The following is a 57,671-nucleotide window of genomic DNA, read 5'->3' as shown; positions in this document are numbered from 1 at the left end:
TTGAAGCTGTACCCGCCCTGCGTGCCGGTGGGCATGCCCGTAGCGGTCCGTTGTGCCCAGGTCGCGCCCTGGTCGGTACTGAGAAAGATGCCGACCGGATCGGGGGCGCCGCCTGTTCCCTGGAGCGTCGCGTAGATGACCCGGACCCCAGCCGCGTTGGGCGGGGAAGTTGGCGGCGCAATTGCAACGATCGTCTTGCCAAACCCTGCTGGTGACGCCCCAATCGCGGCGCTGACAGCGGGCGTCGTGCCGTTCAGGATCTGCGTCCAGTTCTGGCCGCCGTCGTTTGAGCGGAAAACGCCGCGTCCGGAAATTCCCGCGTAGAGCACACGGGCGGCGGCGGGAGTAGACGTGTCGAGCACCAGCGAGCGAGCATCGCCGCCGCTGCCAACGCCCTGCGTCCAGTTCAATCCGCCATCTGTGGATCGATAGCAGCCACCCGTGGAAGCCAGATAGACGATGTTGCTATTGGCAGGGTCGACCGTGATGACGTTGACCCACTGGTTGACGAACTGAAGGGCATTGCCGGTGTTGCCGGCCGGATAGCCGGACCCCAGTCTGATCCAGCTTGAGCCGCCATCCGTCGACTTGAACAGGCCCGCCTGGGGCTGCGCCGACACCCGCCGACTGGTCCCGACATAGATGACATCCGTATTGTTGGGGTCGATGGCCAATGCGCCGGGTTCGCCGACACCAAGGGCAAGCTGTCGGTCGAAGATCGGGCTCCATGACGTGCCACCGTCGTCCGTGCGCCAAACGCCGCCACCGGCGGTGCCGATATAGATGAGATTTGGATTGGCCGGGTTTATTGCTATGGCCGAGACAAGGCCACTGACGGGAGAGCCGCCCTGAGCTATTGGACTAGGACCGATTGGAGTCCAGACGGTTCCGTTCAGGCTCATGGCAACTGCTCCTCATTTGGTGTCGCTGTCGCTCTTCGGCTTCTGGTCCTGATCTTCTTCCGACGGACCCTTGTCAGAGGGAACCTTGACATCCGTAGGGGGCCGCATCACCGACCCTTGCAAACTTCTCCATTCATCGAGCGCCCGCTCATATGCGTCGGGTGTCAGCTCGGGTCCCCCTCGCATACGCCGCTCAAGGATTTCCTGATGTACGCGATGCTCCCGGCCATCTGACTTGTGCCGTGGCCTATCACCGTCCTGGGTGGGCTGCTGTTGGGTAGGTGTTCGACCTCCCCGGCCTTTTGGAATCTTCGGCATTGCCATTTTTCTCCTCAACGGTCCTGGTTCACCATTCCACGACCGAAAGTGCATGCTAGGCCTGAACCCACCTCAATCGCAGAGGCTCCTCTCTTGACCTCACGCGAACATTCCGTCGTGCTTGAACCAGCGGTATCGACGTACAACTACGAGCACTGTGCAGGGATCTGCGTAGAAGATCTGAGACTGTCAACGACTGGAGATGCGAGCAAATTGCCCCGCACTTTACTGGGGTGGCTGTTGCCCAGTTGTGCCCTTCGCCGCCCAAAGCAGCTTGCCCGGAGACTCTACATCATCGCAAACTTTATGCAAAGGTTCCGTCGGTCGGCATGTGGTTGTATCTACCGCATGAGTTGGTCAATTACCCTGCGATCGGGGTATCCGCCGAGCGTCACCGCTTCCTGCTCGCACGCAATACAATTTCGTCTGATCCCTTTGCATCGCCCGCATCAGGAGCTAATCAAGCGGAGCACTTCTACGCGAGTGCCCCATAGACTGTGACGACATCACCTCTACCTTAGTGCTTGACCGCTTCACTTTTCGTCGGCTGCCGCCAGCCGTCGACCACTTTCGTTTCATATCAATTATCAATGGAAGGACTTGAGGCATGGGTAAGACCAACGGCTGGGGCATCCTTGCGACCGGATGGATCGCGGAACTATTCACGCAGGACCTCATCGCCGCCGGTTTGAAGGTCGCGGCGGTCGGATCGCGTTCCGAGGCGAAGGCGACGGCCTTCGCGGAGCAGTTCGATATCGCAAAGGCCCACGGCAGCTACGAGGCGTTAGTGGCCGATCCCGACGTGGACATCATCTATGTGGCTACCCCGCATCCCCATCATGCCGAGGCTGCGCTGCTCGCCCTTGAAGCGGGCAAGCATGTCCTCGTCGAAAAGCCGTTTACGTTGAATGCGCACGAAGCCCGCCTGATCGTTGACATGGCGCGTGAAAAAAACCTTGTGGTCCTCGAAGCGATGTGGACCCGCTTCCTTCCCCATATGAAGCGTATCCACGAGATCATCGGTTCAGGCACCCTCGGCGAACTGCGCTCGCTCTCGGCGGAGCATCGCCAGTTCCTTCCCACGGATCCAGCGCATCGGCTGAACGCACTCGAGCTCGGCGGCGGAGCGCTTCTGGATCTTGGGATCTATCCCATTTCCTTCGCATTCGACATTCTTGGTGCTCCGACGTCCGTGCAGGCGATGGCGCGTTTTCAAGCGACTGGAGCCGACGCCCTAGTCGCCACCGTCATGGAACACCGGGGCGGAGCGATTTCGACAACAGTGTCCACCTTGGATTCGGCGGGTCCGAACGTTGCTGTCGTTTATGGAACAAAGGCCCGCATAGAGATCGCGACGGTCTGGTACCAGCCGACCTCCTTCAAGGTCATCGATCAGAACGGTGCGGTCCTCGAGCAATTCGACGAAACGGTATCCGGTCGGGGCATGCAGTTTCAGGCATTCGAGATGGAAGCGCTGGTACAATCGGGGCAGTGGTCAGAACGCATGCCGCCCGATCAGAGCGTCGAAATCATGCAGACGCTCGACACGATCAGGCAGCAGATAGGACTGGTCTATCCGGGAGAACGTTAGATCACGCCTCGTCGAGCGCCTGGTTCAAATCGGCGACAAGGTCGTCGCGATGCTCGATGCCGATCGAAAGCCTGATTGTCGATTCCAACACGCCGATACGCTGACGTACGTCTGCCGGTACGCCGGAATGCGTCATCGTCGCGGGATGAGAGGCAAGAGATTCCGTTCCGCCAAGGCTTACGGCAAGCTTGAAGATCTTCAGCGCGTTCAAAAACTTGAACGACGCGGGTTGACCGCCCTTGATGTCGAACGAGAAGGTCGAACCCGCGCCGCTGCACTGGGTAATGAAGGTGCGGCCTAAAGCGGAGCCCGGATCGGCGTAGGGCAGGTAGTGGATCTTCTCGACCTTGGGGTGGTCCCGCAGGAAGTCCGCCACGACTTTCGCGTTGCTGTTTGCGCGCTCCATGCGGATCTGCAGGGTTTCCAACGACCGCCCGAGCATCCAGCAGGAATGCGGATCGAGCTGGGTTCCGATCGAGCCCCGCAACGCCTTCAGCTGGGTTACGATCGCCTTGCTGCCAAGTGCCGCGCCCGCGATCAGGTCGGAATGCCCACCAACATACTTGGTGAGAGAGTAGAGGGATATGTCCGCCCCATGCTCGATCGGCCGCTGGAAGACCGGTCCGAGCAGCGTGTTATCGCAGGCGACGACAGGCTTGTGTCCCTGCTTCTCTCCAATGGCGTCCGCAATCCGTCGGATCATCGCGATGTCGACGAGACTGTTGGTTGGATTGGCGGGCGTCTCCACAAGGATGACGGAGACACGACCCCGGGCCATCGCTTCATGCGCGGCGGCGTTCACCGACGCCTCATCGACACCGTCGGCGAACCCAATGGCTGAGACGCCAAGGTTGCGGAATGTCTTTGCGAGCAAGGTTTCGGTGCCCCCGTAGAGCGGCTGCGAATGCAGGATAGCGTCGCCCGGTCGAACGAAGGCAAGTAGAGTGGTGGAGATGGCCGACATGCCCGACGAGAAGACCGCCCCGCTTTCCGTCCCCTCGTAGACAGCGAGGCGGTCCTCGACGATCTCACTGTTCGGATGGTTGAAGCGCGAATAGACGAGGCCGGCGCCCCTGCCTTCCGGCGGCACCTTTCGACCTGAGACATAGTCGAAGAAATCTCGGCCGTCCTCGGCGGACCTGAAGACGAAGGTCGATGTCAGAAAGACCGGTGGCTTCACCGCGCCTTCCGATAGCTCGGGGTCATACCCGTAGTTCAACATCTGCGTTTCGGGATGGAGGGCTTGATTTCCGATATGGGTTCTCGGCGGGTGGGGCGCAGTCATCGAACGTCTCCTTCATCGAGATTGCGGGCTCAACGTCTCGGACCAAGGACAATCCGAACGGAGGGCCAGTGGTATCTCGAGCGTCGGCGCGTCGTTGGAAGACTAGCAGAAATGCAAGCGCTGCCCATCGGGAATAGGCCTTCGGTGCTCGCCTAAGCGTCGTTTTGGGAGGATCGCCCGCCGCCGCCGGTATGAAGTTCTACAGCGGGGTTGTTTTCGCTGTCGGGGCTGCTTTGGGTGAGGTTCCGGTCTGCCGGAGCAGACCGGAACCATTTGAGATCAGGCAGCCTTTTCAGCGTTCTGATTGACGACCTTCGTCGCAATCGAGGTGAGTGCGATGTCGGTGGCCTGCTCTTCGTCGAGCGTCGTCTGCAAGAGCTTGGCGGCATCCTTCATGCCGAGTTCCAGCGCCCAGGTCCTGAGCGTGCCGTAGCGCGACATCTCATAGTGCTCGACCGCCTGAGCGGCTGAAAGCAGTCCGGCGTCGAGGGCAGGGGTGCCCTTATATTCATCGATGATCTCGGCACCTTCCTTGACGATGCCCATGATGGCGTCGCAGGTCTTCGCCTCCGGCTTCTTGCCGATGATCTTGAAGACCTCCTCCAGGCGTTGCACGTGGACCTTGGTTTCCGCGAGATGCTTGGTGAAGGCGTCCTTGAGCTGCTTGCTATTGGCGGCCTCACTCATCTTCGGCAGTGTCGCGACGATCTTGTTTTCGGCGAAGTACACATCCTTCAGGGTGTCGTGGAAAAGAACGTCCAGTGTTTTGGGTTCCTTGGCCATGGGTGGCTCCTCAAGTTTTTATGTTGGCTTCACGCGCCAGCGGGAGTGCTCGGCGGTGTGGGTACGGCCGCCCGGGAGGGGGCCCGTACCCGTGCGGTCACAAAGCCGATCGGCGGGGATAGCGATCGCGTTCCTGTTCGATCTGCTCGGGTGCATAGGGGTCGAGAGTGTCGTCGAACGTGGACCAACCTTCCTCTGCATAGAGCGCCCTACGTTCCACCGGATCGACCCAGTTGGAACGCTCCAGGATCGCCTGGGCTTCCGGGACGAGAGAATCGTCCACCTTCGCGGTCACCAGCGACCCGCCGCGGCGAACACCTTCGGCGTAGAGATTGGCGTCATCCTCGGACACGCCGGAATCGGTCAAGGCGCCGATAAGGCCGCCCGTCGCGCCGCCGGCGACCGCGCCTGCAACTGCGCCGACCGCCGTCGCCGCAAGCCAGCCGGCGGCGACCACTGGGCCGACGCCGGGGATGGCCATGATGCCAAGCCCAGTCAGAAGACCGCCAGCACCGCCGACGACCGCGCCAACGCCGGCGCCGGATTCAGCCCCCGTTGCCGCACCCGACTGATTTACGGAATGGCGGTCGTTCGCGTTGTTGGATACGATGCTGATGTCGTCTGAGGGAACGCCCGCAGCTTCAAGGGCGCTGACTGCGGAACTTGCGTCCGTATAGTCGTCGAAAAGTCCGGTAACAGTTCTCATAAAAATTCTCCTGAATTGGTTTGATGGTCGTCGATGATCACATGGTTACGATGTTGCCCTGGTAATCGAGGCTGACCTTGGCGGGCTTCCCATCCTTGGTTGCGGAAGCCTGCCAGACGCCCTTGTCGTCGAGCTTCAAGTCTGTGACGTCGGCGAAGCCGGCCTTTTCGATACGGTCCTTGGCCTGCGCTTCGGTGAAGCTATTGGCCCCTGCGACGGGCGCTGTGGGGTTGGTGGTGTCAGGTGTCGCGACAGCAGGAGTGTTGCCGTCTGTCGACGGTGCAGGCGTCGTCTGGGCAGCAGCATTCAACGCCGACGCTCCTGCGAGCGCCGCAGCAATAATCAATATTTTCATTGTTTTTCCTCGTTTTCCCGGATCGTGGTTTTCACGATCCTTGAGTTTAGAACTCGCCCTGTGGCGTTAAGTTCCGCTGGGGGAGGCGAGTTTCTCTTCGAAGCAGGTGGCCGCGGTGTGCGGCGTCCAACCCGCGATGAAGATCGTTGCGACAACCCACATGAAGCCATGCGCGGTGTCGCGGAATTGCGTCGTCAAGCAGGGGCCCTTCCATGACTCCGCTGCAGACAAACGACGAAACTCAGTCGGGCAATTGAGGCCGATCGCTTCAATCCGAGCGGGGTGCGCCATCGGCGTTGAGCGGCTTTAAATGATCGGGGGTCGGTGCGGTCGCGAGAAGCGAACTCTCGGAGCTTGGTGCCTTGGCGGCGTCGCTTGCATTTGGAAGCAAAAGCCAAACCGCGACCGCCACCACGATCAACAAGAGGCCAGAACACAGCACCCAACTTGTTTTTCCGGCCTTTATTGGGGTCGTTCTAATATCAAGCTGTCTTTTTGATATTGTCACGGCGTGTCTTCCTTTGCTGTTGGTGCCAATCAACGGCGTTCCTGAGCTATGGTTCCAATCAGCGGATCTCCGTGGTGCGATTTTCCGAACGATAGATGCCGAGCAATCCCCCGATGGACCGGATGTGCCCTCGGCTGCCGCGCTCGCCGTGATAGCGAAAGTAGTGGCTAGGCACTTCCACGATTGAACCTCTCAGACAGGCCGTGCTCGCTCGCGCGTGCACCGATGGTCGGGGCGGCGAGCAGTTTTTCAGCGCCGCGCAGGACTTGGAACATCAAATCGGGGGGATGCTGCCGTTCCTGGAACGGTATGGCTTCGCTGGCGTTCCTTGTGAGCGACGATCGAAGCATCTCTTTTGACGACGGATGTCGAAACGCGCGAGAGTTTTTCAACGAGCCACTATGGCATTGGCATGACATCGAAACCCAGGATCAGCCACCCAATGGAAGCACCTCCTCTGGAACGCAAACTAGCAGCGATAATGGCCGCCGATGTCGAGGGCTATGCACGGCTGATGCATGCAAATGAGGAGCGCACACTCGCGACCCTAACTGCGCATCGGGCGATCATCGACGCATTGATAGAGAGCGCCAGCGGACAGATCTTTGGCACCGCCGGTGATAGCGTGCTGGCTGAATTCACAAGCGTTGTCCACGCTTTCAACTGTGCCGTTGGCATTCAGCAAGCGCTCCATCACGCCAACGCCGATGTCCCTGATGATGAGCGAATGGAGTTTCGTATTGGCATCAATGTTGGCGACGTGATGGTCAAGGATGGCGACATCTTTGGCGACGGCGTCAACATCGCGGCGCGTCTGGAGGGGCTGGCCGAAGCCGGAGGAATCTGTGTGACACGAGGCGTGCGCGACCATCTTCGTGATCGCGTCGATGCCAACTTCGAGGATCTTGGCGAGCACAGCGTCAAGAACATTGGCCGGCCGGTTCGTGTTTTCAAGGCGCTTTTCGATCGTGACGCAGGGCAGGCCTTCACCGCCGGTGCCGTTTCTGCGGAGGTCGATGACGCAGGAGAGAGCGCGGTGGTCTCCGATCCCGCACCGACACCAGGCACTGAAGATCCTGCGGAGATCGCATTTTGGGAATCAGTGCAGGCGAAGGACGATCCGGAGGAATATCGGCTCTATCTGGAGAGGTTTCCCGAAGGCACCTTCGCGGACTTGGCCAGAGCGCGGATGGAAGGCAAGGCCCCCAACGACGAAGCGGATGTTGAGGTGGCTTTCTGGGAAAGCGTTCGAGACAGTGAAAACGAGTCCATGGTGAATGCCTATATCGAACGGTATCCGAACGGGAGATTTGTCAGTCTTGCGGAAATTCTGGTCCGGGACCTGAGAGAATCCTAAGGGCAAGCGCGGCAGGTTTATGACCAATGGCAGCATGGGAAGGCGGGTCGCGACATGCCGGCGACCCGCTTCGTCCCTGTTGTCAACGCATCAGGCCCGCCGACCGCAATGCATCCTCGATGGTCTTTAAGATCGCATTGGAGGCCGGGGTCTCCTCAAGGTTTGGCAGTACGGTATCGGCTTTTCCCGCCGCCGGGCGAGTTTCCGAAGCGGGCGACACAACGATTTCTGCCGTGGGTGACGTCCGCCTTTCGAACGACGCGGTCAATCCCCAGGACCGCGCGATGTGGCGTGTGGAGGAGATTCCGACATCCAGCATGAAAGGCCCTGCGGCCCCACAGGCATCAACTCCCGTGGTAGCCAGCGGCGTCCCGTGGCCCATCCCGTCAATACTGATGAAATCGATTACCTCCCGGCCATCCTTGTCGCACCAGACCTGCCGTGGGAATCCGTCCGAGACTTCCGATCGCGTCGGTGAGCGAGCAAGCTTGTGAACCTCGCGCCACTGCCCGAGGATTGCGCGCGCGTTGGATGGTGTGACGGTATGATCCTGGGTGCCGTGCCAAACGGAGATCGTCGGCCATGGTCCCTTGTGGGAGGATGCGCCGAGCACCTTCTGCCCGAGTTCGTGGATCGGCGGCATACCCTGTCCGCGCATGCGATCGAAGGCCTCGGGCATGGTCGACGTCGTTCCATAAGGAAGCCCGGCGATGATCGCTCCGCCTGAAAACACCTCGGGATAGGTCGCCAGCATGACGGACGTCATGGCCCCGCCGGCGGAGAGACCGGTGATAAAGATACGCCGCGTGTCGATGCCATGCCTGTCGATCATCATGTCGATCATCTGGCGGATCGAAGCCGCCTCACCGCCATCGCGCCGACTGTCTTCCGGCGTGAACCAGTTGAAGCAGAGATTGGGATTGTTCGAGCGCTGCTGCTCCGGAAAGAGCAGCGCAAAGCCGTATTCATCCGCGAGCTGCGACCAGCCCGAGCCATGATCGTATCCCGCCGCCGTTTGCGTGCATCCGTGAAGAACGACCACCAAGGCGGCACCCTTCTCAAGATCGGGTGGCGTATAGGCTCTGGCAACAAGATTGCCCGGATTGGCGGTCGATGGAGTGAGCGTGTGCAATCGGTCTGGCGTCGAATGGCCGCCGTGGCGGCTTGCGTCGCGAAACGCGGCCAATCTCTTGACCGTATCGGACAGATTTCTCATGAGCTTCCCTCTGACTGCCGGGGCCGGGATGGTCCTGACGAAAAAGCTAAACGTCGCGGAGAGAGAAAGGTTGCTGCGCTGCACAAATAGAAACGATGCCGCGTCGAGAAGCCATCCGTCGAGCTCCTGGTTCACGTCGGCATGCTCTATGCCGATCGACAGCAAGGCCTCCGATCTCCTCCGCGATCACCAGGAGGAGACCGTTGGCTATCTGCCGTGCAATCGAGGCTAGGACGATGTCCGTGGCTTGCTCTTGGTCGAGTTCGCCGGCTCGCGGCGCGGCTTTGCGCGCCGCTGCTCGGCCGCTTTTGCTGCCGCTTCTCGCGCCTCCCGTTCGAGGCGCTGCGCTCTCAGCTTGGCGGTCTTCAAGTCGCGGTCACGAACGCGCTTGTCGATAATCTCATAAGCGGCTGCCGTCGTGGCGTCCAGCTTTGCGGTTCCCGTCAGGGATCTGACTTTTGTAACTTGTTGTTCCATATAGCCGAAATAGGGCGTGGGCGAAGATTGGCAATGGGGAATGCGCAGCTGGACTGTCGCCACGACGAATTGGAAGCCGGTTTCCGAACTGTGATCCAGTCGCAGAAAAGCCTGCCGCATCTCTGCGACAGGCTTCAAAATGCGCCGGGAAATGGTCAGGCCTTGTCTACTACCTTCTTGACCGCTTCCTTGGCTTCACCCTTTGCCTGCTGGGCGTCGCCCTTGGCTTCCTGAGCCATTCCCTTCGCCTGCATTTCCTTGTTGCCGACGGCCTTGCCGACACCTTGGCGTGCCTGGCCTGCGAGTTCGTTTGCCTTGCCGGAAATTTTGTCTGCAGTACTACCCATGTTTTTCTCCTTAGGGACTTTAGCGTCCTGCAAGGTCAACTATGTCCGAGACGGTTTGTTCCGAGCGTCCGCATACAAAGCCATAGGGAAAACGCCGTGGGCAAAGCCGTGGGCTGACGCGAACAATCTGGCTGAAAATCGCGCAGAAGCGGCCAGCGAGGTCGTTTGGCCCCGTTGTATGATGGCGTAGAGTCAGTTGAATTTCTATCAAGCTCGCTGGATCGGTCGGCTATGACGCGATCCGGCTCACCGGCGCAACAGAAGACGGAGAGAAGTCCGTACCGATGCGGCGAATACCCTTGGGCCGCGATGCATTCCGATTGGCGTCATGGAGCCGGCACTCATCTGGACAACGAAGTATCCGTTGCCTTTTACCTCGGTCAGTAGATCGGCGCGAACCTCTCCGGAGGTGACAACCTTGACTTGCCGCCATTTTTCCCTGGCGACGGACATCGGAAGGGGAAACCCTTCTTTCAGCAGCAGTGTCAGGTTCGGCGCGTCATCGGACTTGTAGATGCCAACTCTCATCGAGCTTGTCTCCGAACTGCGTAATTTACAGAACCGTCATATATTGCGACGCACAAAAGGATTTTGGCAATGCCTTTTCGACGAAGCAGGCGACCGCGGTTGATCTGAAGGCTGCCCAACCGTCGTGTAGTCGGCCAAATGGCTGCGGAACCGAGCGCTTTGGGCAATCGCCCACATGATTGTATACATTAGATAGGTTTGAGCCTAAAAAATAAGCTATTTATAGCTGATGCACGAATTATGGCCATTATTCCGCATTCGGCGTAAATGCCGCCGGAATAACGGCGTCAAATTTCCTTTTATATTTCAATAAATTAAGATCTATTCTCTGTCTGGCATACAATTTGCGTTTCTCCCTCGGGGCGCATGCTGCGCCGTTTTAGAGGGAGCCTCCTATGTCGACGTTCGAACTTTCCCGCCGCTCCTTGATCAAGGCCGGCGCTGCGAGTTTTGCCGCTTCCGCCTTGCCGTTTTCCTTCGCGCGCGCCCAAGCCGCCGTCACGGTCGGCATCGTCTATGTCGGCCCGCGCGATGACTTCGGTTGGAACCAGGCCCATGCCGTCGCCGCGCAGGCGCTGAAGGGGGTGCCGGGGGTCACGGTCGTAGAGGAAGAGAATGTGCCGGAGACCGACGCGGTCTCCAAATCGATGGAGTCGATGATCAATATCGACGGCGCAAACCTGATCCTTGCCACTTCCTTTGGCTACTACAAGCCGTTCGTGCTCGACATTGCCAAGAAGTATCCCGACACCCAGGTTCGCCATGCCGCGCCGCTGTGGAACAAGGATACGGATCCCAAGAATGCCGGTTCCTACTTCCCCTACCTGAACCAGGCGCACTATGTGAATGGCGTGGCCGCCGGCCTGTCTTCGAAGACAGGGAAAATCGGCTTCGTCGCCGCAAAGCCCATCCCCTCGGTTTTGTCCAACATCAATTCGGTGTTGCTGGGCGCGCGCAGCGTCAATCCCGCGGCAACCGTTCACGTTATTTTCACCGGCGAGTGGTCGCTCCCCGTACGCGAGGCTGAATCCACCAACGCTCTCGTGGATTCAGGCTGCGAGGTCATTACCTGCCACGTCGATAGCCCGAAGGTGGTGATCGAGACGGCGGAAGGCCGTGGCGTCAAGACATGCGGTCACAATGCTTCTCAGGCTTCGCTTGCGCCCAAGGGATTCATCACCGGGGCGGAGTACAAATGGGAGACCATCTACAAGTCCTATGCTGCCGATATCGCGGCCGGCAAGGAACTGCCGAACTTCCTCGTCGGCGGCTACGACAAGGATATGCTCCGCAACACTCCCTACGGTGCCGGAGCGACCCCAGAGGCCACCAAGGCCGCCGATGCCGCGATCGAGGCGCTGAGGAAAGGCACTCCGATCTACACGGGCACGCTCAAGGACAATACCGGCAAGGTCGTGGTCGACAAGGAGTACGGCAACTACGATCCGTATCTCGATGGCATGAACTGGCTTCTCGAAGGCGTCGAAGGCTCGATCACCTGACCTCAGGCGGCCTGACGGGCGCGCGGCTGGCGCGCCTGGCTCTTCTTTTATTGAATGAAGGAGCAAGACGATGGGCCTGGAAGCCATCGCGCCAAGGACGATCGTGAAGGTGCCATCGCTCGCGACGATGAAATTTGCCGAAGCGCTCTGCATCCCGGTCGCAGCGCTTCTGGTTTCGGCGCTGCTGTTCTCCGTCTTCCTGCTGGCGCTCGGCAAGTCGCCGATCACGTTCTATTCGCTGATCTGGACCGGCGGCTTTGGATCGTCCTTCTCTTTCCAGAACTCGCTGCAGCGCGCCGCTCCGTTGGTCCTGACCGGGCTCGCCTTTGCAATCCCCGCCCGGATCGGGCTGACGATGATCGGGGGCGAGGGCGCGTTGGTGCTCGGCGGCTTCAGCGCGGCGGCGATAGCGATCCCGCTTGTAAAGTCCGGCATCCCGCCCTTCCTCACGCTGCCGATCATGGCGCTCGCCGGCATGGCGGCGGGTGGCTTCTGGATCGGACTGACGGGCTGGCTCCGACACTACCGTGGCGTCAACGAGACGATTGCTTCGCTGCTCCTGTCATACATCGCCATCGCCATCATGAATTTCTTCGTTGAAGGAGTGCTGCGCGATCCTGCCTCGGCAAACAAGCCTTCGACCATGCCCATCGGCGATGCCTATCGGGTCGGCGCCATACCCGGCACGGATGTGCATTGGGGCTTGGCGGCGGGCATTGTTCTCGCCGTCCTCCTCCATCTCCTCATGACGCGCACCACTTTCGGCTTTGCCGCGCGCATGACCGGAGGCAACCCGCGTGCTGCAAAGGCTCAAGGGCTGCCGGTCGGTATTCTGCTCGTGTCCTGCTGTGCGATCGCAGGTGCATGCGCGGGTCTCGCCGGCTTCTTCGAGGTCGCGGCCATTCACGGCCAGGCCAATGCCTCGCTCGTCGCCGGCTACGGCTTCACGGGCATTCTCGTCGCTTTCCTCGCGCGGCAGGTGCCGCTCGCCGTCATCCCGGTGGCCGTGCTTTTTGGCGCGCTGGCGGCCGCCGGTGGTGTCGTTCAGCGGCGCATGGGCCTTCCGGACGCGACGATCCTGGTTCTCCAGGGGCTGATCTTCGTCGTGCTGCTTACCTCGGATACGTTCTATGGCCGTATTCCATTCTTTCAGCCGAAGGGAGACGCGAAGTGACCGGCGACGACATGCTCACCACCGCATTGATCGCGATGCTCGGCGGCGCGATCCGCGTCTCGACGCCCTTCATGTTCGTGGCGCTGGGGGAGTGCCTGACAGAGAAGTCGGGGCGAATAAATCTCGGTCTCGAAGGCTCGCTCGTGCTTGGCGCCATGGTCGCCTACGCCGGCTCCTACGAGACGGGGATTGCCTGGCTGGGCGTGCTGTTCGCCGGTTTCGCGGGCCTCTTCCTCGGCGCCATCCACGGCTACATCTGCAAATTGCCCAAGGTCAACGACATGGCGATCGGCATCGCCATCATGAGCTTCGGCACCGGATTGGCCTTCTTCTTCGGCAAGCCATACATCCAGCCCACCGCTCCGCGTCTCGAAGCCATCCCGCTTGGCGGCTGGACGGGAGATCCGCGGCTCGCGCAAGCGCTTGAAGTCAATCCGCTGTTTTTTCTCGGCATTGCGCTCGGCGTTTTTCTCTGGTGGGGCTTGAAGAACACCAAATGGGGCCTGATCGTGCGCATGACCGGCGACAGCGCCCCGGCCGCCAAGGCGATGGGTGTTTCGGTCGATCTCGTCCGCTTCATCGCGACCTCCATCGGCGGCTTCATGGCCGGCGTCGGCGGCGCGTTCCTGTCGCTCTATTATCCCGGCTCGTGGAACCAGGGCCTGTCCTCCGGGCAGGGTCTGATGGCGGTCGCATTGGTGATCTTCGCCCGCTGGGGACCGCTGCGCTGCCTGATTGCGGCACTCCTTTTCGGTGCGGCTGGCGCACTCGGCCCGGCATTGCAGTCGGTCGGCATCAGTCAGGGCTACTACTTCTTCAATGCCGCCCCCTACATCCTCACGCTCTTCATCATGATTGCCTCGGCGCAGTCCAAGTCGGCCGCCCGCGAGGTTCCCGGCGAGCTTTCCGTCAATAAATGAGGCCCGCAATGACCACATTGGACGAACGTATCGAAGCGGCGATGGTAAAGGGCGGAACAACCCTGGCCGCGGACCCGTATCCGTGGCCCTTCGACGGCGACTGGGGGCCGCACAATACGGCGCTCGTGGTCATCGACATGCAGACGGACTTCTGTGCGCCCGGTGGCTACGTCGATTCCATGGGTTACGACATCTCCTTGACGCGCGCGCCGATCGGGCCGATTCAGGCTCTGCTCAAGGCGATGCGCTCCAAGGGCTATTTCATCATCCACACGCGCGAGGGTCATAAGCCGGATCTCTCCGACCTGCCCGCCAACAAACGCTGGCGCTCGCAACGCATCGGCGCGGGGATCGGCGACCAGGGACCGTGCGGGCGCATTCTGGTCCGGGGCGAGCCCGGCTGGGAAATCATCCCCGAATTGCAACCGGAAGAGGGCGAAGCCATCATCGACAAGCCGGGCAAGGGCACATTCCTCGCGACCGATTTCGAACTCGTTCTGTCGATGAAGAAGATCCGCAACATCGTTTTCACCGGGGTCACGACCGATGTCTGCGTGCATACCACGATGCGCGATGCCAACGATCGCGGCTACGAATGCCTCCTGCTCGAGGATTGCTGTGCTGCCACGAAGGTCGAGAACCATCTCGCCGCCGTCGACATGATCAAGATGCAGGGGGGCGTATTCGGCGCCGTTTCCAACTCGGCGGATTTCATCGCGGCGCTACCGGGGGCCAGATTATGAGCGACACGTCCCAAGCCCGACGCGCGCGCTCGCTCGAAACGCGCGGCATGACCAAGACGTTCGGGCATTTCACCGCTCTTGGCGACGTCTCGATCAAAGTCGAGGCGGGTTCGTTCCACGCATTGCTCGGCGAAAACGGCGCGGGCAAGTCTACCCTGGTGAAATGCATCATGGGCTTTTATTCGGCGACACGCGGCGAAGTCGTGCTCGACGGCCAGCCGGTGACCATCCACTCGCCCAAGGACGCTTTGGCCTACGGTATCGGCATGGTTTACCAGCATTTCACGCTCGTCCCATGCCTCACCGCCGCCGAAAATCTGGTGATCTCGCGTGCCGACGTTCCCGCGGTCATCGACTGGGCGAAAGAGCGAAAAGCGCTCGGCGCCTTCATGGAGACGATGCCGTTTCGGGTGCCGCTCGACACGCAGGTTTCGCAGCTTTCGGCGGGGGAGAAGCAGAAGCTCGAAATCCTGAAGCTGCTCTACCTCGACCAGCGCTTCATGATCCTGGATGAACCGACGTCGGTGCTGACGCCCGGCGAGGCCGACGAGATGCTCGGGCTATTGCGCGGCATGACGGAGCGCGGCGAGATCACCGTGTTGATGATCAGCCACAAATTCCGCGAGGTGAAGACGTTCTGCGACCACTTCTCGGTGCTGCGGCGCGGGCGACTGACCGGCGAAGGCGATGCCAGGACCGCGAGCGTCGAGGAGATGAGCCGGATGATGATCGGCGACACCGAAGTGCGTGCGCGCGCAAAGCGTGTGCCGATGAAGGAACGCACCGACGTGCTTGAGCTCGCAGGTCTGCTGGCGGAGGACGAGACCGGCCTGCCTGCCATCCATGGCGTCAACCTCAAGGTACGAGGCGGCGAGATCGTCGGTATCGCCGGCGTATCGGGCAACGGACAGTCGGCGTTGGTGGAGGCGCTTTCGGGTCAGCGGCCGCTTTCCGACGGCGAGATCCGCATCAGGGGCGAGGAATTCCAGCCGACGCGCGGCAATTTCTACCGCTTCAAGGTGTTCGGCCTGCCCGAAGAGCCGCTGAAGAACGCTGCAGTGCCGCGCATGAGCGTATCCGAAAACATTGCTTTTCGGACGTTCGACAAGCCGCCGATTTCCAGTCTGCGCTGGTGGATGAGGCCAGGCCCGATGAAGAGGAAGGCGCAGGAGCTGATCGCCCGCTACAACGTCAAGACCACGTCGCCGGAAGCCGCGATCGAGACGCTTTCGGGCGGCAATGTCCAGCGGGCGATCCTAGCGCGCGAACTCTCCAGCGACGTCGACGTGCTGATCGTTGCCAACCCCTGCTTCGGGCTAGATTTCGCCTCGGTCGCCGATATTCGTTCGCAGATCATGGAGGCGCGCAATCGGGGCGCCGCCGTTCTTCTGGTTTCGGAGGATCTCGACGAGATCCTCGAACTCGCCGATCGGGTCGCGGTCATGTCGGGCGGGACGATCTCCTACGTTTCTCCAATCGAAGAGACGGACCGCAACACGATCGGCCAGCATATGGCGGGACACTGAAATGATTTCGGTAGACGCGCGACCCCATCCCTACTTGCTCGACCCGGCGCATACGGCGCTGGTGGTCATCGACATGCAGCGCGATTTCATCGAGAAGGGCGGCTTTGGCGACAGCCTCGGCAACGACGTCGGCCGGCTCGAAGCGATCATCCCGGTCGTGGCCGGCTTGATTGCCCTTTTTCGTAAGCAGGGATGGCCGATTGTCCATACGCGCGAGGCGCACAAGCCGGATCTTTCCGACTGTCCGCCCTCGAAAATCCGACGCGGCAATCCTTCTCTCAAGATCGGCGACGAAGGACCCATGGGCCGCTTGCTTGTGCGTGGCGAACCGGGCAACCAGATCGTAGACAGACTCGCTCCCCTTGCCGGCGAGATCGTGATCGACAAGCCTGGCAAGGGTATGTTCTGGGCCACCGGGCTGGAAGCGATGTTAGCTGAGCGCGGCATCACCCATCTGGTCTTTGCGGGCGTGACCACCGAAGTCTGCGTCCAGACCTCGATGCGGGAGGCCAATGATCGCGGCTTCGAGTGTCTTCTGGTCGAGGATGCGACGGAAAGCTACTTCCCCGAATTCAAGGCATCCGCCATCGAGATGATCGTCGCCCAGGGCGGGATCGTCGGCTGGGTGGCGCCGCTCGCCGCCCTCGAAATGGCGGCCGAAAAGCAAGTGTCCCATGCCTGAGCAAAGCCGCCGGGCAAGACGCGTTGTGGAAAACGACGGCATGCACAACGGCCTCTGGCGTATACCGCAGGATACCGGCGTTGCAGCGGCCTTCGCCCGGAAGGCCGGCTAATGGTTATCAACGATCCCGCCACGCGCGCCGAAGTCGAAGCGATATTCTTTGCCTACGAGCAGGCCCTGTTGCGCAATGACAATAAAACGCTCGCCGCCATGTTCCTCGACCGTCCGGACACCGTGCGTTACGGCGTCAACGACGTGCAGCACGGTTACGACGAAGTGCTTGCCTTCCGCGCGACCCAGGCACCGTTCGACCGCGCGCTTGACCGCACGATCATCACCAGCTACGGCACGGACCACGCAACGGTGCAAACGCTCTTCGTCCGCGAAGATACGCCGGGAAAGATCGGCCGCCAGACGCAAGTCTGGGTGAGGACGAGAACCGGGTGGAAGATCGCCGCCGCACATGTAAGCATGATGGATGGCTAACCCTCGGGTCGGCAATTTGACGGACGGGCCAGTGCTCAAGAAGTTACCGCATACATCGGCGGAGGAAATCAGGCGACAGCTTGCCGACCGCATCATAGGCGGCGGACTGAAGCCCGGATCGGTACTTGACGAATCGCAGCTCGCAACCGAGTTCTCCGTTTCACGCACGCCCATCCGCGAGGCGCTGAAGCAACTTGCGGCCAGCGGTCTGGTGCAGCAAAAGCCGCATAGCCGCACCATCGTCGCCAAGCCTGACACGCAGGCGTTAACCGGCATGTTCGAGTTGATGGCCCATCTGGAGGCGCTCTGCGCCGAACTCTGTGCGGAGCGCATGAGCGCTGCCGAGCGTCACGCCCTGGAAGACCTGCATGCGCGGATGTCCGGCGTCGTCTCCGGCGGCGACCGGCTGGCCTATATTCGCCTCAACGAAATGTTTCACAACGCGATCTATCAAGGTTCGCACAACAGCTACCTTGAGGATGTTACCCGCCAGACGCGCCAACGACTGCAACCTTTTCGCCGTGCCCAATTTTCGACCCTGGGGCGACTGGCGCGGTCGCATGCCGAACACGGACAGGTTGTAGAGGCGATCTTGCGCGGAGGCCGCAGCGAAGCCGCGGAATTCATGCGCGCTCACATTTCATTGGTCGAGGATGCCTGGAACGAGTTCGCCAGCGGTTGATCAGCCGGAAAGGTAGGCTCTCCAGCCTCCAAATTCGCTGATGTCCCTTGCATCCTTGGCAGCCACTGCCTCGACCAGAAACCCCTTTGCCTGCGTTCCATCCGAGAATTGCAGCGTGCCGATGCCGAGCGGCGAGGGAATCGTCGCAACGAATTTTCCGAAGGCGGCCGGCTCCAATGCCCAGATTTCGGCCTTGATCGCGCTGCCGCCGCCCTTCTCAGCGCGCAAAAGGCCGGGCTTCGGCGGCACCGTTCCGCTCAGCGCAAAGAGCTTGTAGTCCGGCGCGGTTTCGACCTCACGAATGAAGACCGCGCCAAGTTCGGTCAGTTCCCGGTTGAGCGGCAGGCCGCTCAGATGTGCGCCCACGACCGCAAGCTCTATGTATTCAGGCGGAGGCCTGTTCGAACGGGCCACTTCTTTCTTCTCGACCGAGGCGGCAATACTTGCCACGAAACCGTCCCGGCCGGCTGGGGCAATAAAGGTCAGGCTGGACGGAAGGCCGTCCGAGCGGATGCCTGCCGGTACTGAAATGGCGCATAGATCAAGCAGGTTGACGAAATTAGTGTAGCTGCCGAGGTTGGAATTGTATTTCACCGGCTCGGCGCGAAGATCGTCGATCGTATAGAAGCGTGGGATGGTCGGAACGGCAAGGCAGTCGACTGCCGCCAGGATCGGTTCGGCCTGACGCCTGAGATCCGCGAGCTTGTAGAAGGCCTCGAAGGTCGCCACCGCGCCGATCCTTGCGCCGGGCTCGATGATGGAGCGGGTCACGGCCAGCATCGCCTCGGGGCGTGTTTCCAAAAGCGATCTGGTCGCGGCAAAGCGTTCGGCGACCCACGGTCCCTCGTAGAGCAATCGCGCCACGGTATGGAAAATCTCGAAATCAATTTCGACGATCTCGGCACCGAGTGAGCGCATCATGTCGAGATCGGCGGCATAGGCCGCTTCGGCGGCGGCGTCGCCAAAGAAGAGCCGTTGCCGGACAAGCGGCACGCCGATACGGACACCGGGGGACATATGGCCCAGGCTTAGCGCCGGCAGCTTTCGCGAATAGGCGTCGTCGGCGTCATAGGCAGCGGCGACCGCCGTCGCTCGTGCCGCAAGTTCCACGTCGCGTGCAAACAGCGAGATCGTGTCCAGCGTTCTGCACGCCGGCAGCATGCCGCTCGACGACAGCAGACCGAGCGACGGCTTGAGGCCGACGATGCCGTTCATCCCCGCCGGGATCCGACCAGAGCCTGCAGTATCGGTCCCGAGTGAGAAATCCACGATCCCCGCGGCGACGGCAACGGCCGAGCCGGAACTCGACCCTCCGGGCACAAGATCGGCCCGCAGTGCGTTGCGGGGCACGCCATACGGCGAGCGGACACCCACCAGCCCCGTTGCGAACTGATCCAGATTGGTCTTGCCGACAACGATGGCGCCCGCGGCCTCCAGCCTCTCCACGACGAAAGCCGAGCGCTCGGGACTATACGAGAAGGCCGGGCAGGCGGCAGTGGTGGGCAGGCCCGCAACATCGATATTATCTTTGACGGCAAAGAGCATGCCATAGAGCGGCCGTCCGTCTGGCCCTGCAAGCTGCAACCGCGCAGCCTCCGCCTCGAGCGTCTCCCTGGGTTTGATGCTCAAGAATATGGCATCGTCGGAGCATGCTTTCAGTCTTTCGAGACTGGCTGAAATCTTTTCACGAAGGTCCATTTCAACTGCCTCACAAGCGTTCACCTTCGCGGATTCTGCATACATTCGGCCGAAGATACACTAAAAAATAATCAAATTTGAAATTGATTAATTTTTGAGCAGTTGCTGCGATCTGACGCGGTACTGCGCGGGGGAGGGATGTATTGCCTACATCAAACCGAAGAGAGCGGCCATCGGCCGCTCTCTGTCTTTTCTAGGATGCAACGTGTGCCGAGGGTTGAGCACAACGCTATTTTTGTCGCGCCCATTCAGAGCGCAAGCAGCAAGCCGATTTTAGAATGGACTTAAATGCAACCTGCGCGATTGCATTCTTTGCGGAACTATTTTACGCGATAGCCGGACAGGTTGTTAAATAGTGAGCGAATCATATGGCTGCATTGCTATTAAAAAAACTCATTGGATGTATTTTATTCATGTTGTCCGCTCGGGTTGCGTTGGGCGCATTGATTGCCGCAAGCTGTCTGTTCTCTGTGGCAGGCATACAATCCGCAGCGCGCGCAGCGCAAGCCGATGCCGCCTCATCGGCTTCGAAGATATCCTCCCGGAAATTCGACGACTGGTACTATCGGTGCAGTGGGCCGACAGGCGCCGGAGAATGCGAAGTGGCGCAGGTCGCGCAAGTGCCGAAGGATGGCAAGAGCGTCAACGTGCTCTCGCTGGCGATTGCTCGACCGGCTGTCGGCGATAGTGATCCGAAAGGCCAAAAGGGATCGCTGACGCTGACCGTTCTCCTGCCTCTCAACGTCTATCTTCCCGCCGGTGTTTCGATCAGCGCGAACGGCAGATCCATTCTCAAACTCGACTACCGCAATTGCAATCAGATGGGCTGCTGGGCGCAGCACGCCTTCGACCCCAAGGCAATGAGCGCCCTTCGCAAGGTCGCGACGGCCGAAGCGCAAGTGCTGCTGATGGACGAGAAGCCCGTCAGCATCCGCTTCTCGACCAAAGGGCTTGGGCCGGCGCTGGATGAACTCAAGAACAGCGCTTTCAGGCAGTGAGCCCGACCATGGTGGCGAAAGCGGTTTGGATCTCTGTGGTCGGCGCAATGTTGTCTTCGGCTATAGCTCTGCCGGCCCATGGCCAGGCGCAGTCGCCGGCGGACGAGTTCTCGCGCCGTCAAAGTCAGCAATCGCAGAGCCGCCGCCTGGATAACCTCAAGCGGATCACTCCGGGGGGAACGCCGGATGCCGCGCCCGCGGCGGCCCCAGCCGGAGCGACCGATGCAGGCATCTGCTTTCACATTGCTCGCGTTGGCGTCGAGGGGGCGACGCGGGTGTCGCCTGCCGACATCGCTAAGATCACCGATCGTTATCGCGATCGCTGCATCGGACTTGCCGATATCAACACTGCGCTGCGCGATCTGACGCATCTTTATCTCGATCGCGGTTACGTGACCTCGCGCGCCTATGTGCCGCAACAGGACATCAAGGGCACCGGGCTGCTGCGCCTTGTCATGGTGGAAGGCACGATCTCCGACATCTACGTCAACGGCAAGAAACCGCGCGCCGGGGGTGCCGTCGCCGCGGCATTTCCGGGCGTGAAAGACAGTGTCGCCAATATCCGGGACGTCGAACAGGGGCTCGATCAGATCAACCGCCTGTCGTCGAATAATGCCAAGACCTCGATGCTGCCCGGCCCGAAGGACGGCACCACCATTCTCAACGTCGAGAACAACCCTGGGAAACGCTGGCACATGGCGCTTGCGCACGACAATCTCGGGCAAGAGAGCACCGGCTACGCCGAAACCTCGCTGCAACTTGGCCTAGATGATGCGCTCGGGATCAACGACCAGCTCGGCCTGTCTTATCAGCGTAGCGGTCCCGACTACCCCTGGGGTGGGGATGGTCACGGCAGCAGCAACAGCTATTCGTTCAATACCAGCGTGCCCCATGGATACTGGACGGTATCGGCGACCGGCTCGTGGTACACCTATCGAAGCAGCATCGCCGGCAAATTCAGGCCGATCGACACATCGGGGAATTCGGGACAGGCCGGTTTCGGCGTCGATCGCGTCGTCTTCCGGGATCAGGCTTCTATTACCACGCTGCGGACGAAACTCACCTACAAGCAGACCGACAACTTCCTACTCGGCAATCGCATCGAGGTCGGCAGCCGCCGCTACAGCGTCGGCACCCTTGGGCTATCGCACTCACGGCGCTTGCTCGGCGGCGTCTGGGCCTTCGATGCCGCCGTCGATCATGGGCTCGACCTCTTCGATGCCGTCCATGCCGGCGATCCCGGTGCCGGCGACGCCAATCCCCGCTTCTCGAAATACAGCGCCACCCTCAGCGTCACCGAGCCCTTCGCGCTGGCTGGCCAGTCCTTGGAATTCACCACGACGGCAAACGCTCAGTATTCGCCCGACAACCTCTTCGGTGCCGAGCAGATCTCGCTCGGCGGCCCGAGCAACGTGCGTGGTATGCGCCAAGGCGCTCTCTACGGCAACAACGGCGTCTTCGTGCGCAATGAGCTTGCACTACGCCTCAAGCCCTGGGACGGCAACGCCGAGGCGAGCGGGCTGCTCGGGGAACTTCGTCCCTATGTCGGACTGGACTACGGCCACGTCTACGGACAGTCCCGCTTCGATATTGCCGGGGGCGATCTCGCCGGTTGGACCGCAGGCGGCCGCCTGGTCGGAGGACGCCTCAATCTCGATCTTGGCTATTCCGACGTTCTGGCCGGAAGCGCCGGCAGCAACACGGCCGGGCTCTTTTACGTCAGCACGTCCATGCATTGGTGATTTAGATGAGATTTGAACAGATGTTTGTTGAACCTTTGCAGCGGTTTACCGCAGTCTCCTCGCGTTTGCTGGCGCTCGTCGTGCCATTGACGATACTCGCATCCTGCATGACCGCCGATCCCCGCCTCGTCGCTGCTCTCCAGCGTACATCAGTCCGCGAAATACGGATCGAGACGGCACCCGATATCACCATGGTTACCCCTTCAACCAGGGCAAAGCCGATCCGTTGTTACCGGCGGTCGTTTCGATGTTGAAAGGCACGATGGAAACGCAACTGATCGGCCTGCCCGGTGGTCCCACGCGCGGCCGCCTGGTCGTAACGCTACATGTCGTCGACGTCAGCTCCAAGGGTGGCCGCATTCTCCTAGGCCATGGCAGTTCCATCGGTGGGACGGTGCGGCTCGAGGACGCCAAAACCGGCCAGTTGATCGCAGAAGCCTCCGGTATCCGCGGTGAAGACATGGCAATGCACGGCGAAGGCTACGGCATCTTTATCGCCATGGCCGTCAATGCGGTAGCAGCGGCTGGCCCGAAGGATGTGCTCGTCAAACGGCTGACGGACACCTTCACCCGCGATGTCAAAAGCTGGTTGACCAAGAAATAGGCCAAGCGAGTGACGGAGCATGCCGCTCCACCGCTCACCCGAATGTACCGATCCTGATGTAAGACGTAGGAAGGCAAGACAGCGATGGAACGAGTAGGCAAACGCGCGGCTGGCGGCACAACCGTTAGCGGGCAGGATGGTACAGTCGGTCTCGTCTCCGGCGTCATAACCTCTGCACGGCGATTGATCGCTGCCACGCTTGCACTGACGCTGACGCTGCAGCCTGCACTCGTCCAAGCGCAGCAGGTCACGCCCGACATCGCAGCGCCTGTTGCCAACCAGCCGGGCGTCGGCGCCGCCCCAAATGGCGTTCCGCTGATCGATATCGTCACGCCGAATGCTCAAGGATTGTCCCACAACAAGTACGGCAACTTCAATGTCGGCACGCCCGGCCTGATCCTCAACAACTACAACGGCGAGGTCGGCACCTCCAAGCTCGGCGGCGTAACCCCAGGCAATCCCAATCTCAACGGCTCCGGCCCGGCAGGCGTCATTCTCAATGAAGTCACCGGCGGCGGCCGCAGCGCGTTGAACGGCCTGACGGAAGTATTCGGTGGCCGCGCCGACGTCATCGTCGCCAACCCGAACGGCATAACCTGCGACGGCTGCGGCTTTATCAACACGCCGCATGCGACGCTTACCACCGGCGTGCCCGATATTGGCGGCGACGGCCGCTTGAATGGGTTTACCGTCGACGGCGGCGACGTGACTTTCGGTGCCGGTGGCGGCAATTTCGCGGCCGGCGATGGCGCCGTCGACCTGTTCGACGTGGTGTCGCGCACGATTACCGTCAACGGTCCGGTCTTTGGCAAGGATCTGCATCTAACCGCCGGGCGCAACAAATTCGATTATGCCACAGGCCAGGCGACGGCGCTGACCGCGACTTCCGGAACGCCGGAATACGCAATCGACGGCACGGCACTCGGCGCCATGCAGGCCGACCGGATCAAGATGGTTGTCACCGACAGGGGCGCCGGCGTACGCATGCGCGCCGACATGGCCGCCAATGCCGGCGAATTGTCCCTTTCCGCGGATGGCAAGATCTCGCTCGGCAATGTCTCGGGCACGCAGGGCGTAGCCGTGAATTCCGGCGGGCGGGTCGAGGCTGCGAAGATCGCATCCAAGGCGCGAGTGGCTGTTCGCGCCGCCGATGGCATCACGCTGCAATCCGTGGCGGCCGACGGCGACGTTCTTCTTTCCGGCGGAGCGGGCCTGATCTCGCTTGCCGGCGGGGCAGAAAGCCTCGGCAGCCTTGAGCTGACGGCTGAGGGTGACATATCAGGCGGTACCCTGAAAGCCGGCCTCGACACGCATCTCGCAAGCACTGGCGGCGATATCCGCCTCAATGGGGACGCCAGCGCCGGTCGCAACCTGACCCTATCGGCCGTCAGCGGCTCGATCAACGCGGCATCGCTGATCAGCGGCAACATCGACGTTAGGGCCGGACGGATCAAGGCGCAAAACATCTTCGGCAACGGCAGCATCGCGCTCTCCGGCGACATGGAGGCGAGCGGCCAGATCCTCGGCGCGTCCGGCATTTCCATTACCGGCGCAACCAAAGCCGGCGCCATCGTCGCCGGTGTCGATTTCAAGGCCACGGCGGCATCCGCATCCGGCAAGATCCTTCTTGGCCAGGCCGGTGATCTTCATCTTGCGGCGGCGTCGAAGGACATCGAGGTCGGCACGTTTTTGGCCGCTGGCGATATCGACGCCGTCGCGGCCAACATCCGGGCGCAGGCGATCACCGGGCACCGCACCGTTTCGCTGACGGCCAATATCGACATCGACGGCATGGCACAGGCCGCCTCCGATCTTTCCGTGGCCGGCGGTCACATCAATGCCGGCGCCATGGTGTCGGGGGTAGATTTCGCCGGGACAGAGGCATCCGCTTCGGGCGAAATCCTACTGGGAAGCGCAGGGAACCTTCATCTTGAGGCAACATCCGCCGACATCGAGGTCGGGACGCTGCTGTCGGCAGGCGACCTTCGCGCGACCGCGGCTGAGGGTATTTCGGCAAACGCCGTCAGCCACAAGGCGCTCTCGCTTCAGGCGGGCGGCGACATCGCCCTTAGCGGCCAATCGAGGGCCGCGTCCGACGTCGCTTTAACGGCAGCAAACGTAAATGTCGGCGAGTTGATCTCGGGCGTCGATTTCGACGCGACGGACGCCGGTGCCGGCAACCTGATGCTTGCCGGCAACGGCGCAATCGCGATTAATGCAACACAGGGCTCGGTCACCGCCGACAACCTGCTCAGCGCCGGCGACATGCGCGTTCATGCCGTCCAGAACATTGCCTACAACGCTGCTCAAAGCGGTGCTGATCTCGCGCTGGCGTCCGACGGCGGCGCGATCAGCCTAGACAAGGCAACGCGCGCAGGAGGCGACATCGCCCTTGCTCTGCAGAACATCGACCTCAGCAACGGCCGCAGCGGGCTCAGCACCGCCGGCACCCTGAAGATCAACGCCCAAAACGCCAACCTCTCCAACAGCAACCTGACCTTCGGGGGGCTCGATCTTTCGCTGACTGGGACGGCGGATGTATCCAATGCCAGGATCAACACGACCACCGCTTCCGGCGGCACCGGCGACCTGTTGATTTCAGCCTCGGCGCTGGCCACCAATAACGCAACCAAGCTGCTCGCCGGCGACGATCTCGACCTGACGCTCGCCAGCCTCGCCAACTACGGCCAGCTCGCTGCAGGCAACGACCTGACGTTCAATATCGGCAGCGATCTCTACAACAGCCCGTCGGGCCTGATCTACGCTGGGCATGATGCTCGCTTCTACGTCCCCGGCACACTCACCAATGACCAGGGCGCGATCATCGCGGGCCATGATCTCACTGTTGCCGGCGGAGCTGCGGGTCAGCGCAACGGCGCACTTATCAACCACGCCGGCTTGATCCAATCCGGCAACGACATGTCGATTACGACGGGCTATTTGCTCAACGAGGCGCTAACGACGCCTGCCGTTTCGCAGGTATTGACCTCCAGCAGCCCTCTCTCTGAGTACGATATCCTCACGCGCGACTATGACGGCCAACCTATCACGTCAAGTCGTCCCGTCTACCGCAACATCGCGGACGACCAGAGCGTGGGTGGAGCAAACGCACCGGCCCTTATCCGTGCTGGCGGCAATTTGATGATCGATACCCGCGGTCTCACCAACAGCCACAGCGCTATCGAAGCTGGAAATTCGCTAACCATTTTAGGCTCAGGCGTGCTCGCAAACCAAGGTATGCAGCTTCAACGCAGAACATGGGTTAGTTGCGATTCAGACGAGCCTTGCGAATATTATCCGAACATCGTTGGCGAATGGAGGCTTGATTGCTCAGGCGGTAGCCCTGACGGTAGTAGCTCCTGCGATTATGTCTACGTGACATCCGAACTGGAATGTTCCGGCAACAGCCCCAATGGCTCTGGCCGCTGTCACTCTCGACAGCTAACCGCGCCAAATCCCAATGGCAAGCGCGATCCCTCGAAAGACCTCCAGCCCGGCAAAAACATCACAAGCATCGAGACGATCGGCGCGGTCGGGGCCAGGATCAATGCCGGCGGCGCTCTTAATATCCTAGGCTTCAGCGCCGTCAACAACACATCTGGAGCCGGCTCCGTCGCCGGCAACATAGCCGTCGCAGCCCCCAGCGCAGTCACTGACCCGACCGCCACGCTTACCGGCATGACGGCAGGCGCGGCGCTGTTTTCGCTGAACGCCGCCGTCGGCAGCATCGCCGCAGGTAGCGACCCGGCAGCCGCTTCGACGCTGACCGCGGCGCTTGCCGCCTCCATGCCAAAGCCGCAATCGGGCGGCTTCGGCGGCACGATCCCCGGCCAGGTCTTCCTCTATGAAACCCGCGCCGAATTCCTCGACGTCGGCAAGTTCTATGGCTCCAGCTATTTCATCAGCCGCCTCGGCTACCAGCCGGATAGAGCATATCCCTTCCTTGGCGACGCCTATTTCGAGAACCAGTTCATCGACCAGCAACTGCGCATGCGCACCGGCCAGGGCCTCGGCGGCAACGCGATCGACGAGGTCAAGGCGCTCTACGACAACGGCATCGCCTATGCCCAGAGCCACGGTCTCACCTTCGGCGACGTGCTGTCGCCACAGGCGGCCGCCGCGCTGACGGCGCCGCTCGTCTTGTATCAGAAGCAGATGGTCGACGGCATCGTAGTGCTGGCGCCGACGGTCTATCTCCCGAGCACCGAGATGGCCGCGCTGACGCCGTCGGGCGCGCTGATATCAGGCAACTCGGTCTCGATCGCCGGCGGCGCGGTCAGCAATTCCGGCACGATTGCGGCCAAGGGCAATCTCGCCGTCTCCGGCTCTTCGATCATGGCCAAGGGCGGGCGCTTCAAGGCGGGCGGCGACCTGACGCTCGCCTCGGCGGGCGCGCTGACGCTGGAAACGCAATCGCTCGATCTTTCCGGTTCGCTCTCAAGCAGGCAGGTGCTCGGAGCCGCGGCCTCGGCGACCGCCGGCGGCAACGTCACGCTCAGCGCGGGCAGCGACCTGACGCTGAAGGCGGCGACGGTTTCGGCCGGCGGCAATCTCGCCGTCGCCTCCACGGGGGGCTCGGTCAACATCGCCACGGTCGAGACCACCGACCGGTCCGCCAACAGAACGACCACCACCGTTACCACGACCGAGCACGGCTCCAGCCTTAGCTCCGGCGGCGATACGACGATCAACGGCAATAGCGGCGTTCTCATAGCCGGCTCGAAGGTTTCGGCTGGCGGCGACGTGGCGCTCGCCTCCAAGGGTGACGTGAACGTCACCGCCGTCGAAAGCCGGACGGACAGCGCCTATCGGCAAGGCCGCACGACGAGTTCGTCCGCCGAGACCCATAATCAGGGCGCGTCGATCGCCGCCGGCGGCAACCTGACGGTCGAGGCCGGTCATGACATCGCCGTCGTCGGCTCAGACCTTTCGGCGGGCGGTGTCGCCGGGCTTGCCGCCGGCAACGACGTGACCATCGCCGAGGCGGTCGACACCACGACCAGCGACTTTCACACCAAGAAGAAGGGCGGCCTGTTCAGCGGCAGCCGCGAGACGACGAAACACAGCGAAACGGAAACGGCGGTCGGCTCGTCGGTCTCGGGCGGCGCCGGCGTCGCAGTCATCTCGGGCAACAATACCGTCGTCTCGGCCTCGACGCTTAATGCCGGCGGTCCGGGGCGGCCGGCGGATCTGTCGATCGCCGCCGGCGGCGACATCGTCGTCGCCTCGGGCGCCAATACGGCCGCCTCCAGCGAGGCCAGCAAGAAGAGCGGCTTCCTTTCGAAGAAGAGTTCGTCGGGCCAGCGCTACGACGAAACCACCGTCGCCTCTGAGCTAACGGCGACCGGCGATCTGATGCTTAATGCGGGCGGGCAGGCGGCCGTCTCCGGCTCCAATCTTGCCGCCGGCTCAAATCTCGCCGTCGTCGGCGACAGCGTCTCGGTCGCGGCTGCGGAAGAAAACCATAGCCTCAGCCAGCAGTCGAAGAAATCCGGCCTGTTTGCCGGCTCCGGCGACGGCTTCTTCTCGATCTGGGGCAAGAACGAGAAGACCGCGGCCGACGGCTCGACCGTCGCCGTCGGCTCGAACCTTGCCGCAGGCGGCGACGTAGCGCTTGTGGCGCGCGCCGGCGACGTCAGCGTCTTCGGCTCTTCGGTCGCGGCCGGAGCGGACCTTTTGTTGAGTGCCGCCCGCGACGTCAACGTCACGCCGGGTGCCGAAAGCGCGTTCTCCTTGGAACAGAAGAAGCGCTCCGGCTTCGGCATCCAGGTGTCGTCCGGCAGCGGCTCTGCCTCGATCGGCATCGGCTTCGGCTCGGCCACCGACAAGACCAGCCAAGGCACTTCGACCAACGCCACCTCGACGCTTTCAGCCGGCCGCGACGTCACCATCGACGCCGGCCAAGACGCCAACCTGCAGGCCGCAAAGGTTACAGCCGGCCGCGACGCCGACATCCTTGCGGCCAACGACGTCAACCTGCTTTCGGCCGAGGACAAGAGCAACTACGAGGAGCTGCACAAACAGTTCTTCGCCGGCGTCAGCCTGACGGTGCAGTCCAGCCTGATCAGCGCGGGGCAGAACATCGCCTCGGCCGCAAACGGCCTTGGCGGCGACAACAAGGCCTATGCGATCGCACCGGCGGCGCTCGCCGCCTACAAGGCCTATGACGCCTTGAAGAATATCGGCGAAGGCACGCAACCGCTTGCCTCCGCCTCGCTTTCGGCCGGCTTCAGCTACTCGAAGAGCGAGATAGCGGCATCCTCTTCCGCGCCTGTTTTGACCACCGTCAATGCCGGCAACGCGGCGACGCTCATATCCGGCGGCGACACCACGCTTGCCGGCGCCGTCGTCTCCGGGAATAGCGTCATCGCCGATGTCGGCGGCGATCTCAACATCATCAGCCGTCAGGCGACGGCCGCCTATAAGGAGAAGACGCTCGGCGCCTCTCTCGGCATCGATCTCTTCAGCGGCGCCGTTTCCGGCGGCGCGCAGCTCGGCAGGATCAAGGGCGACTATGCCAATGTCACCCAGCAGTCGGGCATCGTCGCGGGCACGGGCGGCTATCACGTCACCGCCGACGGCGATGTCGAGCTCAAAGGCGGCGTCATCGCCTCGACCGCCGATCCAGAGAACAACGAGCTCTCGGCCAATTCACTCACCTATTCCGACATCGCCAACAGCTCGAAGACATCCACCTCGAGCTACGGCTTCTCGCTGACCCCGATCGGCATTCCGGTGCCGGTCGTCGGCCAGCCGGCGAAGCAGGACGATGGCGGTGTCGCCCGCGCCACACTCAGCCCAGGGCAATTGACGCTTACCAACCAGAGCCAGGATCTTTCCGGCCTCAACACCGATCTGTCAAAAGCAAACACCAGCGTTGAGCCGTTCGACATCGACAGGCTGAAGGCGCAGCAGCAGAGCGCGGCAGCACTCTCGGAACTGCTGAACATCGGCGTCGGCGAGCTCTCCAAAAAGCTCGGCTTTGCGGAGGGCAGCAAGGAAAAGATCGTCTTGCATGCGGCGGTCGGCGCCATCGTCGCCAAGGCGGCGGGCGGCAATATCGCGGCCGGTGCGCTGGCCGGTGGCGCCAGCGAATTCGCCAACGGCGTGCTGCAGGACGTACTCAAGGTCAATCCGAACCTCACCGACACTCAGAAGAGCGCCATCACCCAATGGGTGGCGGCAGTCGTGGGAGTGGCAGTCGGCGGAACGCAAGGGGCTGCGACCGCGCTCGACAACGTCAACCACAACTTCCTGACACACAAGCAGCGTGAGGATCTCTCAAGCGAGTTGAAGGGCTGCGACAGCGAACCTGATCCGGTCTCTTGCAAGGCCGCGGTTTCCCAGCGCTACATCGATCTGGACTTCGATCAGGATCGTCTGCTCGACGCATGCCGCACGACGAAATGCGTGCGCGATCTCCTGGGCGACCTGAACGAAAACCCGCAATTTTCCTATCGCGAGGTCCTGGAGTTGCAGAAGCTTGGGCTCAATGAAGCCGAAGCGCAGCGCCTGCTTGCCTATCAGGTTCAGGAGCGTTGGCTGACGGGCGACGCCAGCACCTTCGAGCAACACGTAATGGATGTCGCCGCGGGCGTTGGCTACTGCGAGGATCTCGGCCAATCGGCCGGCTGCTTCGCGACCGGGCAAGCCCTCAAATACGTCTCCGAAACCGTAACCGGTATGGCATACGGCGTTCTCGGCCTATCCGCGGCCGCGAAGGGTGGGTCGACTGAGGGAGAGGCAGCGGCGGGCGAAGGCAAAATTGCGGGTCAAGTGCCTATTGCACAGCAGACGTCAGGAGCAGAAAATATAGCTGCCGCTGCCAAATTGGCCGAACAGCTAAGGCTTGAGTCGGCTGCCTCGCCGTTTGCTTCCACAGGGGAGTTGACGTTAAACGCTATCGCGGGCTCAAGCGAAATCATCCCGCCCGGATACCTCGGAAATAAAGCGATCCCACCAGAGTATGGCAAGTACACCACTAGCGCTTTTCAAAGTCCATCTGGAAATTTCCAAGTGCATTTCTATATGAATCCGAGCACAGGAAAGGTATTATACGATCTCGACTACAAGGCAGTTTATAACGCGCAGGTACCATCAAGGCCATGAAAGTAAGATGCACTATGTTGTTGGATGCTTTTGGAAGGATGGCCGAAGCCTCTAATTGGCTCACGCTTGGCCGCGTCTATCATGTCATGGGCATTAATATAGCTAGCGACGGCAAGAAATTCTATCAGATCGTGACGCATGAGAAGCCAGGCGAATGGCCCAACGTTGGGTACTATGATTCTCGTTGCTTTGAAGTGCTCACCAATTTTGCCCCGTCGAACTGGCGCGTGTCGGTAAATCGAGATTCAATCTTGATTGGGCCAGAGGCTTGGTTGGGTCATGCGTTCCTGGAGGCGTTCCATGATCATTCCCCCTTGACCATGCGAATTTTTGAACGAGAATGCGAAATCATTTTACAAGAAGATCCATAAGGCGAACGCTTGGCAACGTCTCCGACGGCTATTCGGTCGCCAATGCGGCGATGGGCGCGATGAAGGCCTACGATGCGCTAAACGCCCTCGCCAAGGGCGGCAACATCGCCTCGGTCTCGGCAACCGTCGGCTTCAGCGCCTCCAAGAGCGAGGCGTCGGGGGAAAGCTCGACGCCCGTCGTCACCACTGTCGATGCCGGCCGCGCGGTTGCGATCGAAGCCGGCAACGACATTACCGACCATGGTGTGCAGATTTCCGCTGGTAATGAGGCGGCCGGGCAGCCGCGTGTCTCGGACGATCCGTTGGCCGGCGACATCCTGTTGTCGGCCGGTCATGACATCAGCTTTAAGCGCGCTGAGGCTTCGAACAGTTCGTCGGCCAGCAGGAGGCCACACAAGCAGCGGCCTCCTCCTCCTCCAGCCACTCACGAAAATCAGCTGCAGCCGCTTGTGGCGCCGCAGGTGTCGCACTTTTCGCAGGTGCCGTTGCGGACCATCGTGAAGTTCTGGCACTCCGAGCACATGTTGCCAGTGTAGCCCTGCATGATGGAACGGGCGCGGCGTTCGGCTTCCAGCTTCTTGGCTTCGGTCTTGGCCGATGCCGCGTCGGCGGCGGCTTTGTCGGAGAAGAGGGCGGTTGCCGACTGCGTAGCCTCGGAGGGTACCTCCTCAGCTACTTCCTCGGCGATCTCCTCGACCAGTTCCTTGGCGCGTTCCTCGTAGTCCCGCTTGAAGGCGAGGATTTCCGAGGTCGATGTCGCGATCGTCACATCCAGCTTGCGCACGGTGTTGCCGGCGATCGAGGTGATCGTCGCGCCGCTTAAAGCCTTTGAGGGAGCTGCTGTCGCTGCACCCTTTGGCTCGCCCATCTGCCGCTCGCCACCGGCGCCTTGAACCAGCGTCGGCTTGTAGCCGCGGGTCCAACCGGTCGAGATCAGGTTGGTCTTGCCTTCCTGGATGCCCTTGCCGAGCGCGGTATTCGAGAAGTCGGACGTGTCGACATGGGCGAGATCGTGACGGTTGAGATAGGAGACGGCCAGTTCGCGGAAGACGTAGTCGAGGATCGACGTCGCGTTCTTGATCGCGTCGTTGCCCTGGACCATGCCGGCCGGCTCGAACTTGGTGAAGGTGAAGGCCTCCACATATTCCTCGAGCGGCACGCCATACTGCAGGCCGAGCGAAATCGCGATCGCGAAGTTGTTCATCATCGCGCGGAAGGCAGCGCCTTCCTTGTGCATATCGATGAAGATTTCGCCGATACGGCCGTCGCCGAATTCGCCGGTGCGCAGATAGACCTTATGCCCGCCGACGATCGCTTTCTGGGTGTAGCCCTGGCGGCGGTTCGGCAGCTTCTCACGCTCGCGGGTGACCCGCTCTATGACGCGCTCGATGATCTTTTCGGTGACCGTTACCGCCTGGGCGGCGACCGGCTGCTGCAGCAGTTCCTCCAGCGCATCCTCGTCCGCATCGTCCTCGATCAGCGAGGAGTTCAGCGGCTGGCTGAGCTTCGAGCCGTCGCGATAGAGCGCGTTCGCCTTCAGGCCGAGCTTCCAGGACAGCATATAGGCGCTTTTGCAATCCTCGACGGTCGCCTCGTTCGGCATGTTGATCGTCTTGGAGATCGCGCCCGAGATGAAGGGCTGGGCCGCGGCCATCATGCGGATATGGCTTTCGACCGAGAGGTAGCGCTTGCCGATCTTGCCGCAGGGGTTGGCGCAATCGAAGACGGCGAGATGCTCGTTTTTCAGGAACGGTGCGCCTTCCAGCGTCATCGCACCGCAGACGTGGACGTTTGCGGCCTCGATGTCCTTCTTCGAGAAGCCGAGATGGTCGAGCAGGTTGAAGCTCATGTCTGCGAGCTGCTCGTCCGTGACCTTAAGCGTACCCTTCAGGAAGTCAGGCCCAAGGGTCCACTGGTTGAAGACAAACTTGATATCGAAAGCGCTCTTCAGAGCCGCGTTGACCACCTCGACCTTCTCGTCGGTGAAGCCCTTGGCCTTCAGCGTCGAAGGGTTGACGGCCGGCGCCTGGTTGAGGTTGCCGTGGCCGACCGCATAGGCCTCGATCTCGGCGATCTGGCTTTCCGAATAGCCGAGCGTGCGCAGCGCTTCGGGAACGGCGCGGTTGATGATCTTGAAGTAGCCGCCGCCGGCGAGCTTCTTGAACTTCACCAGCGCGAAGTCCGGTTCGATGCCGGTGGTGTCGCAATCCATGACGAGGCCGATCGTGCCGGTCGGCGCGATCACGGTTGCCTGGGCGTTGCGGTAGCCATGCTTCTCGCCGAGTTCCAGCGCCTTGTCCCAGGCGCTCTTGGCATGGGCGGCGAGATCCTGATCGGGGTTTTCGGCGTGGATCAGGGCGACCGGGTTGATCGACAGGCCTTCATAGCCCGAGGTCTCGCCATAGGCCGCGCGGCGATGGTTGCGGATGACGCGCAGCATCTGCTCGCGGTTCGGCTTGAACATCGGGAATGCCCCGAGTTCCGCAGCCATTTCCGCCGAGGTGGCATAGGAAATGCCGGTCATGATCGCAGTCAGCGAGCCGGCGATCGCGCGGGCTTCGTCGCTGTCATAGGGAATGCCTGACGACATCAGCAGGCCGCCGATATTGGCGTAGCCGAGACCGATCGTGCGGTATTCGTAGGAGAGTTCGGCGATGCGGCGCGACGGGAACTGCGCCATCATTACAGAAATTTCGAGCACGACGCTCCAAAGCCGCACGGCATGTTCGTAGTCGGCGATGTTGATGCGCTTGCTGGCCGCGTCCTTGAACATCATCAGGTTCAGAGAGGCGAGGTTGCAGGCGGTGTCGTCGAGGAACATGTATTCCGAGCACGGATTGGAAGCACGGATCGGGCCTGCCGCCGGGCTGGTGTGCCAATCGTTCATCGTCGTGTTGAAGTGCAGGCCCGGATCCGCCGATGCCCAGGCGGCGTAAGAGATCGATTCCCAGAGGTCGCGAGCCTTCAGCGTCTTCATGACCTTGCCGTCCTTGCGGGCGGTCAGGTTCCAGTCGCCGTCGTTCTCGACAGCGCGCAGGAAGTCGTCCTTGATCGAGACCGAGTTGTTCGAGTTCTGGCCGGAGACGGTCAGATAGGCTTCCGAATCCCAGTCGGTGTCGTAGGTCTTGAATTCAAGGTCCTTGTAGCCCTGGCGGGCGAACTGGATGACGCGGCCGACGTAGTTTTCGGGAACCTGATCCTTTTTGGCGGCGCGGATTTCGCGCTTGAGGGCAGGGTTCTTCACCGGATCGAAGCAGTCGTCGCCTGTGCCTTCGCAATTGAAGCAGGCCTTCATGATCGCCTTCAGGTGGCGGTTTACGATCTTCGAGCCGGTGACGAGGGCGGCAACCTTCTGCTCTTCCTTGACCTTCCAGTTGATGTATTCCTCGATATCGGGATGGTCGATGTCGACCACCACCATCTTGGCGGCGCGGCGCGTCGTGCCGCCCGACTTGATGGCGCCGGCGGCGCGGTCGCCGATCTTCAGGAAGCTCATCAGGCCGGAGGAACGGCCGCCGCCGGAAAGCTTTTCGCCTTCGCCGCGCAGATACGAGAAGTTGGAGCCGGTGCCGGAGCCGTATTTGAAGAGACGCGCTTCACGCACCCACAAGTCCATGATGCCGCCTTCGTTGACGAGATCGTCCTCGACCGACTGGATGAAGCAGGCATGCGGCTGCGGATGTTCGTAAGCCGACTTCGACTTGGTCAATTTGCCGGTGAACGGGTCGACATAATAGTGGCCCTGGCCAGGGCCGTCGATGCCGTATGCCCAGTGCATGCCGGTGTTGAACCACTGCGGCGAGTTCGGCGCCACGCGCTGGGTGGCAAGCATATAGGCGAGTTCGTCGCAAAAGGCCGATGCATCTTCTTCCGAAGAGAAATAGCCGCCCTTCCAGCCCCAGTAGGTCCAGGTGCCGGCAAGACGGTCGAAGACCTGGCGAGCGTCGATTTCCGAACCCGTCTGCTGGTCCTTCGGCAGGTCCTTGAGCGCCGCGTCGTCGGCGACCGAGCGCCACAGGAAGGAGGGGACGTCGTTTTCCTCGACGCGCTTCAGCTTGGCAGGAACGCCGGCTTTGCGGAAATACTTCTGCGCAAGGATATCGGCCGCGACCTGGGAGAACTGCGCGGGAACGTCGATGTTCTCGAGGCGGAAGACGATCGAGCCGTCGGGGTTCTTGATCTCACTCGTCGCCTTGCGGAACTCGATATCCGCATAGGGTGATTGGCCGGCCTTCGTAAAGCGACGTTCGATGCGCATATCCCTACCTCGTTCGTTGGTGCGCCCCGTCCCCGTTGACCAGCGCGCAAAAATCTTGCCCGGCTTCGCGGTTTAGCGCGCAGCCAGTGTTCCTTCAGACGGGACGTTCATCAATGACGCCCCTGTATCTTGTGGTGATGGTGGCTGCAAACACTAAATATAGTGTTAACAGCTTATTGACGCCAGTCCCCGCATGACGTTTTTGACAGAATTCTAATCGACGCACTTAGCCCATGGCGCGCCGGCCCCTCATAGACCCAACGCCCTGATACAGATATCGATTTCGAAAGAGAACCGGCCCGCAGATCATGTCCGGTTCGGTCGCCGCCGCAACGTGGTGTTATTAAGTTTGAAACACCCTATTTCGTCAAGGGGTGGGCTTTGAGAGTTTCTTAACCACAAGATATTGTGGTGATTGCCTGTGGAAAGCGGGGAAACGGGAAAAGCCCCAAAGAGTCAATCGCTTGGCCGGAAAACCTGACATTTCTGGGGGCGGAAAGCTGCGAACTTGCTTGAACGGAGAGGCAATAAAGTGACAAGATTGTGACTGTGACGAAATGGCAACATTAGTCTCTGCGGATCTCTCGACAAGCCCCTGATTCGGCGGCGCATCCCGCAGATCCGGGGCACTTTGAGGCATACTTGGACAAGGCAGGCGGTCGCCGAGGGGCAGCGCCCTCCGCTCTCCGATCGTCGGCGCTAAAGCCAAGTGATTCGTTTCGCGGGGCGAATTTGGGGCTCTTTCCACGACTGGCCTCGGTCTCGCAGCGGTCCGTCAGAATCATATTGACAGAAGCCCGGACAGGCATGCGATAAGCGTGTTGTTATTCACTTGTACAACAACGATGGGCAAGACCATGCGCGACTCCCGCCACGACATTCTCTTCCAGCCGGTGGCCATCGGGCCGAAGGTTGCCCGGAATCGCTTCTATCAGGTGCCGCATTGCAACGGCATGGGCCACCGTGAACCCTCTGCGTTGGCGGGCATGCGCGGCATGAAGGCGGCAGGCGGCTGGGCCGTCGTATGTACCGAGGAGGTCGAAATCCACCCCTCGAGCGAGGTGGCGCCCGCCATCGAGGGCCGGATATGGGAAGAAAAGGACATCTTCGCCCATGAACGGGTCGTCGAGGCCATTCATGCCCATGGAGCCTTGGCGGGGATCGAACTCGTCTACAACGCGCCGCGCACCAATCTCACCTCCCGTATGGTGTCGATGGGGGTCCGCAGCGGGCCGGTCAACTCCGAATGGCTCGAACCCCAGCAGGCGCGTGCCATGGACAAGGACGATATCCGTGCCGTCCGGCGTTGGCACCGCAATGCGGCGCTGAGGGCAAAGAAAGCGGGATACGACCTCATTTACGTCTATGCAGGCCATGGCCTGACGCTGACGCAGCAGTTTCTTTCTCGCGCCGTCAACGACCGGACCGACGAGTACGGCGGTTCGCTCGCCAACCGGGTGCGCTTCCTGAGGGAGCTGATCGAGGACACCAAGGAGGCGGTGGGCGACGCCTGCGCCATCCCCGTCCGCATGGCCGTCGAGGAAAGCCAGCTGGTACACGGTCTCGAGCGGTCGGAAATCGAAGACGTTATCGGCATGATCGGGGAACTGCCGGACCTGTGGGATTTCTGCATGGGATCCTGGTCGCGCGATTCGCGCACGGCGCGCTTTTCCGGCGAGGGCTTCCAGGAACCCTTCGTGCGCGGATTGAAAGCGCTGACCACCAAGCCCGTCGTCGGCGTCGGCCGCTTCACGTCGCCCGACGCGATGGTCGAGCAGGTTCACTCGGGCACGCTGGATTTCATCGGCGCGGCGCGTCCGTCGATCGCCGATCCGTTCCTGCCGAAGAAGATCGAGGAAGGCCGCAGCGACGATCTGCGCGAGTGCATCGGCTGCAACATCTGCGTCGCAGGCGACATGCAGTCCGTGCCGCTGCGTTGCACGCAGAACCCGACGATGGGCGAGGAGTGGCGCCGCGGCTGGCACCCCGAAATCATTCAGCCGAAGGCGCGCGACGCGAGGGTGCTGGTGATCGGATCCGGCCCGGCAGGGCTCGAGGCGGCCCATGCGCTGGGAAAACGCGGCTATGAGGTAACGCTCGCCGAGGCGAGCGAGGAACTGGGCGGCCGCGTGCGGAAGGAAGCGTCGCTGCCCGGGCTCCGCACATGGCAGCGCGTCGCCGACTATCGCATCGGCCAGATCGAAAAGCTGTCAAACGTCGAGATCTATCCGGCGAGCACCATGACGGCGGACGACGTTTTCGGCTACGGCGCGACACATGTGGCACTCGCGACCGGTGCGCGCTGGCGGCGTGACGGGCAGGGGCGCCAGCATCCCTATGGGATGAAGATCGCGCCGGACGCCTCGGTTTTGACGCCGGACGACATCTTCGACGGCATCTGTCCCTCAGGCGATGTCGTCGTCTATGACGACGACCACTATGCGATCGGCGGCGCCATCGCGGAAAAGCTTGCCGCTGCCGGCGCGCGCGTCACGCTGGTTACACCGGCCTCGCTCGTCTCCTACTGGACGCACAACACGCTGGAACAGGCTTTCATCGAGCGGCGCCTGATCGACGCCGGCGTTCGTGTTCTTGTGCGCGGGGAAGCGGACGAAATCCGCAACGGCGTCTTTGCCTACACCGACGGACTGACCCGGCAGAAAACGGAGCTTGCCTGCGATCACGTCGTCATCGTCGCATGCCGCCAATCGGTCGATGGGCTCCTGACTGATCTTATCGCCCGCAAGGCGGAATGGTCGGACGCCGGCATCGAGACGGCCCGCGTCCTCGGCGATGCGCAGGCTCCGGGCATGATCGTTCACGCTGTCTACGCCGGCCATCGCTTTGCCCGTGAACTCGACACCGTGATCGATCCCGATGCCGTTCCCTATCTCAGAGACCTGCCGCGTTGAGGCACGGATCAAAGCCGCTCCATGCTGAACGTATTTGGTAAGAGCGCTGCTTAAAGGCTTGAATGTTTTTAATGAAATCGGCTTGCGATGTCAGTTCGCAAGCTGCATTTTTGGCTTTGCCTGAGGTAGGTCGGGATCGTCCTGCGAATGAATTCGGCCTTAGCCCCGGTGGCCCTTGGCGATCGGCTCCTGGTAGGAGAAGCCCATGTCCCAGGGGAAATAGATCCAGGTGTCCTGGCTCACTTCCGTAACGAAGGTGTCGACCGTCGGTACGCCCTTCGGCTTGGCGTATACGCAGGCGAAATGCGCTTTCGGCAGGAGCGCACGCACCTCGACCGCGGTCTTGCCCGTATCGGTCAGGTCGTCGATGACCAGCACGCCTTCGCCGCCGTCGGTTGCCAATTCCGGCGCGATACCCTTCAGAAGGTTCATTTCGCCCTGGCTGACATAGTCGTGATAGGAGGCGACGCAGACCGTCTCGATGAGGCGGATATTGAGCTCGCGGGAAATGATCGCCGCCGGAACCAGGCCGCCACGCGTGATGCAGACGATTGCCCTGAAGTTGCGGTTGAGGCCCGCAAGGCGCCAGGCGAGCGCCCGGGCGTCGCGGTGAAATTGATCCCATGATACGGGAAATGCTTTATCGGGCAGGGACATGGCTCTGGGCTCCACGATGCAAGATGGCTGACGCGCAGGCAGCGCCGGCGCCCCGACCAGAGTCCGCCACACTCCGCCTTTGCAGGCACTCTGTCGGTCGCTGCAATTAGCTGAATTCGCGACCAAAAGGCAAGGGCGCGCTAGCGGGCGAGCAGCGTAAGCGCCGTCATCGAATGCAGGAGCGTCCTGGTGGTGCCGCCGAAGATCATCTGCCAGAGCCGCGAGTGCGTGTAGGCGCCCATCACGAGCAGGTCGATGCTGCTGTCGGAAAGACGATTCTCGATGACGCTGGCAGCCTTGTCGGCGCTCTCCTGGGTCTTGTGGGTCGCCTTGATCCCATGGCGAGCGAGCGCCGCGGTGATGGCAGCACCCGTGGCGTGAAGCGCATGGCTGCCGGTATCGACCGGCTCGACGGAGAAGATTTCCACTGAGTCGGCCCCTTTGAGGAAGGGCATGGCGTCGAAGGTGGCACGCGCGACTTCCTTCGATCCGTTCCAGGCGATCAGCACGCGCTTGATCGGCTTCGGCTGCTTGAAGATATAGGGAATGAGCAAGACGGGCCGGCCGCTCTCGAATAGAAAGCTCTCGACGTCCACATGGGCATCGGAGGGCTTGGCCGGGTCCGGCTGCACGGCAAGAACGAGGTCGGCGCTGCGGGCGTGCTCGAGGAGGGGATGCGAGCCGTAGCCGACGGAGGTCGCGTAATTCAGCCATTCGAACGAGGCGGATTTGCCTTGAGCTGCCCTGCGGAAACGCTGCTCGATGTCTCGTGCTTCCGCGCGCGCCATATCCTGCAGGGCCTGGACAGCCACCGGATCAGGAATTTCCATCGGCACCACGAGAGGGACGGCGGAAATGACCTCCGCATGCATCCCTATCACGTGCGCGCCGTGCGTTGCGGCAAGCGCCAGCGCGAAATCGGTGGCGATATCGGTGTTTTCGGGCGTATCCAGAATGGCAAGTATGGTCTTGTAAGACATGTCTGCTCTTTCTTCGCTATGGACCGGCTTTGGCGCGAAACGCCGACCTTCCAATACCTCGAACCGGTGTCCGGCCCGTTGACCTGGATCATGCTTTGGTTTTTTGAGCTGGATTCATCCGAATCCAGCACTGCTCACGCCTCCGCCGATCTGTTCTCCTTCGTCCTTGACGCGCGTATCGCCTCGATCATGGCGCGCACTTCGTCGGCTGCGGCGTCAAGTGGTGCCTGCGCGCGGGCGCGCACGACGATTTCGGTCGAAAAGGACTGGCCGACATAGCGCGGATAGGAGCCGATGCTGGTTTCGGGGTTCGCCTTCTGAATCGCCGCGAGCGGCGTGCCGATATCGCCTTCACCGAACGGGCAGGAGATCGCCACCGACAGCATGCGCACGCCCGACCGGAGCGTCGGCACGACATTGTCGAGCATGGCCTGGAAGACCTGGGGCACGCCCGCCATGACAAATACATTGCTGATATGGAAGCCGGGGGCGGTGGACACCGGATTGTCGATATGGGCAGCGCCGACCGGCATTCGGGCCATGCGTTGGCGTGCCTCAGTGAATTCCAGCCCGCGACGGGCGTACATTTCGCCAAGCAGCCGCATCGCGTCCGCATCGTGCTCGCAGGCAACGCCGAAGGCCTTGGCGATCGCATCAGCGGTGATGTCGTCATGGGTCGGCCCGATGCCGCCGGAGGTGAAAACGTAATCGTATGCTCCCCGCAGGGCATTGAGCGCCGCCACGATCGCTTCTTCGTCGTCTGCAACGATTCGGACCTCCTTGAGGTCGATCGCGGCAAGCTGAAGAACGTCCGCGAGATGTCCGATATTCTTGTCCTTGGTGCGGCCGGACAGAAGTTCGTCGCCGATCGCCAGCATGGCAGCGGTGACAATATGGTCGTTGGTCATGAGAAATCCGTCGATTGCCGATTGTCAAAAATAGGTAGCGCTGTTTGAGCCGAATGCAAACACCGCATGCCGATTGCTTGGTTCTGAATTTTGAAACTGCAAGCGCATTTTCGTTCGCTTCCGTTGAACAGTCCGTTGCCGTTTGTCTGTCCTGCGCGGCGGGATTGGTGCTGCTAGAACCTCCCGGCTTTCAACGATTTTGAACAAAGGAAATGTCCATGGCCAAGGTTCTCGTACTTTACTACTCCTCCTACGGTCACATCGAGACGATGGCATACGCCGTTGCCGAAGGCGCCAAGTCCGCTGGCGCCGAAGTAACCGTCAAGCGCGTTCCCGAACTGGTTTCGGAAGAGGTCGCAAAGGCTTCGTACTTCAAGGTCGATCAGAGGGCCCCGATCGCCTCGCCGGAAGAGCTCGCCAGTTACGACGCCATCATCGTCGGCGCTGGTACCCGGTTCGGCACGGTCGCCTCGCAGATGCGCAACTTCTGGGATCAGACCGGCGGTCTGTGGGCCGGTGGCCGGCTCGTCGGCAAGGTGGGCTCGGTCTTTACCTCGTCGGCAACGCAGCACGGCGGCCAGGAATCGACGATCCTCGGCTTCATCCCGACCCTCCTGCATCACGGCATGACGGTCGTCGGTCTTCCCTATGCCTTCCAGGGCCAGATGGGCCTCGATGAGATCAAGGGCGGCTCGCCCTACGGTGCTTCGACGATCACCGGCGGCGACGGCTCGCGCCAGCCTTCGGAAGTTGAACTCGAAGCGGCAAAGTTCCAGGGCGCGCACGTGGCAAAGATCGCCGCCAAGCTCGCCTGAGATCTAGCACTCTGAAACGTTGCGAGGCGCGATCGAAAAGGTCGCGCCTTTCAACACACGGACTGCAAACGCCATGCGCTTGCCTTCACAGGCGCAGGCTGTCGTCCAGCCAGACCCGGAAACCGCCCCGGAAGGCGTTGTCGTTGTTGCCCCGCCGGCACTTCGGTGGCAGTTCCTTGAGCCGTTCGACATTGCCCCCGCCGATGACGATGTAGTCCGGCAGCAGGGCTGCGGCCAAGCGTTCGGAGACGTCGAATACCGACTTTCGCCATTTGCCTTTGCCTCGACGCTCCAGGCCGCGTTCGCCGACATAGTCTTCGAAGGTCGCCTTCCGGTAGGGCATGTGCGCTAGTTCCAAGGGCATGCACACGTTCTCGGCGATCATCGCCGAGCCGAGACCGGTGCCGAGACCGAGGAAGAGCATGCGGCCCCCTTCATAGCTTCCGATCGCCTGCATCAGCGCGTCGTTGACCATCCGCACGGGCTTGCCGAGGGCTGCTTCGAAATCGAAATTCTTCCACCCCGGCCCGAGGTTGAACGGATCGGCCGCGGCCCGGTGTGCGGCAACGGGACCAGGGTATCCCATGGCGACGACGTCATAGCGCCAGTCGGCCGTGAGATCGCTGAGCGCCGCTACCATTTTGGCGGCCGTCATCTGGTGACCCGATACGACCGCTCGCCGCTCGCTGCCACTGCTGAGTTCCACCTTCACGTGCGAGCCGCCGATATCGACGGCAAGGACAATACGGTCGGCCGTCGCGGCGCCCGCTTTCGGCTCGGCATGGTCGAGTGTTTGCTCCGCTGCCGCTACTTCAGTCATGTCAGGCATGTGTCGCGCTCCTCTCCCTGCCGTGCACCGCAGTCGTTCCGGCGCCGCCCTATCGGGCGCGATATCGGCGCTGGCTGTCAAGCCCAAGCGCATTGCGGATCGCTTGATTTCAATTCGCGGATGGCTCACTGAAGAGAAGCGCGTACTTGAGCGGAGGATCAGAACTTGGCCTTTCCGACATTGCCCCCCGGTTCCATCGTCCCGCCCGGTGCTCCCGGTATCGAGCCTCGCTGGACCTCAAGCGACAAGAGCGCGGTCGGCACCGCCGCCAGCGCGGCAAGCCCCGTCTGGTTCACGGCGAGCCACGGCATTCTGAACGAGATCTATGCGCCGCGCCTCGATATGGCTTGCGTGCGCGATTTCGGTTTCATCGTGACGGCCGACAGCTATTTTTCCGAGGAGAAGCGCGACGCCGATCATAGGGTGCAGGCGATCGAGGACGGCGTTCCGGCTTTCCGCCTCGTCAATACCGCCCGCGACGGCCGGTATCGCATCACCAAGACCATTCTTTCAGACCCGGAGCGCGAGGTGGTGCTGCAGGACCTCCGCTTCGAGGCGCTTATCGGCGGCCTCTCAGACTATCGGCTGCATGCCCTGGTAGCGCCGCATCTCGTCAACGGCGGCGCCGACAACACCGCATGGTACGCCGATTTCAAGGGCAGGCAGGTTCTCTTTGCCGAGGGCTCCGGACGCGCGCTCGCCGTTGTCGCCTCCGTGCCCTGGCTCGCGCGCTCGGCGGGCTATGTCGGCGTTTCCGATGGCTGGCAGGCGCTGTCGCGAGGCGAAGGGCTGAGAGAAGAATACCGCTGTGCCGCCGCCGGCAACGTCGCGCTGTCGGGAACACTCGACATCGAGGCGGGCGAGGGGCGGGCGCTGATTGCCATCGGCTTCGGTACCCAGCCGGAGGAGGCGGCCTTCCGCGCCATCCTCAGCCTGGAACAGGGCGTCGAGCCGGCGCTGAAGCATTATCGGAGCGGCTGGCGCGAATGGCAGCGCGGCCTGCTTGCGCTGGACGAGCCCCATGATCGGAGCCAGCTCAACCGTTACCGTGTCAGCACCAGCGTGCTTGCCACCCATCGTGACGATGCGTCCGGCGCCATCATCGCCAGCCTTTCCATCCCGTGGGGCTTCAACAAGAGCGACGACGACATCGGCGGCTATCACCTGGTTTGGACGCGCGATCTGGTGGAAACCGCAGGCGGGCTGCTCGCCGCGGGTGCTCGGGCCGACGCGCGCTCAGTGCTCGACTATCTCTCCGCGATCCAGGAAGCGGACGGCCATTGGGTGCAGAACGCCTGGCTCGACGGCCGGCCCTATTGGCACGGCATTCAGATGGATGAGACTGCCTTTCCCATCCTGCTCTACGACATGCTGCTTCGCGCCGGCGTGCTCGACGCGTCGGAGGCTGGCCGATATCTGCCGATGATCGAGGCTGCTGCCGCCTATATCGTCGTCAACGGCCCCGCCACCCAGCAGGACCGCTGGGAGGAGGATGCGGGCTACTCGCCCTTCACGCTTGCAGTCGAAATCGCTGGGTTGCTCGCGGCCGCCGACGCGGTGGAAGCGGCCGGCAGACTAGCCGCGGCGCAATATCTGCGCGAGGTGGCAGACGGCTGGAACGAGCGCATCGAGGAGTGGACCTACGCCACAGACACGGAACTGTCGCGCCGATTGGGCGTAGACGGTTACTACGTGCGGATCGCGTCGGCCACGGAGGGCAGTTCTTCGCTCGGACGAGACTTCATCCCGATCCGAAACCGTGACGACGGCAGCGCTGTCCTGGAGGCTGACTTGCTTCTGAGCCCCGACGCCCTGGCGCTGGTACGGTTCGGCCTCCGTGCCGCCGACGATCCGCGCATCCTTGGGACGGTCGCGGCGATCGATGCGGAGTTGCGGCGCGATCTTCCCGCCGGACCCTACTGGTACCGCTACAATGACGACGGCTATGGCGAGCGCATCGGCGGCGCGCCCTTTGCCGGCAGCGGTGTCGGGCGGCTCTGGCCGCTTCTGACCGGCGAGCGCGCTCACTATGAGCTTGCGGCTGGGCGGCCGGACGAGGCGCGGCGCATGCTGGCGGCACTCGAGGCGTCGGCAAGCGACGGCGGGCTGCTGCCCGAGCAGGTCTGGGATAGCGACGACGTGCCTGAACGCGAGCTATTTCTCGGCCGCCCCTCCGGCAGCGCCATGCCCCTGGTGTGGGCTCATGCGGAACATATCAAGCTGCTGCGCTCGATCCGCGACGGCGTGATCTTCGATATGCCGCCGCAAACCTTTGCCCGCTATGTTGCCGTTAAGCCGGCGCCCGCGCCTTTCGCCTGGCGGCCGACCGCCAGGCGCGACGGCATTCCGGCGGGCCGCGACCTGCGCGTCGAACTGGCGGAGCCCGCCCTGGTGCACTGGTCTACCGACGGCTGGGCAACCGCTACCGACAGCCTGGCCCACGACACGGGTTTCGGCACCCACGTCTGCGATCTGCCGACGAAGACGCTCCGCCCGGGCACGATCGTCTTTACAATCTTCTGGACAGACAGGCAGATCTGGGAAGGCACCGATTTCACCATCGAAGTGGTTTGAACCGGCGACGCGCTCCTTGAGCGCTTTGACTTGGTGGCTCGTGCGTTGCTGCTTTTCTGCGAAGGGCCGAGCCGTTCATCTGACGGCTTGGCTTGCTCGAATCTCGGCCATGGCAGCCGCGTGTTCGCCTAGAACAGGCGCTGGTAACGGCCCGTAATCACTACAATTTTAGCGAATCAGCAAATATTTTCTAGCTAATGCATAACCGGCTATATCTTGCCGGTTAACAGACTATTGCATTTACCCGGCACTCATAATTCATAGCGTCCTGTATTAGAAAAAGGTGTTACGCTATGTCCAACGAAGAGCCGCGCATTTCGACTGTCGACAACGAAGACGCGTCCCGCGACTTTCTCTCCCCGATCCGGGAAGAGGCCGATACGCATGCTTCGGATGCGCCTCAGATGGAAGTAGCGCAGGCCACCGGCAATCAGCAGCCTCCGGCGGGCGAGCCGCAGTTGGCGCCGCACGCCACCGAAATCGTTCCCGACCAGAACAATGTCGCCCATCTCGCCGGGAACGTCTCGGTCGATGATATCCGCGTCGAGGGCGCGAACCTGGTCCTCGTCCAGGCGGACGGAACGGAAATCGTCATCGTCAACGGCGCACTGCATGTGCCGACCTTCCTGATCGGCGACGTGGCGTTGCCCCAACAGGCGGTTATCGCGGCGCTCGAACAGAACCACGTCAACGTTGCCGCGGGTCCGGACGGCTCCTATTCGGCAAGCGCCTCGCCCTCGAGCTCTGGTGCCGAATTCGAGGATGGGCTCAACCAGCCCGACGACCAGCCGCCAACGCTGGCAGCGCTGCTGGAGGATACGCAGCAGCCAGACGGCCTGGGCGCAGGCCCCGAGGATGAAAGCTTCAACCATCCGCCGACCATGGGTGCGCTTGGGCCGCTGGTTTTCCAGGATACTGAAAACGATGACGCGTTTTCGACCTTCGTCGGCCAGCTTCCCGGCTCCGACATCGACAGCAACAACGTTCTGATCTACAGCGTGAATGGCGGCCAAGCCCTGGCAGGGAATGCCGCTTACGACGTGATCAAGGCCGGCGTCTACGGCACACTATACCTGAACACCGCCACCGGCGCTTACAGCTACGTGCCGAACGACGGCGCGATCGAAGCGCTGAAAACCGGCCAGTCGGAAAGCTTTACGTTCACGGTTGCGGACAAGTCGGGTGCATCCGCTTCGCAGACCTTCACGGTCAACCTCAACGGCGTGAACGACACGGCGACCATTTCCGGTTCGGCTACAGGCGCCGTTGTCGAGGACGGCAAGGTCGAAGGCGAAGGCAAGACCGAAGGCGACAAGCTCCACGCCGAGGGCGTGGTGGTCGTGAGCGATCGCGACACTCAAAGATGGCGGCAACGCGCTTGAGCTGGGCGACGCCTCGGCGAAGGGCAACGTTCTGACCAACGACACCGACGTCGACGAGGGCGATACCAAGACGGTCGTCGGAGTTCAGGCCGGCGACAGCCACGGCGTCGATGTCAGCGGTCACGTCGGCAACGTGATTGCCGGCACCTACGGCATTCTGACGCTGAAGGCGGATGGCAGCTACACCTACCTGCTCAACAATCTCGACAGCGACACCCAGCATCTGGCGCAAGGTGCGCACGGCCTCGACACCTTCACCTACACGGTGAGCGACGCCAACGGCGCGACGTCGACGACGACGCTGACGATCACCATCGACGGCACCAATGACGCGCCGGTTGCCTCGCTGCAGTTTGCCGGCGTCAGCGAAGGCGTGTCGACCGCCGACACCTCGACGGCAAGCGGCAATCTTCTGGCAGGGGCCAGCGACGTCGATACGGGCGCGGTTCTCACTGTCGCCAACGTCAATGGCCATGCAGATGACGGCGAAGGCGTGGCCGGTACCTACGGCACGCTGAGCTGGAATGCGGAAAGCGGCGGCTATACCTACGCACTCGAAGGCCGGCGCGACGGATGTCGACCACTTCACCGTCCTGACCGTCGCCAACGTCGACGGCCACACCAGCGGCTCGACCGGCGTTGCCGGCGAGTACGGCAAGCTGACCTGGAACGCCCTGTCCGGCGCCTACAGCTACAAGCTCGACAACAGCAAGGCGGCAGTACAGGCGATCGCCGATGGCGAGACCAAGAGCGACGTCTTCAGCTTCACCGTCCGCGACCAGTATGGCGCCGAGAGCATCCAGACCCTGACCATCACCGTCAAGGGCACCAACGATGCGCCAATCCTCGCTGGCAGCAACAATCTACCGCCGATCAGTGAGGATCCGCAGGCCAACCAAGGAACGCTTGTCAGCACGCTGCTGAATGGCCACGCCTCTGACGTAGACGGATCGCCGGCAGGCATTGCGGTCGTCAATCCGTCCAGCACTGGCGGGCATTGGGAATATAGCTTCGATAGCGGCGCGCACTGGAGCATGTTGTCCGCCAGCGCCAATTCCGCGCTCGTGCTCAGTCTCGATGCCTACGTCAGGTTCGTTCCTGATATGAACGTTCAGACGACGACGTCGACTGACCCGCAAACCAAAATCGCCGAGCCAACCCTCACCTTCCGTGCCTGGGATGGCAGCTCCGGCGCGCAAGGAGATCATGTCGACTTGACCGTTACCGGATCGACTGGCGGTACCAGCGCTTACAGCGCCGGCACGGCCTCCGCGTCCGTGGCGATCACCAACGCCGTCGACCACGTGTTTACGTCCGAAGCCGACGCGGTAAACCTGCACGTTCTCACCAACAATCCATCCCAGGACGGGAACTGGTTCGAGGACAACAACTACCTCGATGCGAAGGATGGCGACGACACGGTCTTTCTACCGGATGCCGGAAATGGTCTGGGGGCCAAATACGCGCAGCTTTTCGCGGATGGCGAAATCTTCACTGGCGGCACCGGCAACGATACGATCGTCGGCGGCGACCTTGACGACCGCATCAGCGGCGGCCTCGGTGCGGACAACCTGCAGGGCGGCGGCGGCAACGACAGCTTCTTCCTTGGCCAGGACGTCACAGGGTCGGGCACGCGTACGTTCGAACTCGGCGACGGCACGACCCGACAGATCAGCATCGATGGCCTCGCGGGCACCGCGGACATCACCTCGGGCGGCGCCGGCCAAGACACCATCAACCTCGATAGCGCCGGCACGCCGGGCTATGTCTACGACACCTATTCGGCTCCCGGCTACATCTCCGGCGTCGAAGCTATCAACGGCACCGCAGGCAACGACGTCATCCTGGTGAGCAGCGGCTACACGAGCGACGCCGTCGGCGGCGGCATTGTAATCGATGGCAAGGACGGCAACGACGCGATCGGCGGCGGTGCTGGCAACGACACCCTCTATGGCGGCGAGGGCAACGACCTCCTCTCCGGCCTCGGAGGCGACGACCTGTTGAAGGGGGGCGCTGGAAACGACGAGATCTGGGGTGGCCAGGGCAACGACACGCTCTCTGGCGAGGAGGGCGACGACAGACTGATCGGCGGCGCCGGCGACGACGTCATGGATGGCGGCAGCAATTCGGCTGTCAAGTTTACCGTTCCTTTGACGCCGTCTTCAGATGGCGCGGCATCGATCCTGGCGTCGGTCCATGGCGGCGACACTGCCGACTATTCCGGTTCCACCGCCGACATCATTGCAAATCTGGCCAACGTTGCCGCTGTCTGGCCGACGGCGATCGGCGCCCATACGGCGACCGGCGAAGGCACGGACACCCTGACGAACATCGAGAACGTCACGGGCGGCTCGGGCAACGACATCATCTTCGGCGACGACAACGCCAATATCGTGATCGGCGGCGCAGGCACCGATCAGATCTTCGGCAATGGCGGAGACGACCTGCTTTACGGCGGCAACGACAATGTTGCCGACTTCATTCATGCTGGTGCGGGCAACGACGTTGTCGTCCTCGGCGACGGCGGCGGCGTGGTGAAGGGCGAGGCCGGCAACGATCTCATCTACGGCGGCTCGGGCAACGACTGGCTCTATGGCGACCAGGATGGCCCGCACGATGCGACAGGCGATGGAAACGACACCATCTTCGCAGGCGCAGGCAACGATTACATCGAGGGCAACGGCGGCAACGACACGCTCTATGGCGAAGACGGCGACGACACGATCGTCGGTGGGGCCGGCAACGACCAGCTTTTCGGCGGCGCGGGCAACGACACCTTCCTTTATCAGCCCGGCAATGGGGTATCCATCGTCGGCGACGGATCCGACACGATCGATGGTGGCGATGGCGACGATCTCGTGCGCATCCAGCAACTGTCGGCCGAACAGAACCGCTACTACGTCCAGGCCAGCGCGACAGGCTTCAACGTCACGGCCGACCACTACGGACTGGGCACTCCTGATGTTCTGGCGCTGGCAAACGTCGAAAGGCTGGAAATCGACGTCAAGGGCAACGAACAGGTTGTCCTGAAGGGGAACCTGACGGGTCTTTCGGTCGACGTGGAAGGCAACGGCGAGGGGAGCGGCATATTCCTCAACGAGCTGCAGTCGATCACGTCCGTGACCGGCCATCTCGGCGCCGGCAATGACGAAGTCTACGGTGGCAATCAGGCAACCGGCGCTGTCATCGACGGCGGCGCCGATACGGATTGGCTGCACTACGAGTTGGTGAACGGCCCGGTCTCCATCGACCTTGCTGCCGGCACGGCCGTTCGCGGCGCTGTGACCGACACAGTCACCAATTTCGAGAATGCCACCGGCACGAACGCCTCGGATGTGCTGCTTGGTACCTCGGGAGCGAACGTCATCAACGGCGGCGTGGGCAACGATGTCATCGAGGGTCGCGGCGGTGCGGATACGCTTGATGGTGGCGACGGCGACGACCGCATCACCGCCGGCACCGAATTGCTGGCAAACGGTGGCTTCAAGGGGCCGGCGGAAGTTATCGTCGGCAATGGGTCTCAGATCGCGGATCTGGGCGGCGGCTGGAGCGTAACGCAGGGGAGCGTGGACCTGGTGGTCGCAGGCGCCAGCCTGAACGCCACGACACCGGCCGGGATGAACATAGTCGACATGCAGGGCGTGTCCAACGGCACGATCTCGCAGACCTTCGCGACCGTCGAAGGCCAAACCTACACGGTCAGCTTCCTGCAATCGACGAACCCGGACCTGCTGACGCACGGCTCGGGCATGACCTCGGGGGTATTGGTCAGCGCCGGCGGGAGCTCTGAGAGCTTCTTCGACTATGCGGCAGCCGGGGCAACCTGGGAAACGCTTTCCAACACCTTTGTCGAACGCACCTTCACCTTCACGGCGGGGGCGGGCTCGTCAACGACACTCAACTTCTCCGCACTTGGCGCGGACGGCTCTTACGGCTCGCTCATCGGTGAAGTTTCCGTCAGCCAGGTTCCTCCCGCCGCAGTCGACGGCGCACACATGTACGGCGGTGCCGGCAACGACATCCTGACCGGCGGCGCCGGCAACGATGTTATCGACGGCGGCATCGGCAATGACCTGATCCGCGGTGGTGCCGGCAACGACACGATCACCGGCGGCACGGGTGACGACTTCATCTCCGGCGGAAAGGGCGACGACATCCTCTCCGGCGGTACCGGCAACGACACCTTCTCCTACACGGTCGGCGACGGCAATGACCGTATCGACGGTGGCAGCGAGACCGGCTCGGCCTATCCGAACTACGACGTACTGAACGTTGTCGGGAACACCGAGGCACGCACCTTTACGATCGGCGAACTTCCGACTTCCGACAGCGGCAACATTGTCACGGCCGACGACAAGGCTGATCTCACGATCGCTATGAGCGGGACGACCGAAACGATCCGCGCCGACGAGATCGAGCATGTGGTCTTCGACCTCTTCGCCGGCGACACCGTCGTCTTCGGCGATGTCAGCCAGACGGCGCTTGCCGCCACGACCATCGTCGTCAACAGCGGCGCCGGCGACAACACCTACGACTTCCGCAACTTTTCGGGCGGTGTCGACGTTGTCATCAATGACAGCGACCGGGTGACGTCTGGCGATACCGACCTCATGCAGCTGTCCGGCAAGTGGACCGACTGGACGGTGACGCAGAATGGCGACGCCTATACCCTCACCAACGGCACCGTCATCATCACGACGACCAACGTCGAACAGTTCTTCTTCGCGGCGGACAATAAGACCATTGCGTTGAGCGAACTGGCCAACACCGCGCCGCAAGCCGAGGACTTCCACGGCGGCACGGTCACCGAGGACGCTTCGACGACGCCTTCGACGACCGATAGTGCGGTTTCCGACGGTTCGGTGTTTGCTCATGTGACCGACACTAACAGCCTCGACAGCAAGACGGTGACCGCGGCCGGTGTGGCCGGTCAGGCGGCAACGGCGCTCGGCGCCGGCGGCGAACTCACGCTGCAGGGAACCTACGGGACGCTCCTTATCCATGCCGACGGAAGCTATCACTATAGCCTCAACGACCAGGACGCCGACACGAACGCGCTGTCTCAGGGCCAGCAGGCCGCGGACGCCTTCACCTATACGGTGACCGACGCACACGGCCTCGCCAGCACCGCGCAGCTGACAATCGATATCGTCGGCACCAACGACGCGCCGGTGATCAGTATCCCGACGGACGAGACGACCAGCTCGAGCATCATCTCCGGTGCGCAGGTCGTCACTCGGTTCCTTCCTGAAACCGACGCCGGCCTCTCGGCCAATGGCACGCTGACTGTCAGCGATGTCGATGCGGGCGATGTCGTGAAGGCGCACGTCCTTTCGGTCACCGGCGGCGGCGCGGGCTACGATCTTGCAGGCGCGGCATCCTTCCTTACGCTTTCCAATGAGACCGTGCTCGACGGCTCGTCGCACACCGGCACCTTGGGCTGGACCTTCAATTCCGGTAGCGAAGCCTTCAATTTCCTGCCGGCCGGCTCGGAAGTGCGACTGAACTACACGATCGAGGTTTCCGACGGCAAGGGTGGCATCGATACGCAGGTCATCAGCATTCTCGTCCACGGCACCAACGACGCGCCGGTGATCACCGTCCCGCAAGGGCCGCTCGCGGTTAACGAGGACGCGCCGCTTGTCATAACCGGCCTTTCCATCAGCGATGTGGATGCAGGTTCGTCTCCGGTCACTCTGACGCTGTCCATCGCAAGCGGCACGCTTTCGGTCGCTTCCTTTAGTGGGGTCGGTGTTGCCGGCAACGGCAGCGGAACCGTCGTGCTGACTGGCAGCCAGGCAAACATCGACGCGGCCTTGGCACAGGCCAACGGTCTAACGTTCAAGGATGCGCCGAACCATAGCGGATCGGTCAATCTGACGATCACGGTCAACGACGGAAGCGGCAGCGCAAATGCCATCTCCACATCCACGGTTGCGATCAATGTCGCGCCGGTCAACGATGGCCACGCAGCGCTCTCGATCAGCGACACGACGCATGCCACGGGTACCCCGACGGTCGGAGATACTATCACTGCCGCACTTGGCGCCGATCCCGATGGCGCGGCTTCGGGTGTCGTCTATCACTGGCTGAGGGACGGCCACGAAGTATCGCAAGGCTCCGGTTCGACCTATGTCCTTGGTTCCGGGGACGTTGGCCATACGATATCCGCCTTTGCGACATACACGGATGGTCAGGGATGGTCGGAACAGACCGACACGGCAGCGCTGACATCGGCGGTTGTTTCGGCAAGCCAACCGCCGGTCGCCTCTGACGTCACGATCATCACCGATGGGGACAACGGCAAGACGATATCGATCCCTTATGCTGCGCTTCTCTGGAACGCTCATGATCCTGACGGGCATACGCTTTCGGTGACCGATGTAACAGGCAGCAAGGTTTCGCAGCAGAGCGACCCTGTTCAGTTCCACCTCACCGGAAGTTCGGATAGCTTCACCTACAATGTCTTCGATGGCGAACAGAAAACCGCGCATCCGGTGACGGCGACTATTGCCACGACAGGGCTGACGGGCACTTCAGGCAACGATATCATCGTCGCCTACGACGATGGGCAGCACCAAGGACATAGTCACACGCTAACCGGGAATGACGGCAACGACGTTCTCGTCGGTGCGACTGGCGGACAGAATACTCACAATGAGATGTCTGGCGGCAGCGGCAACGATCTGTTGATAAGCGGCGGCAACAACGACAACCTGCATGGTGGCAGCGGGAACGACGTTCTGATCGCCCACAGCGGCAGCTACAACATCAACATGGACGGCGACGACGGTGACGATACTTTCGTTATCGATCAGAGCAGCGGCACCATCAACCTTCACGGCGGTAACGGCAATGACATGCTGGACCTGTCGCACCTGGAATCGGGCGTCACCGTCGCGCTGCCGCAGGGCAATCTCTACCTTTCGGGCCTGCATGTCGCCTACGACAGCATCGAAGGCGTGATCGGCACTCACTACAGCGACACCCTGACCGGCAGTTCCTCGGCGGACACGCTGATCGGTGGTGACGGCGACGACACCCTCAGCGGTGGCGACGGCGACGACTTCCTTTACGGCGGAACGGGCCACAACACGCTGACGGGGGGATCGGGCGCGGATACGTTTGTTCTCGACGCTTCGGCGCTCAGCAAGATCGGACTTGCCGACGTCATCACCGACTACAAGGATGGCCAACACGACGCATTGGATGTTTCGAAAATTCTCGATACGCTGCTCGGTCACCAGGCGACCGAAACGGAAGCATTGGCGAGCATTCGCGCCACCGCCAGCGGCACGAACGGCGCGGACACCACCGTCAGCGTCAACAACAACGGTAACTGGCATGATGTAGCGGTGCTTCAGGGCAGCGCCACGGCGGTCAAGATCCTCTTCGACGACGATCATCATGCCACCACGGTGCCGCACAACTGACGCCAGCGGCAAATCAGCGAAATGAAAAAGGCGCGAGAGCGCCTTTTGTTTGCTGACAAAGCAGTCCTTTTTGCGAGCGCGTCCGTTTCTCCGTCCTCCCGGCCTCGAGCCGGGATCCAGACGCGCCGCGTCGGCGGCGGGAAAGACTCGTTTTGCGCGCAAGGACTTGCGCGCGCTGGACCCCGGATCGAGTCCGGGGAGACGGCGGATAGCGGCGCAGTCCTGGTAAGCCGTCAGGGTTTGTCAGCAGTCTGAAGGCGCGAATGCGCTCGCGAAAGCGCCTTTTCCCTTGTCTGAATTTCCAAAGAAACGAGACAGGTTTTGGGACTGCGGCAGGCATGACAACAAATCCAGCGACAGCGGATCCGCGCACGTCTGCTCAATCGTGATGCGCTTTAGGCAGGCGGCAATCGGCTGAGCGGCAAGGCGCCGGCCTTGCTGCGTCCGGCGAACGCGGTTTCGTCCGCGAGGCGGCGGATGCTGTTGAAATCGGGTGCACCTTCGAACAACGCGCCGCCGATCTTGACGTCGATATCGAGCGGCGTTTCCTCAGCGGCAAAAGCGGTCTGCGCGAGACGACGACGGATGCGTTCGCCGATGTCCTCGGCGTTGGCAGCGGTCGCGCCGGGCAGGAAGACGCCGAACTCGTTGGTGGCCAGCCGCGCAATGAGGTCGCCGCTGCGGACTGATGACTGGATGATGGCTGCCAGGGAATGCATGACGCTATCGGCCCATTGCGACCCGAAGCGATGGCTGATGTCGTCCAGTGCCTCGACCACGACCGCGATCATGACGCCGCCGCTGTCGTCGCCGACGAGCTTGCGGCGGTCGACGTAATGTTCGACCGCGGCTGCGAACGCGGTGCCATTCAAGGCGCCGGTCGTGGCGTCGTGGCGAACGGCATAGTTAACCTTGCTCTGCATGCGTTTCAGCTCGGCGTCCTTGAATCCCAGGGCCGATAGCAGCGAAAATGCCACAGAAAACGAAATTAAGCAGACGCTGATTAATCCTACCAAAAATGGCTTATCAGGTATGATTAGGTTTAGGCTAAGTAAAAAGCCGACGGACCCTGCAGAAACGCCAATCGCGCTGAAGGCGGCGGCCCGGAAGTTGCGCTTGGCGGTGGCTAAGGAGTAACGCTTTCGGAATTGCATGGTGGAACCGCTATCTGTTGCTCGATCTTTCGTCAACTAAGCAGGTGCAGGAAAAGGCCAGGTTAACGAAACCTGTAAAAACCTTAACTTGAATTTGCTGCTGGGTGGGTTAACCGTTTTTCCAGAAGCGCGCTTAGGCCACTGGATGTATGTGAAAACAAAGGTATTACTTATTTACCGGATTAGACAATTCGGTATATGAGTAGCCCAAAATGAATCAATTGGGGTTGAGGGGCACTGGTCTTGTTGAACGGCAAAAGAATTATCGCGGTCTTATCGGCCAGCGTTGCTTTGAACTTTGTATTTAGCGCTGGCGCCGATGCAATGTCTCTTCAGCAGGCAGTCGACAAGACGATGAAGACGAATCCTCAGATTTTGCAGGCTGCGCAAGATCGGGAGGCGGTCGAGTTCGAACTGCGTCAGGCGCGGGGGCTTTACTTGCCGTCGATCGACCTGGAAAGCGGCCTGGGGCGCCGCCGGCTGTCAAACGCTACTTCCGGCAGCCTCAGGTCTGACAGCGACTATCTGTCTCCCTCCAGTGCGAGCGTGACGATCACGCAGACGCTGTTCGACGGCGGCAACCGCGCGGCGGAAGTCGCAAAGCAGGCGTCGCGCGTCGACGGTGCTTCCTTTCGGGTCAATGAGCGCTCGGAAGCGCTGGCGCTCGAAGTAACGCAGGATTACCTGGAGTATATTCTGCAAACCCAGATCGTTGCCGCCGCCAAGCAGAACGTGGCCTTCCACAACCAGATGGTCGGCGACATCAACGAGAGCATGAAGGGCGGCGCGCTCACCGATGCCGACCGGCTTCAGGGCCGCGAACGGCAGCAGGCAGCGCAAGCGCGCCTTCGCGAAGCGCTTGAGGAGCTGGAAGCCACCAAGATCCGCTTCCTGAAAGCTGTCGGCGAGCCGATCTCCAATCCGCAGACGCCTCCCTCCGTCGCACGCTCTCTCCCCAAAACCCTGGACGACGCCATTTTCGTCGCGCAGAAGAACAGCCCGAAGGTCTATTCCGCGAAGGCTGACATCAATGCCGCGGATGCGGGCGTACGCGGCGCACGCGCCAACTACATGCCGAAGATCGATCTCGAGGGCACTGCCCGCGTCGGCAACGATGTCGATGGCGACGCCGGTAACACCAACGACGCGCAGGTCGGCGTGGTCGCGCGCTGGAACCTCTATCGCGGCGGCATCGACGTCGCTCGCGAGCAGGAGCAGATCCGTCGCGCCACCGAGCAGCGCTATGCGCTTTCCCAGACCCATCGCGAGGTGGAAGAGTCCGTCCGCTCCGCCTGGAACGAGCGCGCAAGCCGCAGCGATCTCGCGGGTATCCTTACCCAGCAGTCCACGACCAACGCCCAGCTGGTGACGTCCTACCGCGACCAGTTCAAGATCGGCCAGCGTTCGCTGCTCGATGTCCTCGACGCGCAGAACACGCGCTTCAACACCGATGTTCTGGCAAAGACCGCGCGGGTCGCCTCGCTGTTTGCGGAATACAAGATCCTGGCCGCCTCCGGCAGCCTGCTGCAGACGCTGAAGTTGAAGCCTGTCGACCAGGCAACGCCCTATGCGGAAAAGGAATTCGCCGTTTCGGAGAAAGCCAACCCGGGATACGTCGAGCTTAACTCCCACCAGAAGGCTGGTTTGCCGATGGATCTGCTGGCGCCCATTCGCTAGCAGCATCCGGCCAGACAAGGAACGACGTTGAACGCAGCAGTTGAGACTTCGAGCGGCACTTCGCTTCAGACATTCAAGGCCGCTTTCCGGTCTGTCGCTGCGTTCTATGGTCGCCCTAGCTCCGATACGGTGCTCTTCTCGGGGTTGCCCGACGAGATCACCGAATCGCTGGAGCTCGACGATGTCGAGCAGTTGGCGGAGCGCATCGGCCTGCAGGTCATCAGGCATGACGAGCGCGATTGCCGTCTCGGCAATTTCGACTGTCCGGCGATTATCGCATTTGCCGACGGCGGGGTTCTGCCGCTGCTGGAAGTGGCCGACGACGGTTCCTATGTGACCGATATCGTTCCGGTCGCCGGAAAGCCGCTGACGCTGTCGCCGGCCGATCTCGCCGGCCTGAAGCCGCGTGTCGCCTTCGCCTTCACGCTCTACTATCAAAACGCCTCGGAAGAGGCGCTGGTCGGCAACGCCGTCGAGATCGA

General features: G+C 61.9%; 39 protein-coding genes and 3 pseudogenes (1 of these 42 running past the window's edge). 25 read left to right on the top strand and 17 right to left on the bottom strand.

Annotation, left to right across the window (positions count from 1 at the left end; translation table 11 throughout):
• A protein-coding gene (locus AB4048_RS10530; protein ID WP_442201898.1) for a choice-of-anchor D domain-containing protein crosses the window boundary here: on the bottom strand, positions 1-902 show its 5' end (the start). Its footprint begins 2,614 nt before the window's first position; the window shows 902 of its 3,516 coding nt (coding positions 1-902); its start codon is at positions 900-902; the stop codon falls past the left edge of the window.
• Positions 903-1,827: 925 nt separating this feature from the next.
• On the opposite strand from AB4048_RS10530, the gene AB4048_RS10525 reads away from it, so the two are divergent.
• Entirely contained in the window at positions 1,828-2,811 is a 984-nt protein-coding gene (locus AB4048_RS10525; protein WP_442201897.1) for a Gfo/Idh/MocA family protein, read from the top strand.
• Position 2,812: 1 nt separating this feature from the next.
• Here AB4048_RS10525 and AB4048_RS10520 read toward each other — a convergent pair whose 3' ends face one another.
• The 5 genes from AB4048_RS10520 to AB4048_RS10500 all read right to left on the bottom strand — a co-directional run bounded on the left by AB4048_RS10520 (position 2,813) and on the right by AB4048_RS10500 (position 6,138).
• On the bottom strand, positions 2,813-4,096 hold the full coding sequence (locus tag AB4048_RS10520; RefSeq protein WP_442201896.1) for a cystathionine gamma-synthase family protein: 1,284 nt from the start codon (positions 4,094-4,096) through the stop codon (positions 2,813-2,815).
• 279 nt (positions 4,097-4,375) lie between these two features.
• On the bottom strand, positions 4,376-4,879 hold the full coding sequence (locus AB4048_RS10515; RefSeq protein WP_442201895.1) for a YciE/YciF ferroxidase family protein: 504 nt from the start codon (positions 4,877-4,879) through the stop codon (positions 4,376-4,378).
• A 97-nt stretch (positions 4,880-4,976) separates the two neighbouring features.
• Complete coding sequence (locus tag AB4048_RS10510) at positions 4,977-5,585, bottom strand: general stress protein (RefSeq protein WP_442201894.1); 609 nt, start codon at positions 5,583-5,585, stop codon at positions 4,977-4,979.
• Positions 5,586-5,622: 37 nt separating this feature from the next.
• A complete protein-coding gene (locus AB4048_RS10505) occupies positions 5,623-5,940 on the bottom strand; it encodes a PepSY domain-containing protein (protein WP_442201893.1) in 318 nt (105 codons plus the stop codon).
• A gap of 66 nt (positions 5,941-6,006) precedes the next feature.
• Positions 6,007-6,138, bottom strand: a complete 132-nt coding sequence (locus AB4048_RS10500; RefSeq protein ID WP_442201892.1) for a hypothetical protein — start codon at positions 6,136-6,138, stop codon at positions 6,007-6,009.
• A gap of 164 nt (positions 6,139-6,302) precedes the next feature.
• Here AB4048_RS10500 and AB4048_RS10495 point away from each other — a divergent pair, with 164 nt between their 5' ends.
• Complete coding sequence (locus tag AB4048_RS10495; protein WP_442201891.1) at positions 6,303-6,635, top strand: hypothetical protein; 333 nt, start codon at positions 6,303-6,305, stop codon at positions 6,633-6,635.
• 168 nt (positions 6,636-6,803) lie between these two features.
• Positions 6,804-7,805, top strand: coding sequence for an adenylate/guanylate cyclase domain-containing protein (locus tag AB4048_RS10490; protein ID WP_442201890.1), 1,002 nt, complete (start codon positions 6,804-6,806; stop codon positions 7,803-7,805).
• 82 nt (positions 7,806-7,887) lie between these two features.
• Here the strand turns inward: AB4048_RS10490 and AB4048_RS10485 are convergent, their stop codons facing one another.
• The 4 genes from AB4048_RS10485 to AB4048_RS10470 form a co-directional block, all read right to left on the bottom strand.
• Positions 7,888-9,021, bottom strand: a complete 1,134-nt coding sequence (locus AB4048_RS10485; protein ID WP_442201889.1) for an extracellular catalytic domain type 1 short-chain-length polyhydroxyalkanoate depolymerase — start codon at positions 9,019-9,021, stop codon at positions 7,888-7,890.
• 228 nt (positions 9,022-9,249) lie between these two features.
• Positions 9,250-9,618 carry a hypothetical protein gene (locus tag AB4048_RS10480; protein ID WP_442201888.1) on the bottom strand — a complete coding sequence of 123 codons (369 nt, stop codon included), beginning with the start codon at positions 9,616-9,618 and terminating at the stop codon, positions 9,250-9,252.
• A 35-nt stretch (positions 9,619-9,653) separates the two neighbouring features.
• The gene (locus AB4048_RS10475) at positions 9,654-9,845 is read right to left on the bottom strand and encodes a CsbD family protein (RefSeq protein ID WP_442201887.1); all 192 of its coding nucleotides are present in this window, start codon (positions 9,843-9,845) and stop codon (positions 9,654-9,656) included.
• A gap of 246 nt (positions 9,846-10,091) precedes the next feature.
• Entirely contained in the window at positions 10,092-10,373 is a 282-nt protein-coding gene (locus AB4048_RS10470) for a hypothetical protein (RefSeq protein ID WP_442201886.1), read from the bottom strand.
• 395 nt (positions 10,374-10,768) lie between these two features.
• Here AB4048_RS10470 and AB4048_RS10465 point away from each other — a divergent pair, with 395 nt between their 5' ends.
• The 8 genes from AB4048_RS10465 to AB4048_RS10430 all read left to right on the top strand — a co-directional run bounded on the left by AB4048_RS10465 (position 10,769) and on the right by AB4048_RS10430 (position 18,088).
• Positions 10,769-11,875, top strand: coding sequence for a BMP family ABC transporter substrate-binding protein (locus AB4048_RS10465; RefSeq protein ID WP_442201885.1), 1,107 nt, complete (start codon positions 10,769-10,771; stop codon positions 11,873-11,875).
• A 127-nt stretch (positions 11,876-12,002) separates the two neighbouring features.
• Positions 12,003-13,049 (top strand): ABC transporter permease, encoded by a 1,047-nt coding sequence (locus AB4048_RS10460; RefSeq protein ID WP_442202006.1) that lies wholly within the window; start codon positions 12,003-12,005, stop codon positions 13,047-13,049.
• An 11-nt stretch (positions 13,050-13,060) separates the two neighbouring features.
• Positions 13,061-13,969 (top strand): ABC transporter permease, encoded by a 909-nt coding sequence (locus AB4048_RS10455; protein ID WP_442202005.1) that lies wholly within the window; start codon positions 13,061-13,063, stop codon positions 13,967-13,969.
• 8 nt (positions 13,970-13,977) lie between these two features.
• On the top strand, positions 13,978-14,712 hold the full coding sequence (gene biuH, locus AB4048_RS10450) for a biuret amidohydrolase (RefSeq protein WP_442201884.1): 735 nt from the start codon (positions 13,978-13,980) through the stop codon (positions 14,710-14,712).
• Positions 14,709-16,238 (top strand): ABC transporter ATP-binding protein, encoded by a 1,530-nt coding sequence (locus tag AB4048_RS10445; RefSeq protein ID WP_442201883.1) that lies wholly within the window; start codon positions 14,709-14,711, stop codon positions 16,236-16,238. Before biuH ends, AB4048_RS10445 begins: the two co-directional genes overlap by 4 nt.
• 1 nt (position 16,239) lies before the next feature.
• Positions 16,240-16,920 (top strand): cysteine hydrolase family protein, encoded by a 681-nt coding sequence (locus AB4048_RS10440; RefSeq protein WP_442201882.1) that lies wholly within the window; start codon positions 16,240-16,242, stop codon positions 16,918-16,920.
• Between the two features lie 111 nt (positions 16,921-17,031).
• Complete coding sequence (gene hpxZ, locus AB4048_RS10435; protein ID WP_442201881.1) at positions 17,032-17,406, top strand: oxalurate catabolism protein HpxZ; 375 nt, start codon at positions 17,032-17,034, stop codon at positions 17,404-17,406.
• A 31-nt stretch (positions 17,407-17,437) separates the two neighbouring features.
• A complete protein-coding gene (locus tag AB4048_RS10430) occupies positions 17,438-18,088 on the top strand; it encodes a GntR family transcriptional regulator (RefSeq protein ID WP_442201880.1) in 651 nt (216 codons plus the stop codon).
• Here AB4048_RS10430 and atzF read toward each other — a convergent pair whose 3' ends face one another.
• Positions 18,089-19,831, bottom strand: coding sequence for an allophanate hydrolase (atzF, locus tag AB4048_RS10425; protein WP_442201879.1), 1,743 nt, complete (start codon positions 19,829-19,831; stop codon positions 18,089-18,091). It abuts the gene before it with no gap.
• 425 nt (positions 19,832-20,256) lie between these two features.
• On the opposite strand from atzF, the gene AB4048_RS10420 reads away from it, so the two are divergent.
• From AB4048_RS10420 to AB4048_RS10395, 6 genes and pseudogenes are all read left to right on the top strand, one after another.
• A complete protein-coding gene (locus AB4048_RS10420) occupies positions 20,257-20,784 on the top strand; it encodes an invasion associated locus B family protein (protein ID WP_442202004.1) in 528 nt (175 codons plus the stop codon).
• Between the two features lie 8 nt (positions 20,785-20,792).
• Positions 20,793-22,526 carry a ShlB/FhaC/HecB family hemolysin secretion/activation protein gene (locus AB4048_RS10415; RefSeq protein ID WP_442201878.1) on the top strand — a complete coding sequence of 578 codons (1,734 nt, stop codon included), beginning with the start codon at positions 20,793-20,795 and terminating at the stop codon, positions 22,524-22,526.
• A gap of 20 nt (positions 22,527-22,546) precedes the next feature.
• Positions 22,547-23,130, top strand: a pseudogene (locus AB4048_RS10410) (hypothetical protein).
• Between the two features lie 84 nt (positions 23,131-23,214).
• Positions 23,215-31,239, top strand: a complete 8,025-nt coding sequence (locus AB4048_RS10405; protein WP_442201877.1) for a hemagglutinin repeat-containing protein — start codon at positions 23,215-23,217, stop codon at positions 31,237-31,239.
• A 38-nt stretch (positions 31,240-31,277) separates the two neighbouring features.
• Positions 31,278-31,610, top strand: a complete 333-nt coding sequence (locus tag AB4048_RS10400; RefSeq protein WP_442201876.1) for a hypothetical protein — start codon at positions 31,278-31,280, stop codon at positions 31,608-31,610.
• Positions 31,580-32,146, top strand: a complete 567-nt coding sequence (locus AB4048_RS10395; protein WP_442201875.1) for a hemagglutinin repeat-containing protein — start codon at positions 31,580-31,582, stop codon at positions 32,144-32,146. Before AB4048_RS10400 ends, AB4048_RS10395 begins: the two co-directional genes overlap by 31 nt.
• Here the strand turns inward: AB4048_RS10395 and AB4048_RS10390 are convergent.
• Complete coding sequence (locus AB4048_RS10390) at positions 32,044-35,868, bottom strand: vitamin B12-dependent ribonucleotide reductase (protein ID WP_442201874.1); 3,825 nt, start codon at positions 35,866-35,868, stop codon at positions 32,044-32,046. The genes AB4048_RS10395 and AB4048_RS10390 overlap by 103 nt on opposite strands.
• Positions 35,869-36,725: 857 nt before the next feature.
• Here AB4048_RS10390 and AB4048_RS10385 point away from each other — a divergent pair.
• A complete protein-coding gene (locus AB4048_RS10385; RefSeq protein ID WP_442201873.1) occupies positions 36,726-38,780 on the top strand; it encodes an oxidoreductase in 2,055 nt (684 codons plus the stop codon).
• A 159-nt stretch (positions 38,781-38,939) separates the two neighbouring features.
• Here AB4048_RS10385 and gpt read toward each other — a convergent pair whose 3' ends face one another.
• From gpt to AB4048_RS10370, 3 genes are all read right to left on the bottom strand, one after another.
• The gene (gpt, locus tag AB4048_RS10380) at positions 38,940-39,437 is read right to left on the bottom strand and encodes a xanthine phosphoribosyltransferase (protein ID WP_442201872.1); all 498 of its coding nucleotides are present in this window, start codon (positions 39,435-39,437) and stop codon (positions 38,940-38,942) included.
• Between the two features lie 140 nt (positions 39,438-39,577).
• A complete protein-coding gene (locus AB4048_RS10375; RefSeq protein ID WP_442201871.1) occupies positions 39,578-40,417 on the bottom strand; it encodes a universal stress protein in 840 nt (279 codons plus the stop codon).
• Positions 40,418-40,551: 134 nt separating this feature from the next.
• Entirely contained in the window at positions 40,552-41,325 is a 774-nt protein-coding gene (locus AB4048_RS10370) for a competence/damage-inducible protein A (protein ID WP_442201870.1), read from the bottom strand.
• 218 nt (positions 41,326-41,543) lie between these two features.
• Here AB4048_RS10370 and wrbA point away from each other — a divergent pair, with 218 nt between their 5' ends.
• Positions 41,544-42,140, top strand: a complete 597-nt coding sequence (wrbA, locus tag AB4048_RS10365; protein ID WP_442201869.1) for an NAD(P)H:quinone oxidoreductase type IV — start codon at positions 41,544-41,546, stop codon at positions 42,138-42,140.
• Between the two features lie 85 nt (positions 42,141-42,225).
• Here the strand turns inward: wrbA and AB4048_RS10360 are convergent, their stop codons facing one another.
• Positions 42,226-42,960 carry an ROK family protein gene (locus AB4048_RS10360; RefSeq protein ID WP_442202003.1) on the bottom strand — a complete coding sequence of 245 codons (735 nt, stop codon included), beginning with the start codon at positions 42,958-42,960 and terminating at the stop codon, positions 42,226-42,228.
• Between the two features lie 174 nt (positions 42,961-43,134).
• Between AB4048_RS10360 and AB4048_RS10355 the strand changes: the two genes are divergently transcribed.
• The 4 genes and pseudogenes from AB4048_RS10355 to AB4048_RS10340 all read left to right on the top strand — a co-directional run bounded on the left by AB4048_RS10355 (position 43,135) and on the right by AB4048_RS10340 (position 54,358).
• Entirely contained in the window at positions 43,135-45,543 is a 2,409-nt protein-coding gene (locus AB4048_RS10355) for a glucan 1,4-alpha-glucosidase (protein WP_442201868.1), read from the top strand.
• Between the two features lie 293 nt (positions 45,544-45,836).
• Positions 45,837-46,925: a VCBS domain-containing protein gene (locus AB4048_RS10350; protein ID WP_442201867.1), complete on the top strand. Its 1,089-nt coding sequence runs from the start codon at positions 45,837-45,839 to the stop codon at positions 46,923-46,925.
• Positions 46,891-47,415: pseudogene (locus AB4048_RS10345) on the top strand (VCBS domain-containing protein); the annotation flags it as partial. The gene AB4048_RS10350 and the pseudogene AB4048_RS10345, both read left to right, overlap by 35 nt.
• A gap of 34 nt (positions 47,416-47,449) precedes the next feature.
• Positions 47,450-54,358: a VCBS domain-containing protein gene (locus AB4048_RS10340; RefSeq protein ID WP_442201866.1), complete on the top strand. Its 6,909-nt coding sequence runs from the start codon at positions 47,450-47,452 to the stop codon at positions 54,356-54,358.
• A 395-nt stretch (positions 54,359-54,753) separates the two neighbouring features.
• Here AB4048_RS10340 and AB4048_RS10335 read toward each other — a convergent pair whose 3' ends face one another.
• Entirely contained in the window at positions 54,754-55,512 is a 759-nt protein-coding gene (locus AB4048_RS10335) for a GGDEF domain-containing protein (protein WP_442201865.1), read from the bottom strand.
• A 324-nt stretch (positions 55,513-55,836) separates the two neighbouring features.
• Here AB4048_RS10335 and AB4048_RS10330 point away from each other — a divergent pair, with 324 nt between their 5' ends.
• Positions 55,837-57,189, top strand: a complete 1,353-nt coding sequence (locus tag AB4048_RS10330; RefSeq protein WP_442201864.1) for a TolC family outer membrane protein — start codon at positions 55,837-55,839, stop codon at positions 57,187-57,189.
• 27 nt (positions 57,190-57,216) lie between these two features.
• Positions 57,217-57,671: pseudogene (locus AB4048_RS10325) on the top strand (type I secretion system permease/ATPase); the annotation flags it as partial.

Origin of the sequence: Rhizobium sp. RAF56, from assembly GCF_052113965.1 — a bacterium.
In the GTDB taxonomy this organism is placed as follows: domain Bacteria; phylum Pseudomonadota; class Alphaproteobacteria; order Rhizobiales; family Rhizobiaceae; genus Rhizobium.
This window is presented reverse-complemented; position numbering and strand designations above follow the sequence as displayed.

Excerpts from the sequence above, each read along its gene's own strand:
- AB4048_RS10395 (WP_442201875.1), top strand. The coding sequence starts at position 31,580 with ATGCGAAATCATTTTACAAGAAGATCCATAAGGCGAACGCTTGGCAAC.
- AB4048_RS10415 (WP_442201878.1), top strand. The coding sequence starts at position 20,793 with ATGGTGGCGAAAGCGGTTTGGATCTCTGTGGTCGGCGCAATGTTGTCT.
- AB4048_RS10330 (WP_442201864.1), top strand. The coding sequence starts at position 55,837 with ATGTCTCTTCAGCAGGCAGTCGACAAGACGATGAAGACGAATCCTCAG.
- AB4048_RS10400 (WP_442201876.1), top strand. The coding sequence starts at position 31,278 with ATGGCCGAAGCCTCTAATTGGCTCACGCTTGGCCGCGTCTATCATGTC.
- AB4048_RS10360 (WP_442202003.1), bottom strand. The coding sequence starts at position 42,960 with ATGACTGAAGTAGCGGCAGCGGAGCAAACACTCGACCATGCCGAGCCG.
- AB4048_RS10485 (WP_442201889.1), bottom strand. The coding sequence starts at position 9,021 with ATGAGAAATCTGTCCGATACGGTCAAGAGATTGGCCGCGTTTCGCGAC.
- AB4048_RS10335 (WP_442201865.1), bottom strand. The coding sequence starts at position 55,512 with ATGCAATTCCGAAAGCGTTACTCCTTAGCCACCGCCAAGCGCAACTTC.
- AB4048_RS10350 (WP_442201867.1), top strand. The coding sequence starts at position 45,837 with ATGTCCAACGAAGAGCCGCGCATTTCGACTGTCGACAACGAAGACGCG.
- AB4048_RS10340 (WP_442201866.1), top strand. The coding sequence starts at position 47,450 with ATGCGGAAAGCGGCGGCTATACCTACGCACTCGAAGGCCGGCGCGACG.
- AB4048_RS10525 (WP_442201897.1), top strand. The coding sequence starts at position 1,828 with ATGGGTAAGACCAACGGCTGGGGCATCCTTGCGACCGGATGGATCGCG.
- AB4048_RS10370 (WP_442201870.1), bottom strand. The coding sequence starts at position 41,325 with ATGACCAACGACCATATTGTCACCGCTGCCATGCTGGCGATCGGCGAC.
- AB4048_RS10510 (WP_442201894.1), bottom strand. The coding sequence starts at position 5,585 with ATGAGAACTGTTACCGGACTTTTCGACGACTATACGGACGCAAGTTCC.
- AB4048_RS10445 (WP_442201883.1), top strand. The coding sequence starts at position 14,709 with ATGAGCGACACGTCCCAAGCCCGACGCGCGCGCTCGCTCGAAACGCGC.
- gpt (WP_442201872.1), bottom strand. The coding sequence starts at position 39,437 with ATGTCCCTGCCCGATAAAGCATTTCCCGTATCATGGGATCAATTTCAC.
- AB4048_RS10460 (WP_442202006.1), top strand. The coding sequence starts at position 12,003 with ATGAAATTTGCCGAAGCGCTCTGCATCCCGGTCGCAGCGCTTCTGGTT.
- AB4048_RS10405 (WP_442201877.1), top strand. The coding sequence starts at position 23,215 with ATGGAACGAGTAGGCAAACGCGCGGCTGGCGGCACAACCGTTAGCGGG.
- AB4048_RS10515 (WP_442201895.1), bottom strand. The coding sequence starts at position 4,879 with ATGGCCAAGGAACCCAAAACACTGGACGTTCTTTTCCACGACACCCTG.
- AB4048_RS10455 (WP_442202005.1), top strand. The coding sequence starts at position 13,061 with ATGCTCACCACCGCATTGATCGCGATGCTCGGCGGCGCGATCCGCGTC.
- AB4048_RS10480 (WP_442201888.1), bottom strand. The coding sequence starts at position 9,618 with ATGCGGCAGGCTTTTCTGCGACTGGATCACAGTTCGGAAACCGGCTTC.
- AB4048_RS10375 (WP_442201871.1), bottom strand. The coding sequence starts at position 40,417 with ATGTCTTACAAGACCATACTTGCCATTCTGGATACGCCCGAAAACACC.
- atzF (WP_442201879.1), bottom strand. The coding sequence starts at position 19,831 with ATGTATGCAGAATCCGCGAAGGTGAACGCTTGTGAGGCAGTTGAAATG.
- AB4048_RS10505 (WP_442201893.1), bottom strand. The coding sequence starts at position 5,940 with ATGAAAATATTGATTATTGCTGCGGCGCTCGCAGGAGCGTCGGCGTTG.
- biuH (WP_442201884.1), top strand. The coding sequence starts at position 13,978 with ATGACCACATTGGACGAACGTATCGAAGCGGCGATGGTAAAGGGCGGA.
- AB4048_RS10440 (WP_442201882.1), top strand. The coding sequence starts at position 16,240 with ATGATTTCGGTAGACGCGCGACCCCATCCCTACTTGCTCGACCCGGCG.
- hpxZ (WP_442201881.1), top strand. The coding sequence starts at position 17,032 with ATGGTTATCAACGATCCCGCCACGCGCGCCGAAGTCGAAGCGATATTC.
- AB4048_RS10465 (WP_442201885.1), top strand. The coding sequence starts at position 10,769 with ATGTCGACGTTCGAACTTTCCCGCCGCTCCTTGATCAAGGCCGGCGCT.
- wrbA (WP_442201869.1), top strand. The coding sequence starts at position 41,544 with ATGGCCAAGGTTCTCGTACTTTACTACTCCTCCTACGGTCACATCGAG.
- AB4048_RS10390 (WP_442201874.1), bottom strand. The coding sequence starts at position 35,868 with ATGCGCATCGAACGTCGCTTTACGAAGGCCGGCCAATCACCCTATGCG.
- AB4048_RS10475 (WP_442201887.1), bottom strand. The coding sequence starts at position 9,845 with ATGGGTAGTACTGCAGACAAAATTTCCGGCAAGGCAAACGAACTCGCA.
- AB4048_RS10520 (WP_442201896.1), bottom strand. The coding sequence starts at position 4,096 with ATGACTGCGCCCCACCCGCCGAGAACCCATATCGGAAATCAAGCCCTC.
- AB4048_RS10470 (WP_442201886.1), bottom strand. The coding sequence starts at position 10,373 with ATGAGAGTTGGCATCTACAAGTCCGATGACGCGCCGAACCTGACACTG.
- AB4048_RS10385 (WP_442201873.1), top strand. The coding sequence starts at position 36,726 with ATGCGCGACTCCCGCCACGACATTCTCTTCCAGCCGGTGGCCATCGGG.